At 42.8% G+C, this 55,449-nt stretch carries 68 protein-coding genes (2 of these 68 only partly in view); 27 read left to right on the top strand and 41 right to left on the bottom strand.

What is annotated here, in order from left to right; genetic code table 11:
- Nucleotides 1-132 carry the 3' portion of a YgzB family protein gene (locus tag B9Y67_RS04805; protein ID WP_085505614.1) on the top strand. 240 nt of this gene lie to the left of the window's left edge, so 132 of the gene's 372 nt are visible here — the last part of the coding sequence; the start codon falls outside the window, past its left edge; the stop codon is at nt 130-132.
- 102 nt (nt 133-234) lie between these two features.
- Here B9Y67_RS04805 and perR read toward each other — a convergent pair whose 3' ends face one another.
- From perR to B9Y67_RS04780, 5 genes are all read right to left on the bottom strand, one after another.
- The gene (gene perR, locus B9Y67_RS04800; protein WP_176223913.1) at nt 235-672 is read right to left on the bottom strand and encodes a peroxide-responsive transcriptional repressor PerR; all 438 of its coding nucleotides are present in this window, start codon (nt 670-672) and stop codon (nt 235-237) included.
- 121 nt (nt 673-793) lie between these two features.
- Entirely contained in the window at nt 794-1,351 is a 558-nt protein-coding gene (locus tag B9Y67_RS04795) for a cob(I)yrinic acid a,c-diamide adenosyltransferase (protein WP_085505612.1), read from the bottom strand.
- Between the two features lie 2 nt (nt 1,352-1,353).
- Nucleotides 1,354-2,307: a D-2-hydroxyacid dehydrogenase gene (locus B9Y67_RS04790; protein ID WP_085505611.1), complete on the bottom strand. Its 954-nt coding sequence runs from the start codon at nt 2,305-2,307 to the stop codon at nt 1,354-1,356.
- A 233-nt stretch (nt 2,308-2,540) separates the two neighbouring features.
- A complete protein-coding gene (gene bcp / locus B9Y67_RS04785; RefSeq protein ID WP_085505610.1) occupies nt 2,541-3,011 on the bottom strand; it encodes a thioredoxin-dependent thiol peroxidase in 471 nt (156 codons plus the stop codon).
- A gap of 75 nt (nt 3,012-3,086) precedes the next feature.
- Nucleotides 3,087-3,497, bottom strand: a complete 411-nt coding sequence (locus B9Y67_RS04780) for a potassium channel family protein (RefSeq protein ID WP_085505609.1) — start codon at nt 3,495-3,497, stop codon at nt 3,087-3,089.
- Between the two features lie 222 nt (nt 3,498-3,719).
- Between B9Y67_RS04780 and B9Y67_RS04775 the strand changes: the two genes are divergently transcribed.
- The 9 genes from B9Y67_RS04775 (at nt 3,720) to B9Y67_RS04735 (ending at nt 11,915) form a co-directional block, all read left to right on the top strand.
- Nucleotides 3,720-4,373, top strand: a complete 654-nt coding sequence (locus B9Y67_RS04775; RefSeq protein ID WP_085505608.1) for a response regulator transcription factor — start codon at nt 3,720-3,722, stop codon at nt 4,371-4,373.
- A gap of 93 nt (nt 4,374-4,466) precedes the next feature.
- Nucleotides 4,467-4,556 carry a YjcZ family sporulation protein gene (locus B9Y67_RS04770; RefSeq protein ID WP_085505607.1) on the top strand — a complete coding sequence of 30 codons (90 nt, stop codon included), beginning with the start codon at nt 4,467-4,469 and terminating at the stop codon, nt 4,554-4,556.
- A 147-nt stretch (nt 4,557-4,703) separates the two neighbouring features.
- A complete protein-coding gene (locus B9Y67_RS04765; protein ID WP_085505606.1) occupies nt 4,704-5,999 on the top strand; it encodes a glutamate-1-semialdehyde 2,1-aminomutase in 1,296 nt (431 codons plus the stop codon).
- A 384-nt stretch (nt 6,000-6,383) separates the two neighbouring features.
- On the top strand, nt 6,384-7,469 hold the full coding sequence (locus B9Y67_RS04760; RefSeq protein ID WP_369668737.1) for an FUSC family protein: 1,086 nt from the start codon (nt 6,384-6,386) through the stop codon (nt 7,467-7,469).
- Nucleotides 7,470-7,803: 334 nt separating this feature from the next.
- Entirely contained in the window at nt 7,804-8,742 is a 939-nt protein-coding gene (gene qoxA, locus B9Y67_RS04755) for a cytochrome aa3 quinol oxidase subunit II (RefSeq protein WP_085505605.1), read from the top strand.
- A gap of 26 nt (nt 8,743-8,768) precedes the next feature.
- Nucleotides 8,769-10,703, top strand: a complete 1,935-nt coding sequence (gene qoxB / locus B9Y67_RS04750) for a cytochrome aa3 quinol oxidase subunit I (RefSeq protein ID WP_085505604.1) — start codon at nt 8,769-8,771, stop codon at nt 10,701-10,703.
- Between the two features lies 1 nt (nt 10,704).
- Nucleotides 10,705-11,310 (top strand): cytochrome aa3 quinol oxidase subunit III, encoded by a 606-nt coding sequence (gene qoxC, locus B9Y67_RS04745; protein ID WP_085505603.1) that lies wholly within the window; start codon nt 10,705-10,707, stop codon nt 11,308-11,310.
- A gap of 1 nt (nt 11,311) precedes the next feature.
- Complete coding sequence (gene qoxD, locus B9Y67_RS04740) at nt 11,312-11,677, top strand: cytochrome aa3 quinol oxidase subunit IV (RefSeq protein ID WP_085505602.1); 366 nt, start codon at nt 11,312-11,314, stop codon at nt 11,675-11,677.
- Between the two features lie 19 nt (nt 11,678-11,696).
- Nucleotides 11,697-11,915 (top strand): cytochrome C oxidase subunit IV family protein, encoded by a 219-nt coding sequence (locus B9Y67_RS04735; RefSeq protein WP_085505601.1) that lies wholly within the window; start codon nt 11,697-11,699, stop codon nt 11,913-11,915.
- A 49-nt stretch (nt 11,916-11,964) separates the two neighbouring features.
- Here B9Y67_RS04735 and B9Y67_RS04730 read toward each other — a convergent pair whose 3' ends face one another.
- From B9Y67_RS04730 to B9Y67_RS04710, 5 genes are all read right to left on the bottom strand, one after another.
- On the bottom strand, nt 11,965-12,237 hold the full coding sequence (locus tag B9Y67_RS04730; protein WP_085505600.1) for a hypothetical protein: 273 nt from the start codon (nt 12,235-12,237) through the stop codon (nt 11,965-11,967).
- 762 nt (nt 12,238-12,999) lie between these two features.
- Nucleotides 13,000-13,491, bottom strand: coding sequence for a metallophosphoesterase family protein (locus B9Y67_RS04725; RefSeq protein WP_369668736.1), 492 nt, complete (start codon nt 13,489-13,491; stop codon nt 13,000-13,002).
- Between the two features lie 55 nt (nt 13,492-13,546).
- Nucleotides 13,547-15,316, bottom strand: coding sequence for an ABC transporter ATP-binding protein (locus B9Y67_RS04720; RefSeq protein ID WP_085505599.1), 1,770 nt, complete (start codon nt 15,314-15,316; stop codon nt 13,547-13,549).
- A 90-nt stretch (nt 15,317-15,406) separates the two neighbouring features.
- Nucleotides 15,407-15,934 carry a nucleoside tri-diphosphate phosphatase gene (ntdP, locus tag B9Y67_RS04715; protein WP_085505659.1) on the bottom strand — a complete coding sequence of 176 codons (528 nt, stop codon included), beginning with the start codon at nt 15,932-15,934 and terminating at the stop codon, nt 15,407-15,409.
- A gap of 218 nt (nt 15,935-16,152) precedes the next feature.
- Nucleotides 16,153-16,338: a gamma-type small acid-soluble spore protein gene (locus B9Y67_RS04710; protein ID WP_062439194.1), complete on the bottom strand. Its 186-nt coding sequence runs from the start codon at nt 16,336-16,338 to the stop codon at nt 16,153-16,155.
- Between the two features lie 133 nt (nt 16,339-16,471).
- Here B9Y67_RS04710 and B9Y67_RS04705 point away from each other — a divergent pair, with 133 nt between their 5' ends.
- Entirely contained in the window at nt 16,472-16,714 is a 243-nt protein-coding gene (locus B9Y67_RS04705) for a cytosolic protein (RefSeq protein ID WP_085505598.1), read from the top strand.
- Nucleotides 16,715-16,812: 98 nt separating this feature from the next.
- Here B9Y67_RS04705 and mutY read toward each other — a convergent pair whose 3' ends face one another.
- Entirely contained in the window at nt 16,813-17,901 is a 1,089-nt protein-coding gene (gene mutY, locus B9Y67_RS04700) for an A/G-specific adenine glycosylase (protein WP_085505597.1), read from the bottom strand.
- 123 nt (nt 17,902-18,024) lie between these two features.
- Between mutY and B9Y67_RS04695 the strand changes: the two genes are divergently transcribed.
- Nucleotides 18,025-19,017, top strand: a complete 993-nt coding sequence (locus B9Y67_RS04695) for a metal-dependent hydrolase (protein WP_085505596.1) — start codon at nt 18,025-18,027, stop codon at nt 19,015-19,017.
- A 76-nt stretch (nt 19,018-19,093) separates the two neighbouring features.
- Here B9Y67_RS04695 and B9Y67_RS04690 read toward each other — a convergent pair whose 3' ends face one another.
- Nucleotides 19,094-19,360 carry a YfhJ family protein gene (locus B9Y67_RS04690; RefSeq protein WP_085505658.1) on the bottom strand — a complete coding sequence of 89 codons (267 nt, stop codon included), beginning with the start codon at nt 19,358-19,360 and terminating at the stop codon, nt 19,094-19,096.
- 115 nt (nt 19,361-19,475) lie between these two features.
- Here B9Y67_RS04690 and sspK point away from each other — a divergent pair, with 115 nt between their 5' ends.
- Together sspK and B9Y67_RS04680 are read left to right on the top strand one after the other, a co-directional pair.
- Nucleotides 19,476-19,640: a small, acid-soluble spore protein K gene (gene sspK, locus B9Y67_RS04685; RefSeq protein WP_085505595.1), complete on the top strand. Its 165-nt coding sequence runs from the start codon at nt 19,476-19,478 to the stop codon at nt 19,638-19,640.
- Nucleotides 19,640-19,813, top strand: coding sequence for a YpzG family protein (locus B9Y67_RS04680; protein ID WP_085505594.1), 174 nt, complete (start codon nt 19,640-19,642; stop codon nt 19,811-19,813). The genes sspK and B9Y67_RS04680 overlap by 1 nt, the downstream gene beginning before the upstream one ends.
- A gap of 44 nt (nt 19,814-19,857) precedes the next feature.
- Here B9Y67_RS04680 and B9Y67_RS04675 read toward each other — a convergent pair whose 3' ends face one another.
- Nucleotides 19,858-20,196: a YfhH family protein gene (locus tag B9Y67_RS04675; protein ID WP_085505593.1), complete on the bottom strand. Its 339-nt coding sequence runs from the start codon at nt 20,194-20,196 to the stop codon at nt 19,858-19,860.
- A gap of 87 nt (nt 20,197-20,283) precedes the next feature.
- Between B9Y67_RS04675 and B9Y67_RS04670 the strand changes: the two genes are divergently transcribed.
- Nucleotides 20,284-20,943 (top strand): SDR family oxidoreductase, encoded by a 660-nt coding sequence (locus B9Y67_RS04670; RefSeq protein WP_139823729.1) that lies wholly within the window; start codon nt 20,284-20,286, stop codon nt 20,941-20,943.
- Between the two features lie 73 nt (nt 20,944-21,016).
- Here B9Y67_RS04670 and B9Y67_RS04665 read toward each other — a convergent pair whose 3' ends face one another.
- The 3 genes from B9Y67_RS04665 to glcT all read right to left on the bottom strand — a co-directional run bounded on the left by B9Y67_RS04665 (nt 21,017) and on the right by glcT (nt 24,448).
- Entirely contained in the window at nt 21,017-21,283 is a 267-nt protein-coding gene (locus B9Y67_RS04665; protein ID WP_085505592.1) for a phosphocarrier protein HPr, read from the bottom strand.
- Nucleotides 21,284-21,311: 28 nt separating this feature from the next.
- The gene (gene ptsG / locus B9Y67_RS04660; protein WP_085505591.1) at nt 21,312-23,351 is read right to left on the bottom strand and encodes a glucose-specific PTS transporter subunit IIBC; all 2,040 of its coding nucleotides are present in this window, start codon (nt 23,349-23,351) and stop codon (nt 21,312-21,314) included.
- A gap of 251 nt (nt 23,352-23,602) precedes the next feature.
- Entirely contained in the window at nt 23,603-24,448 is an 846-nt protein-coding gene (gene glcT, locus B9Y67_RS04655; RefSeq protein WP_085505590.1) for a glucose PTS transporter transcription antiterminator GlcT, read from the bottom strand.
- Between the two features lie 125 nt (nt 24,449-24,573).
- Between glcT and B9Y67_RS04650 the strand changes: the two genes are divergently transcribed.
- Nucleotides 24,574-25,365: a Cof-type HAD-IIB family hydrolase gene (locus B9Y67_RS04650; protein WP_085505589.1), complete on the top strand. Its 792-nt coding sequence runs from the start codon at nt 24,574-24,576 to the stop codon at nt 25,363-25,365.
- A gap of 126 nt (nt 25,366-25,491) precedes the next feature.
- Here the strand turns inward: B9Y67_RS04650 and recX are convergent, their stop codons facing one another.
- On the bottom strand, nt 25,492-26,307 hold the full coding sequence (recX, locus tag B9Y67_RS04645; protein WP_085505588.1) for a recombination regulator RecX: 816 nt from the start codon (nt 26,305-26,307) through the stop codon (nt 25,492-25,494).
- Nucleotides 26,308-26,427: 120 nt separating this feature from the next.
- Between recX and B9Y67_RS04640 the strand changes: the two genes are divergently transcribed.
- The 4 genes from B9Y67_RS04640 to B9Y67_RS20400 all read left to right on the top strand — a co-directional run bounded on the left by B9Y67_RS04640 (nt 26,428) and on the right by B9Y67_RS20400 (nt 29,707).
- Nucleotides 26,428-27,333: a TIGR01777 family oxidoreductase gene (locus B9Y67_RS04640; protein ID WP_085505587.1), complete on the top strand. Its 906-nt coding sequence runs from the start codon at nt 26,428-26,430 to the stop codon at nt 27,331-27,333.
- Between the two features lie 148 nt (nt 27,334-27,481).
- Nucleotides 27,482-28,603 carry an amidohydrolase gene (locus tag B9Y67_RS04635; protein WP_085505586.1) on the top strand — a complete coding sequence of 374 codons (1,122 nt, stop codon included), beginning with the start codon at nt 27,482-27,484 and terminating at the stop codon, nt 28,601-28,603.
- Between the two features lie 348 nt (nt 28,604-28,951).
- Nucleotides 28,952-29,500, top strand: coding sequence for a GNAT family N-acetyltransferase (locus tag B9Y67_RS04630; RefSeq protein WP_085505585.1), 549 nt, complete (start codon nt 28,952-28,954; stop codon nt 29,498-29,500).
- Between the two features lie 84 nt (nt 29,501-29,584).
- A complete protein-coding gene (locus B9Y67_RS20400; RefSeq protein ID WP_139823728.1) occupies nt 29,585-29,707 on the top strand; it encodes a YfhE family protein in 123 nt (40 codons plus the stop codon).
- Between the two features lie 344 nt (nt 29,708-30,051).
- Here B9Y67_RS20400 and B9Y67_RS04625 read toward each other — a convergent pair whose 3' ends face one another.
- The 5 genes from B9Y67_RS04625 to B9Y67_RS04605 form a co-directional block, all read right to left on the bottom strand.
- Nucleotides 30,052-30,687 carry a DUF3298 and DUF4163 domain-containing protein gene (locus B9Y67_RS04625; protein WP_085505584.1) on the bottom strand — a complete coding sequence of 212 codons (636 nt, stop codon included), beginning with the start codon at nt 30,685-30,687 and terminating at the stop codon, nt 30,052-30,054.
- Nucleotides 30,688-30,852: 165 nt separating this feature from the next.
- Nucleotides 30,853-31,857, bottom strand: coding sequence for an aliphatic sulfonate ABC transporter substrate-binding protein (locus B9Y67_RS04620; RefSeq protein WP_085505583.1), 1,005 nt, complete (start codon nt 31,855-31,857; stop codon nt 30,853-30,855).
- A 19-nt stretch (nt 31,858-31,876) separates the two neighbouring features.
- On the bottom strand, nt 31,877-32,638 hold the full coding sequence (locus B9Y67_RS04615) for an ABC transporter permease (RefSeq protein ID WP_085505582.1): 762 nt from the start codon (nt 32,636-32,638) through the stop codon (nt 31,877-31,879).
- Nucleotides 32,616-33,395, bottom strand: a complete 780-nt coding sequence (locus B9Y67_RS04610; RefSeq protein WP_085505581.1) for an ABC transporter ATP-binding protein — start codon at nt 33,393-33,395, stop codon at nt 32,616-32,618. The genes B9Y67_RS04615 and B9Y67_RS04610 overlap by 23 nt, the downstream gene beginning before the upstream one ends.
- 189 nt (nt 33,396-33,584) lie before the next feature.
- On the bottom strand, nt 33,585-33,836 hold the full coding sequence (locus B9Y67_RS04605) for a hypothetical protein (RefSeq protein WP_085505580.1): 252 nt from the start codon (nt 33,834-33,836) through the stop codon (nt 33,585-33,587).
- Between the two features lie 386 nt (nt 33,837-34,222).
- Here B9Y67_RS04605 and thpD point away from each other — a divergent pair, with 386 nt between their 5' ends.
- Nucleotides 34,223-35,122 (top strand): ectoine hydroxylase, encoded by a 900-nt coding sequence (gene thpD, locus B9Y67_RS04600; RefSeq protein WP_085505579.1) that lies wholly within the window; start codon nt 34,223-34,225, stop codon nt 35,120-35,122.
- Between the two features lie 164 nt (nt 35,123-35,286).
- Here the strand turns inward: thpD and B9Y67_RS04595 are convergent, their stop codons facing one another.
- From B9Y67_RS04595 to B9Y67_RS04585, 3 genes are all read right to left on the bottom strand, one after another.
- Nucleotides 35,287-35,652: a thiol-disulfide oxidoreductase DCC family protein gene (locus tag B9Y67_RS04595; RefSeq protein WP_085505578.1), complete on the bottom strand. Its 366-nt coding sequence runs from the start codon at nt 35,650-35,652 to the stop codon at nt 35,287-35,289.
- 121 nt (nt 35,653-35,773) lie between these two features.
- The gene (locus B9Y67_RS04590) at nt 35,774-35,983 is read right to left on the bottom strand and encodes a hypothetical protein (RefSeq protein ID WP_139823727.1); all 210 of its coding nucleotides are present in this window, start codon (nt 35,981-35,983) and stop codon (nt 35,774-35,776) included.
- A gap of 82 nt (nt 35,984-36,065) precedes the next feature.
- Complete coding sequence (locus B9Y67_RS04585) at nt 36,066-36,782, bottom strand: Na-translocating system protein MpsC family protein (RefSeq protein ID WP_085505656.1); 717 nt, start codon at nt 36,780-36,782, stop codon at nt 36,066-36,068.
- Nucleotides 36,783-37,002: 220 nt separating this feature from the next.
- Between B9Y67_RS04585 and B9Y67_RS04580 the strand changes: the two genes are divergently transcribed.
- Nucleotides 37,003-38,019: a S8 family peptidase gene (locus B9Y67_RS04580; RefSeq protein ID WP_085505576.1), complete on the top strand. Its 1,017-nt coding sequence runs from the start codon at nt 37,003-37,005 to the stop codon at nt 38,017-38,019.
- 28 nt (nt 38,020-38,047) lie between these two features.
- Here the strand turns inward: B9Y67_RS04580 and B9Y67_RS04575 are convergent, their stop codons facing one another.
- Both B9Y67_RS04575 and B9Y67_RS04570 read right to left on the bottom strand, forming a co-directional pair.
- The gene (locus B9Y67_RS04575) at nt 38,048-38,314 is read right to left on the bottom strand and encodes an alpha/beta-type small acid-soluble spore protein (RefSeq protein ID WP_085505575.1); all 267 of its coding nucleotides are present in this window, start codon (nt 38,312-38,314) and stop codon (nt 38,048-38,050) included.
- Complete coding sequence (locus B9Y67_RS04570; protein WP_085505574.1) at nt 38,298-38,507, bottom strand: YozQ family protein; 210 nt, start codon at nt 38,505-38,507, stop codon at nt 38,298-38,300. The genes B9Y67_RS04575 and B9Y67_RS04570 overlap by 17 nt, the downstream gene beginning before the upstream one ends.
- A gap of 105 nt (nt 38,508-38,612) precedes the next feature.
- Between B9Y67_RS04570 and B9Y67_RS20930 the strand changes: the two genes are divergently transcribed.
- The 3 genes from B9Y67_RS20930 (at nt 38,613) to B9Y67_RS04560 (ending at nt 40,227) form a co-directional block, all read left to right on the top strand.
- Nucleotides 38,613-39,101 carry an NAD(P)/FAD-dependent oxidoreductase gene (locus B9Y67_RS20930; protein ID WP_254901700.1) on the top strand — a complete coding sequence of 163 codons (489 nt, stop codon included), beginning with the start codon at nt 38,613-38,615 and terminating at the stop codon, nt 39,099-39,101.
- A complete protein-coding gene (locus B9Y67_RS20925; RefSeq protein ID WP_254901699.1) occupies nt 39,014-39,694 on the top strand; it encodes a hypothetical protein in 681 nt (226 codons plus the stop codon). Before B9Y67_RS20930 ends, B9Y67_RS20925 begins: the two co-directional genes overlap by 88 nt.
- Nucleotides 39,695-39,873: 179 nt before the next feature.
- Nucleotides 39,874-40,227, top strand: a complete 354-nt coding sequence (locus B9Y67_RS04560; protein WP_085505573.1) for a DNA-binding transcriptional response regulator — start codon at nt 39,874-39,876, stop codon at nt 40,225-40,227.
- A 52-nt stretch (nt 40,228-40,279) separates the two neighbouring features.
- On the opposite strand, the gene B9Y67_RS04555 is transcribed toward B9Y67_RS04560, so the two are convergent.
- The 14 genes from B9Y67_RS04555 to B9Y67_RS04490 form a co-directional block, all read right to left on the bottom strand.
- Nucleotides 40,280-41,983, bottom strand: coding sequence for a DUF6044 family protein (locus B9Y67_RS04555; RefSeq protein ID WP_085505572.1), 1,704 nt, complete (start codon nt 41,981-41,983; stop codon nt 40,280-40,282).
- Nucleotides 41,946-43,076, bottom strand: coding sequence for a dTDP-4-amino-4,6-dideoxygalactose transaminase (gene rffA, locus B9Y67_RS04550; protein WP_085505571.1), 1,131 nt, complete (start codon nt 43,074-43,076; stop codon nt 41,946-41,948). Before rffA ends, B9Y67_RS04555 begins: the two co-directional genes overlap by 38 nt.
- Nucleotides 43,077-43,086: 10 nt before the next feature.
- Nucleotides 43,087-43,458, bottom strand: coding sequence for an EamA family transporter (locus B9Y67_RS04545; RefSeq protein ID WP_254901698.1), 372 nt, complete (start codon nt 43,456-43,458; stop codon nt 43,087-43,089).
- Nucleotides 43,455-44,141, bottom strand: a complete 687-nt coding sequence (locus B9Y67_RS04540; protein ID WP_369668740.1) for a GNAT family N-acetyltransferase — start codon at nt 44,139-44,141, stop codon at nt 43,455-43,457. Before B9Y67_RS04540 ends, B9Y67_RS04545 begins: the two co-directional genes overlap by 4 nt.
- Nucleotides 44,142-44,146: 5 nt before the next feature.
- Nucleotides 44,147-45,097 carry a glycosyltransferase family 2 protein gene (locus B9Y67_RS04535; RefSeq protein WP_085505569.1) on the bottom strand — a complete coding sequence of 317 codons (951 nt, stop codon included), beginning with the start codon at nt 45,095-45,097 and terminating at the stop codon, nt 44,147-44,149.
- Nucleotides 45,076-46,110, bottom strand: coding sequence for a dTDP-glucose 4,6-dehydratase (gene rfbB / locus B9Y67_RS04530; RefSeq protein ID WP_085505568.1), 1,035 nt, complete (start codon nt 46,108-46,110; stop codon nt 45,076-45,078). Before rfbB ends, B9Y67_RS04535 begins: the two co-directional genes overlap by 22 nt.
- Complete coding sequence (gene rfbA / locus B9Y67_RS04525) at nt 46,103-47,038, bottom strand: glucose-1-phosphate thymidylyltransferase RfbA (protein ID WP_085505567.1); 936 nt, start codon at nt 47,036-47,038, stop codon at nt 46,103-46,105. The genes rfbB and rfbA overlap by 8 nt, the downstream gene beginning before the upstream one ends.
- A gap of 157 nt (nt 47,039-47,195) precedes the next feature.
- Nucleotides 47,196-48,128: a glutaminase A gene (gene glsA / locus B9Y67_RS04520; protein WP_085505566.1), complete on the bottom strand. Its 933-nt coding sequence runs from the start codon at nt 48,126-48,128 to the stop codon at nt 47,196-47,198.
- A gap of 284 nt (nt 48,129-48,412) precedes the next feature.
- Nucleotides 48,413-49,405, bottom strand: coding sequence for a biotin synthase BioB (gene bioB / locus B9Y67_RS04515; RefSeq protein WP_085505565.1), 993 nt, complete (start codon nt 49,403-49,405; stop codon nt 48,413-48,415).
- Nucleotides 49,406-49,421: 16 nt separating this feature from the next.
- Entirely contained in the window at nt 49,422-50,021 is a 600-nt protein-coding gene (locus B9Y67_RS04510; protein WP_085505564.1) for a biotin transporter BioY, read from the bottom strand.
- A gap of 159 nt (nt 50,022-50,180) precedes the next feature.
- Entirely contained in the window at nt 50,181-51,443 is a 1,263-nt protein-coding gene (locus B9Y67_RS04505; RefSeq protein ID WP_085505563.1) for a glutamate-5-semialdehyde dehydrogenase, read from the bottom strand.
- A gap of 18 nt (nt 51,444-51,461) precedes the next feature.
- Nucleotides 51,462-52,625: a glutamate 5-kinase gene (proB, locus tag B9Y67_RS04500; protein ID WP_085505562.1), complete on the bottom strand. Its 1,164-nt coding sequence runs from the start codon at nt 52,623-52,625 to the stop codon at nt 51,462-51,464.
- A 67-nt stretch (nt 52,626-52,692) separates the two neighbouring features.
- A complete protein-coding gene (gene proC / locus B9Y67_RS04495; protein ID WP_085505561.1) occupies nt 52,693-53,547 on the bottom strand; it encodes a pyrroline-5-carboxylate reductase in 855 nt (284 codons plus the stop codon).
- 367 nt (nt 53,548-53,914) lie between these two features.
- Nucleotides 53,915-54,187, bottom strand: a complete 273-nt coding sequence (locus B9Y67_RS04490) for a hypothetical protein (RefSeq protein ID WP_139823725.1) — start codon at nt 54,185-54,187, stop codon at nt 53,915-53,917.
- A 180-nt stretch (nt 54,188-54,367) separates the two neighbouring features.
- Between B9Y67_RS04490 and B9Y67_RS04485 the strand changes: the two genes are divergently transcribed.
- Nucleotides 54,368-54,943 carry a phospholipase D-like domain-containing protein gene (locus B9Y67_RS04485; protein ID WP_085505560.1) on the top strand — a complete coding sequence of 192 codons (576 nt, stop codon included), beginning with the start codon at nt 54,368-54,370 and terminating at the stop codon, nt 54,941-54,943.
- Between the two features lie 105 nt (nt 54,944-55,048).
- A protein-coding gene (locus B9Y67_RS04480) for an NAD(P)/FAD-dependent oxidoreductase (RefSeq protein ID WP_085505559.1) crosses the window boundary here: on the top strand, nt 55,049-55,449 show its 5' end (the start). The gene runs 766 nt beyond the window's last position; 401 of the gene's 1,167 nt are visible here — the first part of the coding sequence; it begins with the start codon at nt 55,049-55,051; its stop codon lies beyond the right edge, outside the window.

The raw sequence follows: 55,449 nt of genomic DNA, 5'->3' as shown, positions 1-55,449 counted from the left end.
AAAATGCTCGGAAGGGTCGATGCATGTATGCATTGCAAGCAGCCTTTAACTTTGGATAAATCCCTTGAAGGAAAAGAATTTGACGAGAAATACAACTCCAAACGATTTCAGAAACAAGAAGAACAGAACTAGCCATCTTTGGTGTGACGGACACATCATATTATATAGAATTAGAATCACAAAATAAGCCTCATCCCCGACAAAAGGGATGAGGCTTATTTTTTTATGATAAGATTAGTGTGCGTTTTTCGACTGGCAGTCGCTGCAAATTCCATACACTTCCATGCGATGATTATTTACATCAAATCCTGTCACCTGTTCAGCTAAAGACTCCACTTCATCTAAGCTTGGATAATGGAAGTCGACGATTTTACCACAGGATTCGCAAATAACGTGATAATGCTCCGTGGTATTGCAATCGAATCTGCTGGAAGCATCTCCATATGTTAACTCCCTGACCAGGCCGATATCTTTAAATACCCGCAGGTTGTTATATACAGTGGCAACACTCATATTAGGGAATTTTCCTTCCAGCGCTTTATAGATTTCATCAGCTGTCGGGTGAGTCATTGAGTTAAGCAAATATTCAAGCACCGCATGACGTTGAGGCGTGATTCGCACACCAGAGTCTTTCAATGTTACGATCGCTTCTTGCAGTCTTTTATCAGACACCGCCATGCACCTCGCTTTCCGTTGACTTAATTTTAGAATATTATTAAATAATAATCTTTATAAATAGTGTACCTCGTCGTTACTATTATTGTCAATATACGTATATTGTAGATTCCCGTTACTATACGTCTGCTTGTAGCGGAGTCTCCTCTCCACCTAATTGATGATTGACATAACGCGCTGCAACAAATAACAAATCAGATAAACGATTAAGATAGGAGACAACCAATGGATTGTTCAATTCATCGCCCAAGGCCACGGCTGTCCTTTCCGCACGCCGTGCTACCGTGCGTGCAGCATGAAAAGCGGAGGAAGCTTCGTGTCCCGATGGAAGAATGAAGTTTTTCAGCGGTGTCAACCCTTCTTCCCACTCATCAATATAGGTTTCCAGCTCTTTAATATGTTCTTCCTTCAACTGCCACATTACATCTTTTCCTTTTGGTGTCGCCAGTTCCGCACCAACATGGAAAAGAATAGTCTGGACTTTTTTCATAAATGCTTTGAATTTATCACTGCTGTCCCACTCTTCCCGCCTCAAATGGCTCATCGCGAGTCCTATCATCGAATTGACTTCATCACATGTCCCGTATGCTTCAACACGTAAGTCATTTTTAGGTACTCGATCTCCGTAAATCAATGATGTGGTTCCTTTATCTCCTGAACGTGTATATATCCTCACCCTTAATACCCCCGTTTTGGATCAATTTTATTAATAAATTTCTCTTGCCCTTGTAGATAGCGTTCCAAGTTATCACGAAAAATATCAAAACCTCGATATTGATATTGCGGCGAAACCCCAGACAGGTGGGGGGTCACTGTAATATTTTCTTCCTCCCACAAAACATGGTCTTCCGGAAGTGGTTCCTCCTCGAATACATCAAGTACTGCATGAGCGATTTCTCCATTACGAACCGCCTCTAATACTGTCTCCGTTTTAACGAGATCCCCTCTGCCCATATTCAGAAAAACTGCGTGGGCAGGCATCTTCTCAAAGTGTTCTAGTTTAACGAAATCAATCGTTTCTGGTGTACTTGGCATAACGGCAACTACGAAGTCCGCTTTATTTAATACATGTGTCCAATTATCAGAAGGGTAGGTTTCATCGAAGTAAGGTTTAAGTTTTCCTGTTTTTGATACCCCGATAGTCTTCATTCGAAACGCTTGCGCCAATCTGGCTGTTTCCTGACCGATGGCTCCTGTCCCGAGTACCACCAGTGTCTTACCTGTAATCGCATTCATCACGACTTTACGGTCCCAAACATGGGCTTGTTCGTGGGCGATTACCTTTTTCCCTTGACGTGCTACTTGAAGCAGCATAGTAAATGTATATTCTGCCATTGGAATCGCATGAATTCCTCTCGCATTCGTCACTAATATTCCTTGCTTATCAATCTGCTTGAATTGCATTTTTTCCATTCCTGCCGATAATACCATGATCCATTTCAGTTTTTTGGCCTGCTTGATCAGTTCGTCGTTTAAGTCCTCCCCATAAGTAATGAATATTTCGGCTTCCGGCAATTTCGTTTTTGCTTCTTCAATACCATGACAGAAGGAAAAGTCCAACTCTGGATAATCAGCTTCAAGCCTGTTACGGATATCTTCTTTTACATTCTTTATAGCTGAAAGCACTAGCATATATGTACATCCTCCTCACTGATCCTGTTTCTATTTTAGCTGAATTATCGCAATTTACAAAAATAAATCACTTTCCTGTAACGAAAATAAAAAATGGAGACATCACTTGTAGTGATGCCTCCAGTAAAGGGGAGGTTTTCGGTTGATACTTTACTTTATGTCCTCCCGATTTATTTGTATAGCGCATATACCCATAACGATGAAAAAACGCTCTAAAAAATAGAGCGTTTAAACTAGGATAAGTTTTCCCGGATATATTCGAGTGCTGCCTCCACATGCCCCTTCACTCGCACTTTCCGAAATTCTTTAACGAGATTTCCTTCTTTGTCAATAATGAAAGTGGAGCGTACAATTCCGTAATATTCTTTACCGAAATTTTTCTTTAGCTGCCACACGTCATACGCTTCTGCTGCCTGCTTGTCTTCATCTGCAAGAAGCAGGAAAGGTAAATCATGTTTGTCGATGAATTTTTCGTGGCGCTCGACCGGGTCCGGGCTGACACCTAAGATGACCGCATCCAGGTCGCCAAAGCTTTCATGATGATCCCGAAAGTCGCAAGCTTCTGTGGTACACCCTGGTGTCATATCTTTCGGGTAAAAATATAAAACGACATTCTTACCACGGTAATCTGAAAGCTTGACCTTTTCACCATTGCTTGCTTCTAATTCAAAATCAGGTGCTTTTTTACCAACTTCCACACTCATAAAATTTATCCCCTCCTATAAATAATGTTCATTTCTATCATTAAGATTACAGGAAAGGATACTCAATTTCCAATCTCAATCGACTTTATGCTGTGAATCATAAAACACACGGACAAACATGGCTGCAGGTATGGTATAACCAATCAATGCTTCCAGTAAAGCGATTGGTCTCCCCCAACCTATCGGAATAATATCTCCATAACCTACTGTCAACAGCGTTACGCCGCTGAAATAGATCGCCTGTCCAATGCGATCAAGTAAAGCTTCCTGCTGTAGGCCGCCTCCCGCTAACAAAGGAATGCCGTTCATAGATAGAAGAAAATAAATGATTCCGAAGCCAGTCATGACGATGAGATATAAAACCAGCAGGCCGGTAAACACAGTCAATGAAAAATGATGGTTGTCTGAAATAAGTTCACGAAAAAACGATGTCAAACTGACTATGATGAGTAATACGATGAACAGCAATATAACTATTTCGACCATATATAGCTACTCCCCACCCTTTGGAATACTGCCTCTTAAACTTTATGCGGTTCCCCCGCTCCCCTATACGTAGTTTAACGCGACGAAAACATTTACATATTCTTCTAAATAATGAAGCTTCAGGACCGATAAAAGGTATAGGCAATACCAATCACGTGAATAGCTATTTATTACCAGTAGCATTATACTTAAATTAAACAGAGGTACAAGAGGTGACGGAACGTGAAACGTATATATATTATAGAAAATAATGAGCAAGTCGCTTCTTTCCTTGTCAAAACGTTAAAAGAAAGCGGCTATCAGCCATTTCTTGCCAACGATTATGATAAAATTCTGGCTGAGTTCACCGCTTATGAACCTCACCTTGTTTTAATAGCGGTTGGGACCCCTGCATTTGATGGCCTCTTTTGGTCCAGAGAAATACGAGCCCTAGGCAAGTGCCCCATATTATTGATGCCGGATTCCTCTTATAAGATGTCACAAGTAATTGCATTAGAAAATGGCGCAGATGGTTATTTGAGTAAACCCTTGAACGCCATTCCTTTGCAGGCTGTAATAGAACGGACCTTAAAGAGAGTTTATGCAAGTGACAAAGGGAGCGAGCTGAAACTGCGTCCCATGGAGATTGACTACCAGGGGGTAAAGCAGTCCCTGACTAGAAAAGAATATTTCCTCATGAAAGCATTTATAGAACGTCCCTCTCAGCTACTAACACGTCAGTATCTATTACAGCTGCTGACTAACAACATTGGAGAGTTGGATGATAATACATTATCCGTCAACATGACGAGGCTGCGAAGGAAGTTATCCCAGATCGGATTAGAAAACGCCATCCAAACCGTCCGTGGCAAAGGATATAAGTTCAACCCGAAATGACCCGCTCTCCCCGCCATACCAGGGATGAACACACATCCCAATTCGTCCCCCTTTTCATAATATATTGTAAACGCGCAAAAGGGGGTGGAAGGAATGGGTTACAGAGGTTACAACAATGGCTTTGCGTTGATTGTAGTGTTGTTCATCCTTTTGATTATCGTTGGCGCAGCATATGTATACTAAAATCAAATAAGTTAACTCAATTCTCAGGAAGACTACCCGTTCGCTCCATCATACCGGGTAGTCTTTTTACATACGTTCTGGTTACTGCTATCGACATTCGCCATCCCATGCTACAATGATAAACGAATTATTTCAGGGAGGTTTACGATGAACTTTTTAAAATCAGAACAGTTACATGAAGAAGCATTACACCATATTGTCGGAGGAGTAAATTCTCCTTCTCGTTCTTTCAAAGGTGTCGGCGGCGGCACACCGATTTACATGGAACGTGCAGAAGGCGCTTATTTCTGGGATGTGGATGGCAATAAATATATCGATTACCTTGGCGCTTATGGCCCCATCATCACCGGGCACGCACACCCCCATATTACGAAGGCAATCACCACAGCTGCCCAAAATGGCGTCCTATATGGCACACCAACCTCTTTAGAGAATCAATTCGCAAGTAAATTAAAAGAAGCGATCCCTTCTATGGATAAGGTCAGGTTTGTGAACTCGGGTACCGAAGCAGTAATGACGACCATTCGTGTAGCAAGGGCATACACCGGCCGTAATAAAATCATTAAATTCGCCGGCTGTTATCATGGCCATTCCGACTTGGTACTGGTAGCTGCAGGTTCAGGCCCTTCCACGTTGGGAACTCCTGATTCAGCCGGGGTGCCAGCTTCTATCGCAGCAGATGTGATCACCGTTCCTTTCAATGATATCGAACCATTCAAGCAAGCACTGGAACGTTGGGGAGATGAAATTGCCGGTGTTTTAGTTGAACCGATTGTCGGGAATTTTGGGATTGTCGAACCGAAGCCCGGCTTCCTGCAACAAGTGAACGATCTGGCACATCAAGCAGGAGCATTAGTAATTTATGATGAGGTAATCACTGCTTTCCGTTTTGCTTATGGAAGTGCGCAGCAACTGGTAGGAGTTGAGCCTGATATGACCGCTATGGGGAAAATCATCGGCGGCGGCCTCCCAATTGGAGCTTATGGCGGCCGCGCGGATATCATGGAGCAAGTCGCTCCTCTTGGTCCTGCCTATCAGGCTGGTACTATGGCCGGAAACCCTGCTTCTATGTCAGCAGGGATCGCCTGTCTGGAAGTATTGCAGGAAGAAGGTGTGTATGAAGAACTGGATCGATTAGGTGCCAAGCTGGAAGAAGGGATAGGACGCAGTGCTGTAAAATACAATATCCCTGTAACTATCAATCGTCTCAAAGGTGCACTGACTGTTTACTTCACAACCGGACAAGTGGAAAACTATGAGCAGGCAGAAAACACAGACGGCGAAATGTTCGCGCGCTTTTTCAAATTGATGCTTAATCAAGGTATCAACCTTGCACCATCCAAATATGAAGCATGGTTCCTGACTACGGCTCATACAGATGAAGATATTGATAAGACACTTACGGCTGTAGAAGAAACTTTTAAAACGATGGCAAACGATTAATCTTTTAAGCCCTCTGTATAAAAAAGCGGAGGGCTCTTCTATTATCTCCTGCCAGTAATATGCATGGTTATGTGATATTTTAAATTTTTCTCCACTAAGAGGCATTAGCTAAATACTAAAAGAAGAGTGATTGCTAAGAAAGTATGATTATGATAATATAATATTATATTTCTGAAAATTCTCACGATTTGCGCGAGAATTGTTCATTTCCTTCCCTTTTCATATTGTTTCAGCTCCGTGCTGAAACACTCCTGACTTTTGCATTCCATGCAAAAGTCTTTCTTTTTTATAATTACCTTGCCTCTCATACGCTCACCTTTTTGTTTCACTTTCTTCATTAAATACCTTAAGGTGGTAATAAAGAAGCAGTAGTTTAGAAAGGTGATGCCGATGAAGCTGGGTGCCAGAATGATGAAGACTGGGCTTGCTGTGGCAGTAGCGATTTATGTCGCTTCTTTATTTGAGCTGACTAATGAGGTGATCGCAGCAATTGCTGCCCTTTTTTCAATCCAGCCCTCTATTTATCGTTCGTTTCAAACTGTTATTGAACAAATACAAGCGAATATCATTGCGGCCGCTGTCGCTATAATTACTGTCTATACCTTAGGGGACAGCCCATTTATCGTTGGTTTTTCCATCATCGTGGTCATCGCTCTTAATATGAAATTGAAAATGAATGAGAATACGATTATCTTTGCGTTAGTGGCAGTGGTGGTGTTAATGGAGCCGACCGATATGGCCTTCCTGCCATATGCGGGTGCACGCATCGTTTCCTTGATGATTGGTATATTGTCTGCATTTGTTGTAAACCTGGCATTTGTACCTCCTAAATATGAAACCAATCTGTTCCGGCAAATCGATCGCAACACGAGCGATATTCTGCAATGGCTGCGGGTTACTACCCATCATTTATCAGACGAGCCAGCCTTAAAGACAGAAATGAATAGACTGCAGGACGAATTGCGCTATATCGACCAAACTTATCTGCTGTATAAAGAAGAACGTACCTACTTAAGAAAAAACAGATTTACAAAAGCACGCAAAATGGTACTATTCCGGCAGCTGATTGCAACAACGAAGAAATCATACGATGTATTGAAAGCATTCCATCGTCTTGAAGGTGATATCGACCATATCCCTAAAGACTTTCAGGAAGTGCTGGTCTCCGAACTGGATAAGGTTATTCACGCCCATGAAAAACTGATGCTTAGCCTGATGGGGCGTATCCGTAAAACCCATAAGGAATCTCTAAGAGAGTCAGAAACTCCTGATATTCCTAAGCTGGTGGAACAGCTGATCCATATCTATGAAGATGATCATGACCATGATAAACTGATTTTCCTCCCATTGGCTGCTCAGCTAATGGAGTACCATTACCACCTGGAACACTTGAAGCGCATTATTAAAAGCTATCAACGATTTCATTATGAAAGTCACCGAAGTATGTTTGAACAAAAACGAGCCCGATAATAAATGTGAACAGGCTGGCGAGAACATCTCGGCAGCTTTTTTCTTTATGAACGTGTACCGGTTAAAAAGAATGTGCTCGTCTTTTGTAATTAGTGACAATTCAGTCCCGTCCTCTCTTTTTCCTTAAATCCTTCCTTTTTCTCCCACTATTTCTAATATTCCCTTAAGGTTTGAACATTTTGTGTCGAAAATTCCACAAAAAATTGAACATTCAATTACAAATTAGTTAATCCTCACGAAAAAGGTTATTAGGGTGCTATAATTCACTTCACGTATTATTAGTTTTCACTATTTACACAGTAGAAATAATAGATTGATAGGAGTGTTTGGCTTCATGAGACATAAAAGACCCCATTTGCAAAAATGGCTGGCATTGCTTCCGCTGAGTTTAGTCTTTTTGTTGAGCGGCTGCAGTGAATTGACAGTCCTTGACCCAAAAGGACCTGTCGGACAAAGCCAAAAAGATCTGATCGTATTTTCCCTTTGGTTTATGCTCGGGATTGTAGTTGTCGTCTTTGCTCTGTTCGCATTTATGGTTATCAAGTACCGTAATCGGCCTGGCCGAAACGATAAAGATTATGACCCTGACCTGCATGGTAATACGGCAATTGAAATAGTCTGGACAGTTATACCTCTCATTATCGTTATTATCTTATCTGTACCAACAGTTACAACCTTATTCGATTTAGAAAAACCCCCGGAATCATCATCGGATAAAGAGCCACTGGTCATTTATGCTACATCAGCAGACTGGAAATGGTTCTTCAGTTATCCGGAACAGGATATTGAGACAGTGAATTATCTTCATATCCCAACGGATCGGGCGATTGAGTTCCGACTATCATCAGCAGATTCCATGGCAGCGTTATGGATTCCGCAACTGGGCGGCCAGAAATATAATATGGCCGGGATGGAAAACACCCTGTACCTGCAGGCAGATGAGCCTGGCACCTACGACGGCCGTAATGGAAACTTCAATGGAGAAGGCTTTACGGAACAGACATTTAAGGTTCACGCCCAAGAGGAAGAAGAGTTTAATGATTGGGTACAAGAAACCCAGGACGAGGCACCTGAACTGACCCAGGAAGAATATGACAAACTGCTTGCGCCTAGTGTCATGGACGAGCAGATGGTATTTTCCAATACGCATCTGGAGTGGGTAGACCATGGTACGAATGATGGGCGCGACTATGCGATTAAACGTCATCGAGATGCCTACCAGGAACTATTACATCTGGAAAACGAAATTAAAGGTGATGACAAGCATGAATAGTTATCAGAGAAAGCAGGTGAACATCTATGAAGTTAGATGAATTTTTCGTAACCGGTGAACCACTCGTATACGGTGGAATGGTTTCCATTGTATTGGTTACCAGTGCCGTCATTTTTCTACTCACCTATTTTAAAAGGTGGGGATGGCTATGGCGTGAGTGGCTGACAACCGTTGATCATAAAAAAATCGGTATTATGTATATTTTAAGTGCGTTAGCGATGTTATTCCGTGGGGGCATGGATGCCCTTATGATGCGAATACAGCTGGCGTTTCCAAATATGAACTTCCTGAACGCCCAGCACTATGATGAAATCTTTACGACTCACGGAACGATCATGATTATCTTTATGGCTATGCCTTTCTTGATTGGATTAATGAATATCATTGTTCCGCTGCAAATCGGGGCTCGTGATTTCGCGTTTCCTTTTGTCAACGCCTTGAGCTTCTGGTCGTTCTTTTTTGGAGCCATGTTGTTCAATATATCATTTGTTATTGGTGGTTCTCCTGACGCCGGCTGGACAAGTTACACACCATTATCAGGGGCAGCTATGAGTCCTGGACCAGGACAAAACTTTTACTTGATGGGCCTACAGCTTTCGGGTATTGGTACGCTGGCGACAGGGATTAATTTGATGGTGACGATTCTTAAAATGCGTGCACCAGGAATGAAATTGTTCAAAATGCCAATTTTCACCTGGTCTACACTAGTCACTTGTTTCATTATTATTTTTGCCTTTCCGATTTTGACAGTTGCTTTAGCACTGCTAACAATCGACCGTATTTTCGGTTCCCAGTTCTTTACAGTAACCGGTGAAGGGATGCCGATGATGTGGGCCAACTTATTCTGGATGTGGGGCCACCCGGAAGTTTACATCGTCATATTACCGGCATTTGGTATCTTTTCTGAAGTAATCGCGACCTTTGCACGTAAGCGATTGTTCGGGTATCATGCCATGGTCTGGTCGATGATTTTGATTGCCGGATTAAGTTTCCTTGTCTGGGTACACCATTTCTTTACTATGGGTGCCGGAGCTTTCGTTAACTCTGTATTCTCAGTATCAACGATGTTGATTGCTGTACCTACTGGAGTGAAGATCTTTAACTGGCTGGCAACGCTGTATAAATCAAAAATAGAGTTCACCACACCAATGATGTGGTCGCTCGCATTCATTCCGAGTTTTGTTCTCGGTGGTGTCACCGGGGTCATGCTCGGTATGGCAGCAGCTGACTATCAATTTCACAACTCGTATTTCCTAATTGCCCACTTCCATTATGTATTGATTGCCGGAACAGTTTTTGCTTGTTTTGCGGGGCTGGAATACTGGTATCCGAAAATGTTTGGGCACAAGCTAAATGAACGGATCGGGAAACTGGCATTCTGGTTCTTCGTCATCGGATTCCATGTTACCTTCTTCCCGCAATATTTCGTTGGTTTAGACGGAATGCCGCGCCGTGTCTTCTATATCATTCCAGAGTGGATGCCGTTAAATGTCATCTCAACAGTCGGTGCATTTGGAATGGGAGTTGGATTCGCTATATTCGTATTCAATATCTACTACAGCTACAGGAACAGCGAACGCGAAAAAACTGGGGATTCCTGGGATGGAAGAACCCTTGAATGGGCGACACCGACACCTGTACCGTTCTATAATTTCGCTACTGTACCTCATGCAGATAAGTACGATGCTTTCTTAGACATGAAGGAAAAAGGCGAAACAACTTTCGAGGAAGAAAAACTCGAGCCGATTCATATGCCAAGCAATACAGGGCAGCCGATTATCATGATGGCCATCGCTGCTTTTGCCAGTTTCGCTCTGATATTTGAATGGATTACCCTGGCAGTGATCGGGCTTGTCGGTGTCCTGATCATGATGGGAATACGCTCATTTGATTATGACGAGGGTTATCATGTTGAAGTAGATGAAATTAAGCGCATTGAACGCGAAGCAAGGGGGTTATAACATGAGCGCACATGAATTGAAATCCGGTCCATTAGAATATCGCACACAGGAAGGACGAATGAGCATTCTCGGCTTTTGGATATTCCTGGCTGCAGAAGTAGTGTTATTCTCCACATTATTCGCTACTTATGCGGTGCTATACGGGCGGACAGCAGATGCACCAGTACCAGGTGAGTTGTTTGAACCAGGGATCGTACTTGTTATGACTTTCCTTTTGCTTACAAGTAGTTTCACTTGCGGGATAGCTATTCATCATATGCGCAGAGGATCTGTGAAAGGTCTGATGACATGGCTGATTATTACCCTGATACTTGGACTTGGTTTTCTAGGGTTTGAAATATATGAGTTTGTTCATTACTCCCATGAAGGTGCCACGCTGCAGTCCAGCGCTTTCTGGTCAGCCTTCTATACACTAGCTGGCACCCATGGAGTCCACGTGACATTAGGTATCGGCTGGGCAGTGTTACTCTTGATTCAACTGGCCAAACGCGGTTTGACTACAGTAACAAGCAGGAAAGTCTTTATTATCAGTCTGTACTGGCATTTCCTTGATGTCATCTGGATATTCATTTTCACTAGTGTCTATTTGATTGGGATGGTGGTTTAATATGGCAGAGCATTCAAAACGTTTTCCCATCAACCATATTATCGGATTTGTATTGTCCATTGTTTTGACATTGCTTGCTGCCTGGGCCGCACTTGGGTCTGACCTGCCTGTTAAATGGATCGTCGCTGGCATTATGACGCTCGCCGTTATCCAGGCAGGAATCCAGTTATTTATGTTCATGCATATGACAGAACGAGAAAGCGGCGGCGGCCATGTACCATGGAATATGATGTTCCACGGTTTCGTGCTGGCAGCTATTATCGTAGCCGGGTCACTATTCACAATGTCGTTCGGCTTCACCCATGACCATGATGATGGTGGAAGCCATCAACAAGAAGAGCAACAGGAAGAACACAGCGGACATTAACCACAGGTGGTGAAAAGGTATGAATAACCAAAAAGAGCTAAAAAACTACGAAGCCCCCATGGCATTGCCTTGGAAACCCGTTTTCGGGTTTATCCTTTGTATTATTTTGACGGCCTTCTCCCTGTGGGGAATGTTTTACGCTGATTATTCCCCTAAAATTCTTTTAGGATTGATAACCATACTAGCCTTCTCTCAGGCTGTTATTCAATTATTGCACGTACAAGAACATTTAAAGTAAACGAAAAGCCCTCATACCTGATTCACCAGGTATGAGGGCTTTTTTAAGTTTATTGATAACTCTCTTGTGCCACGCCTGAAGTCTTGACCATACGAATGATGAACATTACCCAGCCCACTTCTGCTACAAACAAACTTGCATAGAACATGAGCCATGAGATAGAAAATGCCGCCGGTGCAGTTTGGAAGGCTACTTCGAAAAAGTACAGCCACATACCAACAAGCAAAATTGTCTGTACAAGGGCTAAAACCGTCTTTTTTAATTGTAAGAATAAGAAAGGCGTTATCGATGCAAGCAGCATGAACATTAGGATAATACCCATTTAGAGATCAACTCCTCATAATGTCTGGTTTTCATGTAAGCGTATTCTTCTTATTAGTATTGTAACAAATTGTTCGAACAATTGACACAAAAAGTTCACAATATAGGTATTGTTATCCATCACAACTATTTTTACCCGCGTTACCTCTATGTTAAAGGTGCATAAACGATTTTTTATTTCATAAGAAGCTTATTCAACAAAAGGACCTAAAAGTCCAAGACTTGATTTCGAGCTATCAGGGTTCTTTATCATAATAGCCTCAGGGTTGGCTGGGAAACTACTCGCTTTCCTGCGGGGGAACCGGCAAGCCTCCTCAGTCGTTTCACTCCTTGTGGGGTCTCGCCTGGCTCCTCCTCCCGCGGGAGTCTCGCAGTTTCCCAACCAACCCATTCGAATAATGGAAGAAAAGAACCCATGACATATTGGTGATGTCTTCAACTTTTAATGGATAATTGAACAATTACGCGGTTTTAATTTCAAATTTCATGCGTAGCTCACTCTTTGTTTGAAGAACGATCTACCGATGTTTCCGTTTCTCTCATAAACGCAAGGAGGGCCGGGAAATTGCGAGACTCCTGTGGAATGAACATGATCGGTGAGATCCCGCAAGGCGAAGCCTGAGGAAGCTCACCACATGCCCACGGAAAGCGAGTGATTTTCCGGACCTCCAAACGCTCACAACCACAACGGACACACTATCTTGAAATTGAGTCTTCAGCAAATGGGTGCTAAACTATAAAATTAACACTCAGCTTAGCTGTTTTAATTAAAAAACACATGCTCTGCCCTGATTCCTTCATCGATTGTAAGTATTCCAAAAGAGTAGTACGGGAGTCTTCGCTTATCTGTCGGAGATCCAGGATTAAATAGTAAAAGCTTCTTGAAATAGCGCAACATAGGAATATGGGAATGACCAAAAATAAGTATATCAAGTTCTTCTCCTTCGAAGGCTTCTAACGCTCGTTTTTCTGTTGTTTTTCCTTCCCCATCTCCATGCACAAGACCTACCTTATACTCGTTTAATTGTAGGATCTCTTTGCATGAAAAATGACTTTTAATTTCTTCTCCGTCAACATTTCCGTATACACCCTTCACTTCTCCGTATTCACGGAGTGCATCGTAGACATCAAGTGACTGCCAATCCCCCGTATGGATAATCAGGTCTGCCGAAGAAAGTTCTGTCACCAGGCGATCCGGTAACTGTTTTCCTTTTTTCGGCATATGGGTATCTCCGGTAACTACAACCTTCACCATTCATCCTCCTTTTATAGGTACGTTCAATAAAAAAGAGAGGGGTCCTCCCTCTCTTCTACGTTCCCATATATTCCGTTTTACTATCGTCTAATTCCTGAACTTGATATAAATCATAGTATCCACCGCGCAGTCCCATCAACTCTTCGTGGGTGCCGGTTTCTTTGATCTGCCCATTTTCCACCAGCACAATACGGTCTGCGTGTGTAATTGTCGATAGCCTGTGGGCTACGATGAATGTCGTCCGGTCGGAAGCCAGTTTTTCTAATGCTTCCTGAATTAAATGCTCACTCTCCAAATCAAGCGCGGACGTCGCCTCATCCAGTATCAGCAGCGGTGGGTTCTTTAAAAATACCCGGGCAATAGCCACCCGCTGTTTCTGGCCACCGGAAAGCTTGACTCCCCTCTCTCCGACCATCGTATGGTAGCCGTTCGGGAGCGCTGTAATAAAGTCATGAGCATTAGCAGCTTTAGCGGCCTCAATCATTTCTTCATCCGTAGCATCCGGGTTGCCCATTTTAATATTCATGGCAATCGATTCACTGAATAAAATATTGTCCTGTAATACCATACCGATTTTATCTCTCAATGTGCGGGCTTTGACGTCGCGGATATCCTGTCCGTCAATCAGAATTCTTCCTTCCTCCACATCATAGAACCTTGGAATCAAACTGATCAGTGTAGACTTACCACCGCCACTCATTCCAACAAAGGCTATCGTTTCTCCGTGTTTGACATCAAGGGATAAATTCTTGAGTACGAGTGATTCTTCATCTTCATACCGGAAAGAAACATTATCAAAAGTGACATCCCCATCGACATGGGTCAGTTCCTTAGCATCCTTTTTATCCTGGATATCATATTTTTCATCCATGAATTCAAAGACACGGTCCATCGATGCAATCGACTGGGTCAGAACTGTCGAGGAGTTCACTAACCGGCGAAGCGGGTTATAGACTCGGTCCATATAGCCTGTGAATGCTACCAGTGTACCTACGGTCAGGTTACCCGTTATTACCTGATAACCGGCAAACGTAATGACAAGCAATGGAGCCAGGTCAGTAATGGTATTAGTGACCGAATAGGTGTAAGCATTCCAGTTCGTATGCTTAAGAGCTTTATCAAGAAAGTTTGAGTTCTGAACATCGAATTGCTGCTGCTCATGATCTTCAAGCGCAAAACTGCGGATCACCGGCATGCCCTGCACCCGCTCGTGAAGGTGGCCTTGTACTTCTGCCAGCGCCTGGGATCGTTCTCTTGTCAGGCGGCGTAATTTAACATAAAAGAACTTCACCGCAAGTCCATATAGTGGGAATAACGATATAGCTACGAGTGTCAGCCAAATGTCCATGTTCAGCATGATGATAATTGCGATCACAATCGTGAACATATCCAGCCAGATATTCATAAGGCCGGTAATGACGAAGGTTTTCGTCTGTTCGACGTCATGAATGACACGGGAAATAATCTCCCCTGTTTTCGTACGGGAATAAAACCGCAGGCTCAGCTTTTGAATATGATCAAAAAGCTTATCACGTACATCATAGAGGATTTTGCTGCCAATCCACTGGGCAAGATACTGCCGGATATACTCAACCGGCGGCCGCAACACAAAAAACACTAAAAAGGCACCGCCCATCAGCCAGAATAACTGATTGAACTGTTCGCTCTGCGTCATATCTCCTCCGATAATATCATCGATGACATATTTAATAATCAACGGCATTAAAAGAGGAATAGAAAATTTAATGATACCAATTAATATAGTTAAAATAATTTTGCCTTTATAAGGTTTCACAAAGGATAAATATCGTTTGATGCTGTCCACAGCTGTCACCTCTTTCTTTATGCAAAAGCACCTGCCTGGGTAAAAAGGAAGGCCGCGCACACATGCAGCGGCGCGGCAGTTTCATTTTACTTAGCGATATGTCAAATAGCGTTCGTACCATTGATCAATGAATTCTGGGGAAAACGGGCCCTTGCGCTGTCTGACCCAGCGTATGAGTGTGTCTACGTTGTTATGCAAAATACGATCAAGTACCTTCGGGTAATTCATTTCCCGTTTATGCTGCTCATACTCGTCTTCATCCAGCAGCGTAAACGTCATATCCGGATATACTTTGACATCTAAATCATAGTCAATGTATTTCAACCCTTCTTCATCATATACAAAAGGAGAACTGATATTACAGTAATAGTATACGCCATCATTGCGAAGCATACCGATGATGTTAAACCAATGTTTGGAATGGAAATAACAGATTGCCGGCTCCCTTGTCATCCACGTCCGCCCATCACTTTCTGTTACGATCGTCCGATCATTCGCTCCAATGACAACATTTCTTGTTCCTTTTAATATCGTCGTGCTGTCCCATATCCTGTGCAGCTTACCGTTATGTTTATAGCTCTGTATTTGGACCGATTGTCCTGGTTCTGGTGCAGGCATAAGATCTCCCTTCCCTAACGTCATAATAACCACCGATTTTATCTACTCTAACCATTATAACGATAACTGTCAGTAATTGAAAATATTACAGTCTTAGCCTCGGAGTCAGCATAAATAAAACAGACCGTTGCTTCTTCCAATTGGAAAAGAAGCACGGTCTGTCTTTTTCAGCAGCTGCTTTTGTCTGCTATTCGTTTAGAAGATTCGGGGGATCTTCGTTATTTCTTTTTAGCTTGAGACTTTTGGTTTTGTTGACGAACTTCTTGTGCGTCAGTCTCTGCAGCAAATTCAGCACCATATTGTTGTTGCTGCTGACCTTTTTGAGCAGCTTGCTGGTTTTGCTGTCTTACTTCTGCAGCATTAGTTTTGCTTGGGTTTTGTTGGTTTTGTTGTTTTTTAGCCATCTTTATCACCTCCGCAAGAATTAGAATGCCCAAATTGAAATGTCATTATCCAAAAAAATAAAATTCCATGTTTAACCATTTTTGAATAAGGTGCAGGATTTTTTCCACACTAATAAAGGAGGAGGCGAAAAAGATGTATACAGGCCGGGATATGAGCGAGCTGACCATGACCAGCAAACAGGATTGGAAAAATGAAGAACTGCGTTTCTTCCACTATTCTTTGTCTCAAATTGCCCCTTATTTGAATCAAGAAGGCACAACGATTCTAAGGGAGATCAACGAAGAAATTGTAAATCGTGGCGGGCTCGCCTATCATATAGAAGATATTCCTGAATATCACAGGAGCGTCCGTTCGACAACGATTGCTCCTTTGTAATCCGTTAAAATAGTTTTATTGCGGCTTCCCTTGTGTTCGCTGCATGAAACTTTCTTAAAGTGAAAAAAGCTCCAGCACCCTGATGGGGCTGGAACTTTTTATTGTACATGTTTCGCTATTTTCTGATGGGAAACTGGAAACGGATAAGATTCCAATTCCTTCAGAGAAACAAACCTGGCTCGTGGGTGGTCCAATTCTCCCGCTTCGATTACGCCAGGGATCACTTCCAGCTCCCAAATAAGGTGGGAAAAGACATGTTTTATCTTATCTAAGGATTCTTCTTGTTTAATTTTGATTCCATACTCCCCATAAAACCAATGTACGAGATGGTTACGATCAATATCGGCAAGGGGAACCATCGGAAACTCCCATAAATTTGCAAGCAGACCATCTGCAGGCCTTTGCTGGATTAAAACTTTACCTTCATCATTAGTAACTATCATGGCCGCATAGGGAACTCGTTTTTGTTTTTTCGTTTTTGTTTTTATCGGAAGCTCTTGCTCGACTCCCTCATGGAATGCACGGCAATGCTCTTGTACCGGACATAACATACAACTTGGAGATTTCGGAGTACAGACCAGCGCACCAAGCTCCATTAACCCCTGATTGAAAGACGATGGATCTTCCGTTGATATCACCTCTCGGATGAGAGACTCGAACAGTTTTTTGGTACCCTGCTTCGCAATGTCATCTTCGAGATATAAAATACGCGACATGACACGCATGACATTACCATCAACAGCAGGTTCCGGTTTATCATAAGCAATACTTAAAATAGCTCCTTTTGTATATGGACCAACACCTTTGAGGGATCCTAATTCATCAGCTTCTTCCGGAACTTTACCACCATAATCACTGACGACTTCACGAATGGCGTTTTGCAGATTGCGAGCACGGGAATAGTAACCTAGACCTTCCCACGCTTTCAACACTTCCTGTTCGTCCGCTTCAGCAAGTATTTCAGGTGTGGGGAATTTTTCAATAAATCGATGAAAATAAGGGATGACCGTATCGACTTTGGTCTGTTGGAGCATGATCTCAGATACCCATACTCGATAAGGGTCCTGATTATCTCGCCATGGAAGGGCACGCTGTTCCTGTTTAAACCAATTGATCAAATCATGCTGAAATTCCGTCCGGTTAAAACCGGATAAAATGCCATTAATTCGTGTTTGTTTATTTTTCATTGTGATTCACCTTTCATGATACAATTAAATCAAAAAGCTAATAGTAGTAAGGGAAAATAGTATTACTCCCAGTTCGTATATACCAATGAAATCCACCAAGAAGTCCATAAAGGAGGTATCTGGATGGATACCGGTACTCATGTTGTCATGGGAGTCGCCCTGGGAGGGCTGGCTACGCTTGATCCAGTGGTTCAGAATGACCCGGTCTTGTTCAATGCCGTACTTGTCGGTACCATGGTTGGTTCCCAGGCGCCTGATTTCGATACGATACTAAAATTAAAAAATAACGCCGTTTATATTCGAAACCATCGGGGCATTACCCATTCGATACCAGCGGTCATCTTTTGGGGCCTTGCATTATCCGGAGTCATATATGCTTTCCTTCCAGAGGTCAGTTTCCTTCATTTATGGCTCTGGACTTTCTTAGCAGTGATTTTGCACGTGTTCGTCGATGTATTCAATGCCTACGGAACGCAAGCCTATCGGCCGTTTACAAAACGATGGGTTGCATACGGCTTCATTAATACCTTCGACCTTTACATCTTTTTAATGCATATCGCGGGTATCGTAGCCTGGAACCTGGGAGCTAATCCTGGGTTAACCTGGCTGATCATCTACTTTGTCATCGCTCTCTACTATGTAAAACGTTACTTTGACAAACGCGAGATGGTCAGACTGGTCCATGATCACTTTGAAAATGTTGAGCAAATTGCTACTTCACCGACCATGAAACAAAATAACTGGCGGATCGCCATTACCACAAATGAACATTATTATGTGGGAAAGGCAGAGAATGGGCATATCATCATTTTAGATGAATTTCCGCGGCAAACCATCCCGGAAGATGACCCGATTATGAAAAGAGCTATGGAAGATCATAATATCAAAGCTTTCCTGTCATTCTCCCCGGTATATCGTTGGGAAATGACTTATTACAATGAACACACCGAAGTGCGATTTATTGATTTACGTTATCGTTCACGCGGAAGATATCCATTTGTTGCGGTAGCTCAAATCGATGATTCCACTTTGGAAATTATGAATTCTTATACAGGATGGGTGTTTACAGAAGAAAAACTGAAAAGTAAACTGGATCCTGTTCCATTGGATTCATGAAGAAGAGGCTGACTCCTAGTGGTGCCTTCCCTTTGATCAGGGGAGACACCGATAGGAACCAGCCTCTTATTTTTATTCAATTTAAGGGCCTTTTCCTGGCAAGCATATCTTTATATTTAGGATTGTTAGCAGCAAATTCATGCAGTTTCGCTCCATAATGGTTGATCCACTGCGTCACAATCTGCTCGGTCAATTGCTTTCCCTGGTATTCATGCCCCGCCTTCGCTCTTGTCGCTTCAAAATCTTCCCATAAAAGCTCAACCCAAGTGCGCGCTTCATCAATCGATAACGACGGGTTTTTTTCATATAACTGATCAGCAAGACGCTGAAAAATTTCTTCCATTTTTGTCACCTCATATGTTCCCAATCATTACTTCCTCATTGTAACACATAGCTGTTTTGAATTTACATAAACTATACTTGCATCATGATTTGATGCTATAGGAGGCTAAAAAAAAATGCGAAATAAAACTGTTGGCTTTCCAGAAAAGAAAATGAATGGAGAACCAAGGGCTAAAGCGGAATTTGCTTCCAAACGGGCCGATGGTTCGATAAACACTCATCCGAAAGAGCGTATGGCCCGCTCTTCACACAGGCTGGACGAAGGGAAAGGTGAAATATAATGGGTAGAAAAAAAGGACGGAAACCTCACAAAGATTTCTTTGATAATTTGTATAGCGACCCGTTCGATTCTCCTCGTGCCAACCCGAAGCATGCTGCTCACCAGGTAAATGGTGAAACACAGCAGACGCAATCCGAAATCATCACGGAAGTACAGATGAATAAACGTGCCTGACTTCCAGTAATAAAGCGCGCCTCCATACAGGCGCGCTTTTTAAATTAATTCATTTTTTTGCCAAGCATGGAAATCGGCAGTGCTTCTTCTTCCTCTTCACTAACCTTTTCCCCTTGATCGTTCAAACGGTATCCCCAGGCAAATGTGCCGTTCATGTATACGATCCTGAAGTTATGTGCTGGATCTCCTTCGATCTGGTATTCCTCTCCTGGCTTGAAATCAGCCGGGTTCAGCATATAAGATTTTGCCATAATGATCTTTCGCTCATAAACAGCGTACTCATTCACCATCCCCATTTGTTCTGCCTTTCTTGCTTTATCCGTCAACTCGCCGATTTCCCGGCGTAATTCCTCGATGGACATATCACTATATCTGCGTTCCATTATATTCCCTCCTATGGTTATCCATTTACATTTTAACAAGCATTCTTCACAATGGAAATGAGGAACATTGAGGAAAGGGGAATTCATGTGGGAAAAGCTGTAATTACCGGGGGCGGTACTGGATTAGGCAGAGCATTAGCGCACCGTTATGCCAAGGAAGGTTACGAAGTTATCCTGCTGGGGAGAACGGAACGCAAATTATCCCTGGTCCGAACTGAAATACTTAAGGAAGGCGGAGCGGCTGAATCCTATATTTGTGATGTCACAGAGCCTGCATCCGTTAGAGAAGCGATTCGTCAATTGGACCGGATTGATGTACTGATTAATAATGCCGGCATTGGAATATTTGGCGAATTATCAACATTGAAAGAAGCAGATATCGATAAAATGCTGGATACCAATGTAAAAGGAACGATACTGATGACTCAGGAAGCTCTTCCACTACTAAAAGAATCAGTAGGCAGAGTCCTGAACATCATTTCCACTGCGGGGCTCCGTGGTAAAGTGAATGAGTCGGTTTATTGTGCCAGCAAATTCGCAGTTCGCGGCTTCACAGAAAGCCTTCAGAAAGAATGGGAAGACCAGCCGATATCAGCGACAGCTGTATACATGGGCGGTATGAATACGCCATTCTGGTCAGAAAGCGATCATGTTGCTGATCCGTCCCGTCTGAAAGGCCCTGAAGGCGTTGCTGATATAATTTTCACGGAAGACGATCGCCGTAAAGAGATTAAAGTCGATTCCTAATATTATCAAATATAAAAAAAAAGCTGCTGAACCTCCTTTAAAGAGGCCAGCAGCTTTTATTTTTTTATGGAAATTACTCTCCAAGTCCTTCTTCTTTCACTTTATTTACTACGGCTTCTAGTGCTTCTTTTTCGTCTTCTCCATCCGCAGTCAATTTAATCTCTGCATCATTAGGGATGCCAAGGGACATAACACCCATAATGGACTTTAAGTTAACGGACTTGTCTTTATACTCCAGGTTCACATCTGATTGATATTGACCTGCTACCTGAACCATTGCTGTCGCCGGGCGAGCGTGTAGCCCGTCTGCTGCTGTAATTTTCATTGTTTGTTCTACCATTTGAATCTCTCCTCATTTATATAATTTTTTAGTTAATTTCAATGATACCAGGGTCATTATGACGCACTTCGCCTGGTTTTGCAATCTTTACTTCCTGACCTTCCTGCAAGTTTGTAAAGATGACTGGAGTGATGATTGAAGTTGCATTGTCTTTTACATAATCCAAATCCACTTTCATCAACTCTTGTCCTTGCTTGACTTCGTCGCCTTCCTCAATCATCGCTTCGAAGCCTTCCCCTTTTAGCTTAACCGTATCGATTCCAATGTGAACCAGAATTTCCATTCCGTTTTCAGCCTGGATACCTATCGCGTGCTTAGTCGGGAATACATTCAATATCTTACCGTTTACAGGAGAAACGACTTTACCATCACTAGGTTTGATAGCGAAACCATCACCCATCATTTTTCCAGAGAAGACTTGGTCCGGTACTTCAGTGATTGGCATGATTTCTCCTTGCAGCGGACTTACAAAATTGAAATCTTCCCCGCCGACAGGTACTTCTGCATCTTTTGCTTCCTCTGCAACTTCCGAGCGATCTTCTGCTACAGCACGAGGCGCTTTTCCGTTGATGATGTCTTGCATTTGTCCCCGCAAACTGTCAGATCTTGGACCGAAGATTGCCTGAATATTATTCCCGACTTCCATAACACCGGATGCTCCAAGTTTCTTCAGTCGGTTTTTATCAACGTCACCTTTGTCGTTGACAGAGACGCGAAGACGTGTGATACAAGCATCCAAATGAGCGATATTTCCTTGTCCGCCCATGGCCTCGAGGATTTCATAAGGAAGATCTCCTATTTCACTGTCTTCATCGGCATCTACTTCATCGTCTTCACGACCTGGAGTTGCCAGGTTGAACTTAAGAATTGCCCAACGGAATCCAAAGTAGTAAATGACAGAGAAGATCAGTCCTACGATAATTACCCACCACCAGTCGGTACGGTTAGGTAAAATACCAAACAGGATGAAGTCAATCAACCCACCAGAGAACGTTTGTCCAATCTTAACATCAAGCAGCGACATCGTCATGAACGATAGACCAGCAAAAACTGCGTGGATACCGAACAGTAATGGTGCTACGAATAAGAATGAGAACTCAATTGGTTCCGTGATACCAGTCAAGAAAGAAGTCAACGCAGCAGATGCCATAATACCGCCGACTACCTTCTTACGTTCCGGTCTCGCTGTATGATAAATCGCAAGTGCTGCAGCCGGAAGACCGAACATCATGAATGGGAATTTACCAACCATGAATGTACCGGCAGTAAACTCTACTCCATCACGAAGCTGAGCAAAGAAGATTTGCTGGTCCCCACGGACCGTGTTTCCAGCTTCGGTCACATAGGATCCGAATTCGAACCAGAACGGTGAATAGAAAATATGGTGAAGCCCGAACGGAATCAATGACCGTTCAATGATACCGAAAACAAGGGCAGCAATATGGATATTTGTATTAAGCATTACGTGGGATAAAGCATTTAATCCATCCTGTGCAAACGGCCATACGAATAGCATAAGAATACCTAAGAATACAGCTGAGAATGCTGTTACAATCGGGACGAACCGCTTACCGGCAAAGAAACCAAGGAATTGCGGCAGCTCGATATTAAAATACTTATTGTATAAAAACGCTGCTAATATACCGACGATGATACCTCCGAATACACCGGTTTGCAGGGTAGGTGTACCAAGCACTTCAGCATATGCTGGTGAATTGGCTGCCATATCTGCATCGACTTGGCCCAATACCCCCATCGTGACATTCATAATCAAATAACCGATGATAGCAGCCAGACCCGCTACCCCATCTCCGCCTGCCAGTCCGATGGCTACACCAACGGCAAATAACAGTGGTAAGTTGGCAAATACGATGTCACCGGCGGATGCCATTACTTGTGAAAAAACCTGAATCCAGTTTGCTTCGAACGCAGGTACACGTTCGAGGAAGGATTCCTGCTGGAACGTCGTACCGAAAGCCAGCAAAATACCAGCAGCAGGCAGCAACGCAACCGGAAGCATCAATGCTTTACCGACTTTTTGCAATGTACCAAAAGCATTTTTGAACATGGAAAGTTCCTCCTTTTGTTTTAGTGTGATACAGAAGCCATAAGTTAGTCATGGGATATGATTTTTCAGAAAAATGAAATAAACCGCTTCCATTTTCCCTGAAATTTTAAACGCCAATAGAATCGACGTTGTAAGTAATAAAAAAAGCATGAGCAAAAAAGTTTTATTTGGCCTCAAAGGGTACAGTTACCCCATTGAAAACCTTTAAAACTTTTTATACTCATGCCTGATCGTATCAGTAACACGTATAATTACGTTTTATGGTTGACTAATCGCTGTAGATGAATCGTTAAATAAATCGCTTCTGATTCATCCACTGGCTTATTTAATTGTTTCTGCATCACTTTTATCAACTTCCAAGATAGATTATAGCATAATGGATATTCTGTTTTCAACATTTCCGCGAGACGATTTTCTTCCCCGACTTCTTCCCCTACATGTATCCGATCGATGGCACGTCTTAAATGCTGAACCAGCCGGTGATAATCGACACTATTTTTATCAATAGTAACCTCCAGTGACTCTTCAATGACTTCCACCATTTGAGAAATAAGCTGGTAATGTTTATTAATATCACTCAATGTTTTGTCTGTCACCGCGCTATGAATATGCAAAGCAATGAATCCTGTTTCCCCTTCAGGAAATTCGATGCCTTCTTTACTGTTGATCATTTCTACTACTTCCATCGCCACCTGGTATTCTTTTGGATAAAGTGTTTCAATTTCGAATAAAAAAGGGTTGTTGAACTGCATATCCTGTTTGGCCCGGTTGATAGCAAAAGCGATATGGTCCGTAAGCGCAACATGGATATGCTCATTCAAGCTTTGATTCATCTTGTTTTCAATGTGCAGCAAAATGTCATTCATAAAATCGATGAAGTCTTCTTCTACATAAGGCAGTAAGTTCACGTACTGCTCCTTCTGCTCCTCATCACGAAGTAAAAACGTCTTATCGGCTTCATCAAATGTAATAGACGCACCTTTTTTCCTATTGAACCCGATTCCCTTTCCAATCAGTACCACCTCTTTATAGGTGGGATGTTCCGCGATGACAACATTATTATTCAATACTTTCTCTATAATGACTTGCTGGTCCATGCCCTTCCCCCTTCATTCAATTTCCCCCAGGTCGTTTTGCTTTGCCTTGAAGCGTTTTCAATGTATACAATATATCGAGAATAACGTTTATTGTCTATGGTGTCATATGGAAGGGAGATTAGCGAATGATTAAATTATTTGTCAGTGACCTTGATGGTACTTTGCTTGGCATGAATCATTTTATAAAAGAAAAAGATAAAAGTGCAATAGATAGGCTGGTTAAACGTGGAGTGGATTTGGCTGTCGCCTCAGGCAGGATGGATCATGAAATCAGGGACATTTTTGAACGGATCGGCCAAAAAGGTCACCGTATCAGTCAAAATGGAGCTTTTGTCTATGGAGCAGATAATTCACATATCCTAGCTGAAACCTTCGACGCAGAGGTGGTGCGTCAAGTTTATCGCGACCTTGTCAAGGAGCCGATGGTGACGACTGTCTCTACAGCTGAGGAAACCTTCACCCATCAGCATAACGAGTGGATTGATTTGATCTCAGAACAATTGATTCATGACATCCAGGTTAATCCTGAATTGGCTGATGCTTTAGGTGTTGAAGTAGATGCATCGAAAATCACCGTGCATGGGAAAGAACCAGATGTGATGGCCCTGCAAAGAAAGATTGATGAAAAGTACAGTCAGAAACTTGATTGTTTCGTTTCACACGAAACGTGTGTAGATCTCGTGCCGAAAGGGATCAACAAAGCCAGTGGTCTCCAGGCACTGTTTGAACAAACAGGCTTGAAGTCTGAACAAATTGCAGTTATCGGAGATTCTTTCAACGATATTCCGATGTTTCAGTTGGCTCCTCATAGCTATGCCATGAGTAATGCTCATCCAGAAGTTCAGAAGCAGGCCGCCCATGTTGTCGACCATGTTTATGAAGCAATCGATGACCTTGAAAGTAAAAAACTCATCTAAGGTTGAACCATGGCCTTAAACCACTAGCATACGGAGTGAATGAATGGCAAGCCTCTCCAGGGGCTTGCCAGTCTTGCTTTTTCCGCTGATTAACCCCCAATAAAATAAGGCTCCATCATGGAAACTTTATTCTTCAACTATATTTTCTTCTATGAACCGTTGGATTTCGTCGATTTGGAAACCTTTACGATAGAGAGCGCCTTTCACTTTCTGCTTCAGTTCAAAACCTTCTGCTTTTCGTTCGTATTTACGCAGGACTTTTTCTCCTTGATAAACAACTGCTTGCCATTCGGCATCTTCTTCCTCCTGTGCTGGCAGGTTGGCAATGACTTCCTGGACCACATTATTGGTAAATCCCTTTTGCATTAATGTCTGCTGGAGGTTTTGTACCTGCTGCCGGAAGGATTTCTTGCCACCTGACCGCAGTTTCTTCTCTGCAAACTTCATTGCTTTCTCATATTGATCTTCAAAAGAATAATTCGTAAGTGCCTCCTCAGCTTTAGCAGCTGAAACTCCTTTTTCAATCAGGTCTTTTTTAATCATGAGCGGCCCCTTGCTTGATGTGTGGATTCTGCTTCTTACCAAAGAATTTGCAAATTCCTGATCATCCAATAGTTTTTCTTTATACAGCCGGTCAACAATCACTTCAATTTGTTCGGGATCTGTTTCTTTTTTATCCAGGTAATCCCGTATTTCTTTTTCCGAACGCATTCGGTAGCTTAAATAGTGGATAGCAAGGGTATAGGATTTTTGTAAGTCATCCTTTTCAACAAGGGCTTTTATTTCACCATCATCAAGTTCCATCCCCTTGTGAAGGGACTCCTTAACAAGGATATCTTCAGAAACACTGAAACCATAGGACTCTCCCTGTCCGAAGTCTAAAAATATATTAAAGCGATCTTTTTTCTTTTTTTGTGTTGTTATCCGCGTGATTTTTGCCAAAACTTTTCACCTCTTGTTTATTTTATCATGATGAACGATCCCACGGACAATTGTACGAATCGCATTTTCCGGCTAATTAAAGTAAAATTTAACCAAACCTCATAAAGGGAGGAATCTTAGATGAAAATTGCAGTAACAGGCGGTACAGGATTTGTTGGTCAGCAGTTGACCAACCACCTGGTTTTAGAAGGTCATGAGGTTTATGTATTGACCCGCAGCCCAGAAAAACATAAAGATACCACGAACATCAAATATATTGGCTGGTTAAAACCGGAATACACCCCAGACTCTCAATTAGATGAGGTGGATGCCATTGTCAATTTGGCTGGAGAATCGTTAAATAGTGGAAGATGGACCGAAGAACGAAAACGCAGCATTTTAGAAAGCCGGATTAAAGCAACAGAGGGCATCTTAGAACTTGTCAAAAAGTTGAAGAAAAAACCGGAAGTACTCGTTAATGCTTCAGCCGTAGGTTTTTACGGTAATTCTATGACGGAAACATTCACCGAAGATACGACCACTCCAGGGAGCGGATTCCTCGCAAATGTCGTCACAGAATGGGAAAAACGTGCATCCCAGGCCGCAGACGAGGGTGTACGTACGGTTTACTTACGATTCGGTATCATTCTTGGTGAAGAGGGAGCATTGCCTAAAATGGCTATCCCTTACAAAGTGATGGCTGGAGGAAAAGTTGGTACAGGAGAGCAGTGGCTATCATGGATTCACATCGATGATGTCGTCGGGCTGATCGACTTTGCTATTTCCAACAAAGAGGTTGTCGGTCCGGTTAATGCGACTGCCCCGCACCCGAAACGTAATAAAGATTTCGGAAAAACGCTTGGTGACGTACTGAACCGTCCCCATTGGCTCCTCGCCCCCTCTTTTGCTATCAAGACAGCACTTGGAGACATGAGCACCCTCCTCCTGGATGGCCAGCATGTCATTCCTAAAAAAGCGATCGCCTATGGTTATGATTTTAAATATCCTGATTTAAAACCAGCCTTGCAAGACATTTTTAACGATTAGGAGAAACTCTCCTGATCGTTTTATTTGGTTTCAATTATTCACATAAATGCCCCCGAGGCATTTTTTTAACATACTCTTCCAGTAAATCTTCGCATATAATAGAGTTGTAATAGAAAAAAAATCAACCAGCAGAAAGGCAAGAAAAATCATGCAAACTCTAATAACCAATGTGACGCTTTTCCCAGTGACTTCCCCGCGGATTGATAACGGGCAAGTTTTAATTGAAGGAAATAAAATTGTGGATTTCGGAAGGAGTATAAAGGCTCCCGAGAACGCACACCTCATAGACGGAAAGCAAAACATGCTTTTTCCCGGATTCATAGATGTTCATACCCATTTAGGGTTATATGACGAAGGTACAGGCTGGGCAGGAAGTGACGCCAATGAAACGATCGAAGCAATGACGCCACACTTACGAGCCATGGACGGAGCCCACCCTCTTGATCCAGCGTTCGCTGATGCCATCCGTGCCGGTGTTACAACCGCTCACATTATGCCTGGCAGTGCCAATATCATTGGAGGTATGACCTCCGTCATCAAAAATAACGGAAAAAATATAGCTGGCATGCTGCTCCGTGATACAGCCGGACTGAAGCTTGCACTTGGAGAGAATCCAAAGCGTGTTCATTCCACTTCCCGAAATGATTCCATTACAAGGCTCGGCATCATGGGGATGCTGCGAGAAACATTTTACCACGCCAAGCATGCTGATAACCCTGATGATTTACGAGTAAAACCAATTGTCCGAGTGTTAGAGCGGGAAATCCCTGTACGGATCCACGCCCATCGTGCGGATGATATTCTAAGTGCTATCCGTTTTGCAGATGAATTTAACCTTGACCTTCGCATCGAACATTGTACGGAAGGTCACTTGATTGCTGAAGAGCTGCAAGGGCGTGATTTACAAGTATCGGTAGGGCCGACTTTTACGAGACGATCCAAAATCGAATTGAAAAATAAAACATGGGCGACCTACCATACGCTGGCAAGCAGCGGCATTAAGGTGTCTATAACGACCGATCACCCCTATACTCCCATCCAATACTTGAATATTTGTGCTGCCCTGGCTACCAGAGAAGGGTTAGATATCGAAACAGCGCTAGAAGGAATTACGATCACACCCGCCAGAAACCTCGGTGTCGACCACCGCGTCGGTTCTATCGAGCGAGGTAAAGACGCTGACCTCGTTCTTTGGAATGGCCACCCGTTCGAATACATGTCCAAGCCATTATGGACAATGGTAAACGGGGATATTATATATAGAAAATAATTGGATAAAGGCGGAGGCTCCCCCTGCCAATACAAGGATTCATGACTGATTAATTGTTGCCATAATTTGTTGAAAAAATAAATAAAAAAATTAGTCAAATGCCTATTTATTTTTCTTTCGAAATCGATTATGATTAATCCAACGATCTGAGAAAATCAAAGATTTTTCATAGAGCGGAGTATGGGAAGGCAAATGGTGCGCCACCAGCTTGACTGGTTCTAGTGGGTTCGATTCCCACCCCGGATTTTTGTGAGCAATTGATAAAAATTCGAGGGTGGTCGCGTCCACAGCAGGTTCCTTTCCCTACGACCCGACTGCCCTCCTTTTGCAGATAAGGAGGGTTTTTTAATGTTGAAAAAGCGTGATTTGCATGATGCACCTGTATTGTTTGAGCTGATGAGCCATCCGGAAGTCTTCCCCTACGTCCGTCATAAAGCCTACTCCAGTGATGAATTTTACTTTTTGACCAGGCAGACGATTGAAGCGGAAGAAAACGGTGAGCTCATATCCCGGACAATTATGGATGAATGGAACCAGCCAATTGGAACAATCAACCTTTTCGATATCACGGATAACAAAGGCTTTCTGGCCACATGGATCGGCCAGCCGTATTTCGGAAAAGGCTACAACCGGCCCGCAAAAGAAGCTTTTTTCGAAGAATTGTTTTTTCAACTTGATATCGAAGCAATCTTCATGAAAATCCGCCGGAACAACCCTCGGTCCATGAAAGCTGCTTTGAAACTCCCATACGTCACCCATGCCAATGAAGATTATCCAGAAATTTATGGGCGTATCAATGAAAAAGAAGACGTTTATGACCTGTTTGCCATTACTAAAGAACAATACCTCTTCCATTACTACAGTGGAGAAGAATCTGAAGAAGCTCTCGAAGCCTAAGCCGATACCACCGCTTAGGCTTTTTATATTTAGTATAGATTCGCCAGAATTGGAGAGGCTGTAGATAATAAGGAGGTTTTAATTGTGAAGGCAAAACAAGGACAGACAAAAGCGGCAAAAGGCGCCCTTTCGAAAACACAGGAAGTGCTCTATGGCAGAGATTTTAAACAGGCAAATAAAATTTATCAACGTTCTAAAAAATCATAGGATTATATTTATTAAAATGGGGTATATACTTAACAAACCAGCATACCTAACCTTTTAACAATACTTATCCACACAAAAAGACCTTTTGTGGGTAAACCGTTCACAAGCCTATTTTATTGACCTCCCCCATTGTTAATAAATTGTTGACCGATTTGTCCACATGGGTTGTGAATAATGTTGATAAATCACGCGATGATTTATGTATAAAAGGTTAGGGATGTGGACAATACTGTTTATAAGTGATTGTCTTAAAAATACTGAATGTATTGATTCCTCCCCTGAAATGAATCAATTAGACAATCAGATTGGCCGCTTTCCCATTGGGATAGCGGCACTTTTTTGTCTTAATACGTGTGATTAACGGGCATTTTGATTTCCGGATTTCCATAGACTCCTGGTGCAATTTCATATTTATTGAAAATCAATACGAGCTCGCCACCTTGTATATAAAAAGCAGTCTCCGGCCTTACTCCCCGGAAATCTTCCACAAAAAATTGTTCAGGTTTATCATTCAGCTGTGCTTGTACTTCCTTATCAATTTTGTCTAAGTCCATGATGTCCATCAAAGAAATTAGTTGAGCTTTTTCCTGATTATAAAAATTGAACGATTCAACATCTCCGCTGAACGTATTTCCTCGGGAAAGACTGGACGACATAAGGATAGAGAAGAAATTCTTATCCTGCATTACCGTCGTCTCTCCAAAAAAACGAACGGGGAAGTCCTGACTTTCTGCTGCTTCTTTAACTTCGGCTATATATCCGTTCACGCTCTTTTCAATCAACCCATTCAACTTCTCTTGAAATGACAGATCCTTCAAACCAGTAAATTCCGGATATTGAATATGAATTTCCCTTTGATTGTCGACTTCATCCAAGTTTTTCATTTCATAGAGCATGCCCTCTTTTGCCTGGACATTTCCCGCCGCTCCGGCCCAAAGCATGAAAATAGTCAAAAGACTCCATACTATACGAACTTTCATCCTAAACCCTCCTTTCTCGTTAGTGTCACCTTTTTCCTGAATCTTATTGCATAATTGGAGATTTCATATAGAAATCATGTGCATAAATAAAGCTTAGAGCGCTAAAGGCGCTCTAAGCTTTATTCGATTGATTTATATAGTTATTATCGAGATCACTTAAACTTCTTATTCTTCAATAAATGTGGTATCAACCAGTCCGTCTAGGTCTGGATGTTCTTTCAGGAACTCTAATTCAAAGGAAGCTGCTGCAAATGCTTCCAAATCTTCCAGTTTAACTTCATAGGTGAAATCAATACGTTCCCATGCACTGTCGATAACAGTTGCGGATAATTCCTGTTCGGTAATGTCTTTGATCTTCTTGATAGCAATTTCTTTCGCTTCTTCCGGATTATCCTGAATAAATGTAGTCGCTTCTTTATGAGCATCCACCATATGTTGCACTAGTTCCGGGTCATTCTCTTTTAACTCTGAACTTGTTACAAACACAGCTGCAGGCAGGGTATCGTTGAATGCCACGTCATCTCCTTCAACTAATACTTTTCCATGCCCTTCTTCCTCAATTTTTGATGCCCATGGCTCTGGTACAGCGGCTGCATCGATTCGCTTGCTGGCAAATAATTGGGAATAAGTCGCCGGTTTCCCGGTAACGTGTTTCATTTCACCCTTTAACCGATCCGATTTCAGGTCATACTCTCTCATCATCAAGGCCTCGAATTGTACGTCATGCGTGCAACCTACGCGCGGGGAAACAAATGTAGAATCCTTAAGCTGTTCCGGTGACTCAATTCCCGAGCCTTCCCGGGCCATGATGACCGTTCCACCTGTCGAACCAGCCGCTACAATATTGATTTCTGCCCCACTCATATAATGGTTCATCGCAGGTCCTGGCCCTACAAGACCACCTTGTATTTCACCTGTTTCTATTGCAGTCATAAATGCCGAACCATCCGGGAAGTACTTATATTCGACTTCTGTGCCATCAGGCAGTGTCTGTTCATATAATTCCTTCTCTTCCGCCACCATGCCTGCCACATGGTTAATATTCGGGAAATACCCAATGACAATTTTATCATTTTTTCCCTTACTGCCAGATGCAGATTCACTCGTCCCACAAGCTGTTAAAATCAATCCTAAGACAACCACAGATAATAAAGACAACCACTTTTTCATATCTATTCACCTCTTTAAATTATTTTAATAATCCCCATCGCCTCATCACTTTCTTCTCCATTTTCGAGAAAAAAAGCTGATCGACAACAGATCCAATCACACCAACAATAATAATAATTCCTATGACAACCTCCATTTGTGCGAAATCCATCGCATACCGGAGTGAGTAACCTAATCCCGGGCCGTTGCTTAACAGCTCACCAGCCATCAATGCTCGCCAGCTGAATGCCCACGCCAGCCGTATACCACTCATGAAATAAGGAAGACTTGCCGGCACTTCTACTTTGAAAAACAGCCGCATTCCTTTCGTCCCCATCGTTCTAGCTGCCTTGATGAATTCAGGAGGAACGCTGTGAATAGCTGTTCTCGTATTCAGTGCCATCACGAAGGTTCCACCCAGAACGACTACAAATATGACGGCAGTTTCATTCAACCCAATCAACATGATTGCAAGCGGAACCCATACAATACTTGGAATACTTTGCATGGCAATCAAGTACATCCCCGCTGTCTCATCCGCCTGTCTTGATTTCCCGAGTAACACACCTATCAATGTACCGATTCCAATTGCAAGACCAAGACCAATCAACAGGTGCTTGAAACTTGCCAGCAGCGCACTTACCAGCTTGCCATCAGCAAACCCTTCCACCATGGCCTGAAATACTTTTGTAGGTGGCGGGAACTGAATGGCTGGAAAATATCCAGACATATAGACACCTTGCCAAATCGCCAACAAAACGCCAATGAATAGGACTCTTTTAAGTAAAATGCTTAGTTTCATGATCCAACTCTTCCTTCAAAACTTTATTGATTTCGCCTTTCAATAGTTCCATGATTTCCTGCTCCAGTTCGATCACCCGCGAATCATCACGTTGACGGGGACGTTCCACATCCACTGGAAAATCTGCAATGATTCTACCCGGTCGTGTCCCCATCACAATCACCCGATCTGATAATTTGATTGCTTCCTGGATGCTGTGTGTAACGAATAAGATCGTCTTTTTCGTTTCTTGGAAGATTTTCATCAGTTCATCATGGAGTATATGGCGGGTCTGTTCATCCAGCGCTCCGAAAGGTTCATCCATTAATAACACTTTCGGATCCATTGCCAGTGCCCGCGCAATCGCTACCCGTTGCTGCATTCCTCCTGATAATTCATGAGGATAAGCTTCTTTGAACCTTGTAAGGTGGACCATTTTCAAGTAGTGTGCAGCAATTTGATCCTGTTCTTTTTTTGATAATTTATCTTTTAATGGAAAAGTCACATTGTCCTTTACTGTCAACCATGGAAACAACGCTGGCTGCTGAAACACCATCCCCCGGTCAGTTCCGGGTTCCAGGATGGTTTTACCTCCCAGGCTGATCGACCCTTCTGTCGCTGCTTCAAGACCGGCAACCATAGAAAGCAACGTAGATTTCCCACACCCGGAGGGACCAAGTAAAGATACAAACTGATTCTCGTGTATGGAAAGGTCGATACCAGAAAACACTTCATGTTCAGCAAACGTTTTTGCCACGTTGTTCACCTGTAAAAACATATACGCACACCCCAATATAATTATTCCAATAAATTTAGTCGGAATTAATCGTTAATATAGAGTATACGAGGTTTGTTTAAAAGGTGTCAACTAATTTCTTAATTTTCGCATTAGAAATAATTAGCTTCTCTTAATGTTTTTAAAACAAAAAAAACGCGGTCCTTTATAGAACACGCGCCTTCTTCTGCTTTACCATTCCAGGATAAAGCCTTTGATATTAACATCTCTTCCCTCTTCATTTCGCTGTTTTGCTGTGAAATAGGGATGCTCATTATCCAAATTGACATCCACTGATTTCGGGTCCAGATACAGCTTATATTCCAAATTGTTGATTTTGTGCAAAGACAAATCCGGGATGGTCGATTGATTGTTCTCTTCGTCGATGACCATAATATCAATATTGTTATATCCTTTTTCTAATAGTTGCTCTTTTAAATTCATATTTGTGCCCCCATCATGCTCTTTATTCTTATTTTTTATGTACCCGTTCACTCCCCCCTTAAAAACTTCTTTGTAAAATTTTTGTCATAATCTTTTAATGTCCAGCTTATTAATTTTTTTAAGTTTCATGAGATACCTTGTATCGTTTTGAGCAGCTGCTCATCGAAAACACCCTATTGTATCTGGATTTATTGCGTCTAAGCTTCTATTTTCTTTTTTTTACAAAAAATTTGAATTTTAGGCGTTTAATTGCAAATTTTGATGGGTAAAATCCCCGTACGATGGAAAGTTCTTTCTATTATATGTAAGCTGGCAGCCAGCCAAAAAAAAGCAGACACATTTGTAGACGAGTCGCTTGGAAAATTCGACATAAGGAGTGTTTTAGAATGGAAGATCTTTATCCTTCTAGAAAAAATAACCAGCCTGAAATAGTGAAACGAAAGGATCCTGTCATCCACACGGATCGTTCTAAAGATGATCAGGCACCACTATCTAAAGAGCAGCTTGATTCGTATGAACAAAACGGTTTCTTGCAAATTGAAAATTTCTTCTCGGAAGATGAAGTATCTGAGCTGCAAAAGGGGATTTTCGAATTACAAGCAGACAGCAAAGATGTTGTTTCTGACAAAGTTATTCGCGAACCAGAAAGTGATGAAATCAGATCCATATTCCACGTTCACAATGATGATGAATATTTCAAAAAAGTAGCATATGACCAGCGTATACTTGATATAGTCAATCACTTACTTGGAAGCGACGTCTATATTCACCAGTCCAGAATCAACTATAAACCCGGGTTTACAGGTAAGGAATTCGACTGGCATTCCGACTTTGAAACCTGGCATGTAGAAGATGGTATGCCGCGAATGCGTGCTGTAAGCCTATCCATCGCATTGTCCGACAACTATACGTTCAACGGGCCTTTGATGTTGATACCAGGGTCCCAAAACTACTATGTCAGTTGTGTAGGTGAAACACCAGATGACAACTACAAAGAGTCATTGAAAAAGCAAAAGCTTGGGGTTCCAGACCATGACAGCCTAAGCTGGCTGGCGGAACAAGGCGGCGGCATTTCCGTGCCGACCGGCAAGGCCGGATCAATCACCTTGTTCGAAAGCAACACCATGCACGGCTCTAACGGTAATATCACTCCTTACAGCCGTAACAATCTGTTTATGGTTTACAACAGTGTCGAAAACCAATTAGTCAAGCCATTCTCTGGAGGCAAAGAACGTCCTGAATTCATCGCCGTCCGTGACGGTGCACCGAAATTCAGTACCAACTAGAAAACATCTAAAGAACTTTCCTGATAAATATGCTGTCAGCTTACTAGAGAAAAAAGGCTGTTCCGGGATTTCACCCTGGGACAGCCTTTACTTATTTTTATAAAATATTTTCAAATATAGCGAAGTTTTACGAGGTTAGAAAAGAAGCCAAAGCGAGGTAGTCGTTACTCTCTTGGCTGGTCATACCTGCCGAACCAGTCGTAACGGTTTTTCGACACCCACTTATATAGCGGAGAACCGATACGGCTTACAAATGGCAGATAAAGCAGTAAACCAGCATAAAAGGTAAGCGGCAGGGAAATCAACAGTTTTCGGATCGTAAAAAAACCTGCCAGCAGTTTGCCGCCAGATGTTCTCATATAGATTTGATCATAAATATCTTTCCCATGCAAAAAGGAATAATCGCTATTATTCTCCGTATCCTGCACGGCAATCCAATCGATTTTTTGGAACCAGTCGAGCTTGCGCAGCACTCGTTTCACATTGTAGCAAAGGGGACACTGAGCGTCGTAGAAGACCGTATGTTTCATGGAATCATCTCCTTTACTTCTACTATTGCCCTATGCATTGCGGAATAAACTCAGGAGCATTTTATGTAAGAAATGGGGGCCGATCCCGCAGCCATACTGCGGGATTTTATCCTCTTACAATTCAACTTTGACCTTCTCTATCCTGTACCTTTTCTTCCCTATCATATCGTTCAATACTTAATTGATATTTATCCGGAAGCACATTCTCTGCGTGAACTTGTTCGATAAACGCCTGAGCCTCCTCATAGGTAGAAAATAATACTTCTTCTTCCTGCTGGGCAAATTGTACTCTTAATTGGTTTGAATCTTCTGCTATTACAATATATTTCATACCTTCCCCTTCCTTTACCATATTAAAATCCAATTAAAAAAGCCGAAAAAGGTATGATCCCTTTTCCGGCTTATGTCCGACTCTAATTGTCCGGCCCATTTCCACCTGGCTTCTTCGGTTTTAAAATAAATACAATATAACTTTTGTCTTCCTGGAAGTCCCAATCTACAAACACATCGATGACTTCTGTTTCAAGTATATTTTCACAATAGGATTTACTTAGCAGCCCTTTTTCTAGCTGTCTTTTTGTAAGCTTCAACGTTTCACCGAACCCGGAACGAATCAATTCTTTCTCGATTCGAACTAAAATGCCATCACGGACGACCATTAACGTCCGATCGTTCAGCATGAAAGAATCAACTTTTGTGGGAGCTTTTTCAGCCTGCTCACTGACCCGGATGATTTCCTCATGAATTTTTTCCTTGTCGGGGTAATCAGAAAGATGAATTTCTTCATTCTTATCCTTTTTGGCTATAACCCCCAGGAACATTCCGGAACGATTAGGCAGCGACCAGTCATAAAATACATCGTCGATTTCATATCCGGTCATCATACGAAGCGTTGCGCGGATATCAGGGAGCAGCTCTTCCATCAGTAAATCCCTTGTTTCTTCTACTTTCATATCATTCTTCTGTTTGACAAGCACCCGCTCCATCGGTGCTAAAAATTCACGCAGATAGATGGTGATATACGGCTCTTCAATGGAAACATATACCGAGGAAGGTCCTTTTCCAAAGTTATCCCTCAGCAGTTTACCTGTGTAGCTGGCTATATCAGCTTGTACGGATTGTTTATCCATTTCATTCATCCCTTTTTTAAGTCAGGACGTTTTATTCCCGACTCCTATTCTAGTATAAATCCTTCCTCTTCTAAACGAAAGTCAAACGCGGTATTTTTATTTTTTTACATGTGTTAATACCTACGACGAGGGAGGTTAGACCCATACAAAACATTCCTCAGTTTTGGTACAATTTAATTGTTAGAATATTCTAAACTTGTAATCAAAAGGAGGATGACAAATGGACGAGCTTAAACTGATTCCCTTTCAAGTGGAAGAAGTCCTGCCCTTATCATCTAACGTCCCGGAAGGTGTAGAAATGATCGAGGCGCCGCTATTGTGGGATCAGACCGAACAGGGTAAAGGAAATGTCATTGCGGTAATTGATACGGGTTGTCAAACCGATCATCCTGAATTAAAAGATAGAATCATTGCTGGAAAAAACTTCACGACCGATTATGATGGTGATGAAAACAACTTTGAAGATAACAATGGACATGGGACACATGTAGCTGGGACCATTGCTGCAACAGAGAATGGAACTGGAGTTGTCGGAGTCGCTCCTCAGTCAGACCTTCTTATATTGAAAGTATTATCGGGTGGCGGCAGAGGAAGAATGGATTGGATCATTGATGCAATTGAGTATGCCACCAACTGGGAAGGCCCTGCTGGTGAACGTGTACGAGTCATGTCCCTGTCCCTTGGCGGTCCCCGCGATATTCCGGAACTTCATGAGGCTATCAAGCATGCGGTCAATCAGGATATTGCCGTTGTTTGTGCAGCCGGCAATGCCGGTGATGGACGGGAAGATACCGATGAGTTCGGCTATCCTGGCGCCTATAACGAAGTGATACAGGTTGGCGCGATCGACTTTGACAGGAAAATGGCCGACTTTACGAATACAAATAATGAGATTGATCTAGTAGCCCCTGGAGTAAATATTCTTTCTACTTATCTCAATGGAGAATATGCCCGGCTAAGCGGTACGTCGATGGCAACTCCTCATGTATCCGGAGCCCTTGCGCTGCTGATCAATTTAGCAGAATCACAATTCCAGCGAAAGCTTACCGAGCCAGAACTCTACGCTCAGCTCATCAAGCGTACGATGCCGCTTGGCTATTCGAAACAAGCAGAAGGTAATGGTCTGGTACGCCTTGGGCTTATTGATAAGATCAACGACATTCTTAGTGTATATACCCAGGACTGGCAAGCGACCATTGCCAGAAATGAAGCCAAAATCAAGTCCATGCAGCCTTAATAGCGGAAAGAAAAGAACAGCACAGGAATTACTTGTGCTGTTCTTTATTTTGTCCCAGCTGCTGTTCTGCCATTTTGACCAGTTCTCTTACCATACTGCCGCCGATGGCGCCCCCCATTCTCCCAGCGTCCTTTGCTTTAATTTCCCCATTATATCCTTCTGACAACGGTAGCCCCTGTTCTTTTGCCATTTCGTATTTGTCACTCGTACCGTAACGTTCATTCAATAACTTTTCTTTCAGCTGATCCAGACCTTCCCGCGCTTCCGGAACAAGGATCTTATTTCTTCTTCCCATCGGGGTTCATCCTTTTCAATGCTTCACCGTCATGGCTGATAAGCTTTCCATCTTCGTCAACCTGATCGATTTGACCATCAATTGTACCCTCTGTCAGCGTATCGGAGACTTGTTCATGGGTGATGGCTGCCCCGTCGGTGAATTGTTCCGTTTTTTGATTTTGATAGTTATTATTTTTACGTTGTTTTTTCATACGTCAAACCTCCTTCTCCCTTAGTTTCTTCACATGACCAGCAATTATAACTAACGTATAAAACCAATCCTTACAGCAGAAAATGTAATGGAGGAGGACGAGTGTATGAATATTGCAATTATAGGTGCTGGCTTAGCAGGATTATCGTGCGCCCTCACGTTGGAAAAGCACGGGTATTCCCCCGATATTTTTGAAAAGAGAAAAAAAGTTGGCGACCGCCCGTTGATTGGGGAAGCGATGTCCCCGCTTTTGCATAGGCCTATCGATGACGCCATTAAATACTTATCAGAAACACACGATATCCACTTAAAGCCCACTACCAATATTCAAAAGATATTTGTCCATTCGCCGAACGAAACTTCCTTTCTGGAAGGTCATTTGGGTTATACCAATAAACGTGGAAAAGATAAGAATTCTTATGAAAGGCAGCTGGCAGAACAAGTAAAAAGCCCGATCCACTTGAAAAGCAAGTCAAATATGAAGAGATCTCGAAAAAATACACCCACGTGGTCCTGGCTACTGGAGATCCTCTTGACACGCAAAGCATCCAATCCTTCGATACAGCGTTTAAAGCTACGTTTGCAGGTGCAATAGTCAAGGGTGATTTTGTCCATAATGAAGTGCATACCTGGTATGACAATGAGCTTGTCCCGAAAGGAATGGTTTACTTCCTCCCGTTTTCCAATACCGAAGGGCACCTCGTTTTAGTTTATCCGAAATATAAAGAAAACCTGGCAATCGACAAAAATAAGCTTTGGAAAGTTATCCATGGAAAAGCAGAACAAACGCTTAAACAGAAATTAAGTGTTAACCAGCAATTCGATCTTGATAATTATGTAATCGGAAAAAGTAAATACCCACGAATAGGGAATACTTTCTTTGTGGGCAACTGTCTTGGGGCCATCAATCCTTTCCTTGGATTTGGCCAATTCACTTCGATACTGACCGGCATTTATGCTGCTCATGACCTTTGCGGCCTCAGCAATTATGAAGAAGATGTCCAGGTCCTATATCAGAACTATCACGATTCGCTGACCCTACGAAGAAAATTGGAAGCCTTAAGTAATGATCAGCTGGATTTAATTACAAAATATTTGCATTACAAGCCGGTACGAAAGCTGCTTGCAGGGTCCAACATCAATTTATTGAAAGTGCTTAGTACACTGACACATCCGTCCCACAGATAGCTGGTACAAATGACGGTTTAATTGACGCCTTATGTCTGTTAGCATGGAAGAAGGGTCGTAGGAAATCTAATGGCAACGTCAATGTTGCAATTGCTCTTAAGTGCGCTTTTTCCTCCATTTTTCTGAGTCATCCTACTTTAACCGTTATATACTACGGGCCCTTGAAAGGAGGAGCATCAATGGAACCACGCATTTTAATACTTTCCAAAAATTCGTCAGACCTCGAACACCTTCAGCATGTTTTTTCTGATGAAGGTATATTCAGCCATTGTGAGGGCCAGGACATTTCCAATTTAAAATCCCTTCTGAATGAACATAACATCAATGTCATCCTGTTGGATGAATCATGCTTTTCCATATTGCCTGAGGTGAATAGCCTCGCAAAAGATGCAAGCGTGATCATTGTATTGCACCATCATGATGAAGATACACTCAAATTATCAATGGAATATAATGTGGATCATTTCCTCTTAAAGCCCCGCTACTATAACCTCCTCCCCACGATTTATAATGTCCTTGAAGAAAATTCATAACAGAAAAAGAGCCGTATTTTGACCATCAAGATGGCCGAATACAGCTCTTTTGTTATCCAATTTTATATAAATGAATTCTCCATGGTGAGGAGGGACTTTCAAATACACGTTCAAATGTGAGATTATTTTCTTCATAATTTTGAATCGGAACTGCAGATAGAATATACTTCCCGCCCATACTTGCGAGATGCTCCGTGTTAATATCGAGCTGTTCAATCTGCTTGTCACTTTCTTTTGTAAAATCATAGTTCTTTCCCAACTCATCGACATACAAGTACAGCCTGCTTCCCCATGTATCGAAATAATGCTCGAGCGATCCGTTCTTTTCCAATTCCGGAGCTATTACTTCCCGCCAGGAATGCTTGTAAGATAGCGGGATGGTCGTGTTGTAGGTATCCAAGGTCCATAAGCCATTGTATTGGGCAATCGTCGGATGCATCCCAATTGACACGACTCGATAATCAGAAGGATCCTCTCCGATATATTCTTTAATATCGTCAAAGAGTGTTTCTGAGTAAAACTCCTTATACGTAAAAGAATCAAACTCGCTGTACTTCGATTCTTCGCCAAGCGGGAATAATATAGCAATCTGGCTAAGAATGAGCATTAGTACAATAAATTTACCTAAAAACACCCTTTTTTGGATGATTCCCATAGCAAGCCCAAAAACAACATACCAGAGTAATGGATGCAGAAAGTGGTAACGGCTGAAGTTGAAATTGTTCAACAGAGAAATCGTATCTTTTGGTACACGCCAGCCTTCCCAGTACCAATAGCCATACCAAATGGACAGAATTAAATTAGCTGCCAACAGGGATATGAGCAGCTTTGGCACCATCCTCTTCCATACAGCAAGAAGAATCGCAGCCATTGCCGCCGGGAAGATGAATCGATAATGAAAAGTTTCATCATGGGTATGGGCAAAGAGAAAATTTTCAATCCCCAGCTGGAAAGCACCAACTGCATCTTTATCTCCCAATTCAAATTCTTCCCGGTGAGGGACATACTCACTGTCCAGAAACATCGAGTAGATGACCATATAATTTTTAATCAGAAAAATACTGGTCATCAATACTATCGAATTGAAAAATGGCCAGTTGAACTGTTTATAGCGAATCCAATCTATCAGCCAGACGACACCAATGATTGAGATAAAAAAAGAAAATGCCAGAATGAAATTGGCATGGAACGGGATAAGTACAAGCATGAGCCAGTATCGTTTCTTTGCATGTCTGCCGAATTCACGAATTTTCATGAATGCTAGCAAAGCAAGCGGCATCCCCGCCATAGAAAGAGCGCCGGACGGCCAATATGGAAGCAGCGCAAACGTCAAGGCAGCTCCCGTAATCGGCAACTGGTAATTTGTCCATGTACCTGTCTGTTTTTCAAAATAATAAGCCAGTAGAAAATACATCCCAAACAGTGCTACAACGCGCATAATGGTCTGATTGAGTGTGTAAGCCGTAAAAGGCTCAAACAAAGCATACAGCCAGACCATTGCATCAAGCCCTGATGGCAGAGCACTTCTCGGAAGTCCATTGATGATACTAGGCAGCATTTCATTCGGTGAAGCAAAAATTAAATTATTTTCTACTACCAGCTTGAACCAGACGATATTAGAATCGAGATTATCATGGACTCTAATGTGGGTATCTTCGCCTAAAAGATAATAAGGCAGCAAATATGCTGCCAAAATCAAAGAGGCGATCACTAATAGTTTATGCTTCGTAAAAAGCTCGAATTTGTTGGACAACATGACCGACATCCTCTTTCGCCATTTGGTAATACAGTGGTAGACGGAGCAGACGCTCGCTATCCTTAGTCGTATAGACATCAGGGCCGCTCATTTCTCCAAACTTTTCTCCCGCATGAGAGGAATGAAGCGGAACATAGTGAGGGACAGCCATAACGTCGTGTTCCTTCAAGTGCTCGATCAGCCGCTTTCGTTCCGGCTCATCTTTCGTCTTGATATAAAACATATGGGCATTGTGTTCCCTGTTTTCCAGAACCGTTGGAAGTTCAATTACTCCCTGCTCCGTAAGTGGCTTCAACCCTTCCCAGTATGCCTGCCACACAGCAAGCCGATCGTCATTGATGGCTTCTGCTTCCTGGAGCTGGGCATATAGGTATGCCGCATTCAAATCGCTTAACAGGTAGGAAGAACCGATGTCACGCCATGTGTATTTATCCACCCTGCCCTGGATGAACTGGGAGCGGTTCGTCCCTTTTTCCTGAATGATTTCAGCACGGTCGATGAAACGTTGCTCATTGATGATCAACGCCCCGCCTTCGCCACACGTGTAGTTTTTCGTTTCATGGAAACTGAATGCCCCGAAATGTCCAATGGTACCCAACGCTCTTTCGTTATAAGAACTGAGCAGCCCCTGGGCAGCATCCTCGATGACATAAAGGTTATACTTCTCAGCAACTGCCATAATGGTATCCATATCACAGGCTACTCCGGCGTAATGGACTACCACAATTGCCTTCGTCCGGTCAGTGATTGCGTCCTCTACTCGTGAAGCATCGATATTCATTGTCTCCGGTTCAACGTCGACGAATTTGATATGAGCTCCTCGAAGGGCGAACGCATTCGCTGTCGAAACGAACGTGTAGGAAGGCATGATCACTTCATCCCCTTCCTGAATGTCGATAAGCAAGGCTGTCATCTCCAGGGCATGGGTACAGGAAGGTGTCAATAACACCTTCTCTGCCTTCAAATAGGACTCCAGCCATTCAGAACATTTCTTCCCGTACGGACCGTTTCCGGATAGTTTCACGTTGTTGATGGCATCTTGAATATAGTCATTTTCTTTTCCTGTTACACATGGTTTATTGAATGGAATCATTGCTAACACCTCAAATAGATTGACTCGTTACGATAATACCCAACACAATTAAGCCCAGCCCAATTACTTTCTGCGGGGTGACTGGCTCCCCGAACATCACGACGGATAAAAGGAAAACCAGGACAAACGAAAGACTCATGAACGGGTACGCATAGCTGATGTTAAATTTGGTCATCGCCGCCATCCAGAAAATCGATGCAACGAACGCCGATAAAAACCCGGAAAGAATCAATGGATCTAGCAGCAGCTGAAACAAAAATACGATTTTGTCTTTAAGCTCTTCCGGCAAACTGCCATACTTTTCAATCCGCCATTTCAGAATCAGCTGGCCATACACCGTAAATAGGATGGTTGAAAAAATATAAAAATAGCCCATCATCATACGCCGTCAGACACATCCGCATTCCACTTATGATAGACATCCACTGCCTGCTTCATTTTGAACCCAAGGGAATAAAACATTTGCATCGATGGGAAGTTAATGGCTGAGACCGAAGTCTTCAGGTCTTCATGGCCATAAGAAAATAATACCTCACACGCTTTGCTTACGAGTGGTTTGGCAAGTCCTTTTCCGCGTAATTTTTCATCCATCCCGATCAGTAAAATCGAATTGTCCTGATAGGCGTAGTAGGCAGCGATCTCCCCTTCATACGTAAGGAACATCACCTGGTCCGCTTCATATAGATCCCGCAGCCAGTTGATGTACCGCTGTTCAGCTGTTTCTGTCTTCACGTGGAAGTCGCGATGATAACGCCCCATTTTGAAAGCACCTTCGGAAAACGAGACGATCGTATCAAAACTTCCATCACGGGTAATGCCGAACTGATTTTCAGTGAAGGTTACCAGCTGATCTTTTTTACAGACCGGGGTAATCAAAGTGTCTGCATAAAAGAAACCATGCTCCAAAATCGGCTTCTTGTTAACCATCGGGTCCACCTTCAATGTGAAATGCCCTGGTGTCTCATCTGTTTCTTTTAACGCTTCTTCTTCAGGTGACGTCACTTCATAGGTATCCATCCCGAAATTCCGTCGATCCCATGGCGCTTCTCGTAAGTAGTTTGTCATTTCAATCACCTCATGCCTTCTTCGTCTTCTGTTGTTTCACTTATAATGTATAATGGTCGCCCTTTTGTTTCGTTGAATACTTTTCCGATATATAGTCCGAGCACCCCGAAATTGAAGAATACCAAACCGCCGATAAAATAAATCGAAACCATCACACTCGTCCAGCCTGCCACATGATACTCCATGACAAAGTATTTAAAGATCAAATATAACCCATACAGGAAGGAGATGAGTGATATGAAGAAACCGAACTGAATCGATAACCGGAGCGGTTTGTTCGACTGAGAAATGATAACGTCTGTCGCCAAACTGATTAATTTTTTCAGGTTATACGATGACTTCCCATGCTCCCGTTTATTATGGTTGACGACTATCCTCGTCGACTTATATCCCATCCATTGAATGAACAACGGAAACAATCGGTTCTGCTCGCGCATTTGGCGGAAACTTTTGATTACTTTTTTATGGCTGATGCTGAAATTAGCGATTGTATGGTCGGAAGATCGCTCCGTCAGGTAGTCATATACTTTATAAAAAAGTTTCGAAGACATCCGCTTCAAGGCGTGGTCCTGACGCTCCTCCCGGGAACCGAAGACGACATCATAACCTTCCTGAGCTTTTCCATATAGTTTCGCGATATCTTCCGGCTGATCCTGTAAATCACAATCCATGACTACTACCCAATCGCCGTTGGTGTGGTCGAGACCTGCGGTAATTGCATGGTGCTGACCGAAGTTTCGCGATAAATTGAGACCTTTTACTCTCGGGTCCTGGTGGTGGAGTTTTTGGATAGTCGGCCAGGCATCATCCGGGCTGGCGTCATTGACAAGAATCAGTTCAAAGTTCATCGGTATCGAACTCATCGTGTCTTTAATACGCGTATATAATTCTTCCAGGCATGCCTCACAACCGTAGATGGGTACGACAACGGAGATCACTGCGTTTGTTTCCTCCATTTATCCATGTACCATACTACGGTTTCGGCAAGGCCTTTTTCCAGTTCCACCACTGGCTTCCATCCTAGCGTCTGTCTAATTTTCGTATCATCTACGGCATATCTTCGGTCATGGCCTGGTCTATCCTCTACAAATGTAATCAAATCCTTAAAACTGGAAAGAGAAAGTTCCTGCTTTCTTTCTTGTTGATGTTCATCAAGAAGCTCGCAGATCCGGTTCGTCATTTCCATATTCGTCCGTTCATTTCTGCCGCCGATATTATAGGTGTCCCCTGCCTTCCCTTCGTGGAATACCTTATCCAGCGCCTTGCAATGATCCGTTACAAAGAGCCAGTCCCGAATATTCTGACCATCACCATAGATCGGAATTGCTTCTCCGTCCAGTGCTTTCCTGATAATGGTAGGAATCAGTTTTTCATCGTGCTGTCTCGGCCCGTAATTGTTGGAACTGCTGGAAATGACAACATTCATCCCATACGTATTGTGGTAACTGTTGACCAGCATATTGGCACTTGCTTTTGATGCGCTATATGGGTTCCGTGGGTCATACGGTGTCTCCTCCGTGAATGCTCCATCTTCCTCCAATGAGCCATATACTTCGTCGGTTGATATATGGTGAAATCGTCGTTCCGACAGGACACCCTTCTGTTCCCAATCGCGTTTAGCTGTTTGCAGCAGGTTGACTGTACCTACCACATTTGTCGTAATGAACGGCTTCGTATCCGCGATGGATTTATCGACATGGGACTCGGCAGCAAAATGAATGATACCATCGATGTCGTAATCAGCGAACACCTTCTCCACGACTTCCTCATCCGCAATGTCGCCTTCTATGAAATGGTAGTTGACAAAGGTTTCTGCCTCGCGTAGATTTTCCAGCGATCCTGCGTACGTAAGCTTATCCAAGTTGACAATCTCGTAGTCATCATGTGCCTTCAAAAAATAAGTGATAAAATTGGAGCCGATGAATCCCGCTCCCCCTGTAATTAATAACGTCTTTTTATCTCTACTCATTGTTCACCGATCCTATCATAGGGTTTTGATCGACAACGTCCTCCCAATATTGCTGGACGTGTTTTCGGTTAGCAATATCCATCAGATATTTTCCATAATCATTCTTTTCCATCTGCTTCCCTTTCTCATATAATTCTTCACGGGAAATGTAGCCCATATAATAAGCGATCTCTTCAATACAGGCAACCTTGAACCCTTGCCGCTGTTCGATGTTTTTGATGAACTGGGAAGATTCAAACAGAGAATCATGCGTACCTGCATCCAGCCAGGCGAAACCTCTGCCTAACAACTGGACATCCAGGTCTCCTGCTTCCAAATACAGCTTATTGATATCCGTGATTTCCAATTCTCCCCGGTCCGAATAATCCAGCTGTTTGGACATCTGGATAACGCGGTTGTCGTAAATATATAATCCGGTCACAGCAAAGTCAGATTTTGGCTCCTCCGGCTTTTCTTCAATCGATATAACTTTTTTATTTTTATCGAACTCAACAACACCAAAACGCTGGGGATTTCCGACACGATAGCCAAACACAGTCGCTCCTTGGTGATTTTTGATCGCTTTTCGGAGCATATCGGTCAAACCTTGCCCGTAGAAGATGTTATCACCGAGAATCAAGGTCACATCATCGTCGCCAATAAAATCTTCTCCAACAATGAATGCTTCCGGAATGCCGTTAGGCTCCTCCTGTGCTATATAAGAAATATCAATCCCTAACGATGTGCCGTCGCCTAGCATTTTTTCAAATCTTGGTGTATCTTCTTCGGTACTTATAATCAAAATTTCTTTGATGCCAGCAAGCATCAAAATGGATAAAGGATAGTAGATCATCGGCTTGTCGTAGACAGGCAGCAAATGTTTATTAATGCTATCCGTACTAGGGGACAACCTTGTACCACTGCCTCCAGCCAAAATGATTCCCTTCATAAAATCGCCCTCCTGGTAATCAACAATCACATAGGTTAGATTCTTTTCCTTTTACCTTTTAGCCTGCTTGCTTAAACTTACATTTTCATTACAAATATTTTACAAAACATCGAAGGTAGTAGATAAACTTGGCTTATCGCCTAAGCCCTTAAGGTCATTAGGCATGGAAGAGATTCAGGTTCAAATCCTGGGATAGTTTCCTTAGTGCTTTTCCACCAGCGATACTGTTTCCTTTTTTATTGATTGCCGGGCCGATGATACCAATGCCCATTCTTCCTGTGACAACACCAGTGATCCCGCCGGAAACGCCGCTTTTGATAGGAAATCCTACATCTACGGCATAAGAACCTGATTCATTATACATACCGGAAGTCATCATGATCGCCAGGGTTGTCCCAACATGGCGAGGATCGATTATTTGTTTCCCTTCCTTCTCCCCTTGGCGAGCGAGGAAACATCCAATTTCGGCCAGCTCATGACTGGTGACCATAATCGAATTAACACGGAAGTAAAGGTCGAGCGCAGCTTCCAGCTCTTGATGCGGTAGGATTCCAAGACTCTCCATAAAATAAGCTAAAGAGCGGTTGCGTGATCCATTTTTCACTTCAGCTTTATAAACATCTTCATCCATATCGACTTTTTCATTACCGGTAATGGTTCGGATAAACTCCAATACACGGTTGAACCGTTCTTCTACTGTTGTGCCTTTGATAAGACTTGCCATAGCAATAGCCCCTGAATTCAACATCGGATTATATGGTTTCTGATGTTCGTAGTCTTCTAAATTAGAAATAGAATTAAAAAAATCATCGGTTGGTTCCTTATCTACTTTTTGAAAAACCGTGTCCTCGCCGAAGTCTTCGAGAGCCATCAAAAGGTTGATTACTTTCGAAATACTCTGCAAGGAAAAGATATAATCATCATCACCTGCAGAATAGGTGTCTCCGTCGTCTGAGATGACCGTTATTCCCAGCTTGGTAAGGTGCGATTGATCCTTTCCAGGTATATGATCGATAACACTTCCGGAAGAAGCAAATGGCCGGCACTCCTTCACGATTTCCTGTATATAGACATTTGATAGTTTTGTCATAACCCCATTCCTCCATCTCCAGTACTTTTCTATTCATCTTTAACCTTATCGCTGCATGTTAAACTCCGACAGAACAAAAGCGCAAGCGCCTTGCTCACCCCCGACAAGCTTAAGACAAGCCTCGGAGTGACGTTTTTTGTCACAGAGAGGATTGACTTAAGACCTCGAGGGGGTAGGCGCTGGATCTGGAAGTGACCCACCAACTAAAGTTATCAACAAAGAAATCATTTTTTAATTTCCTAGACTAGAATAAAAAGCATGAACCCCCCCGGGGGTCCATGCTTTTATTCAGCTAAAGGCTGAGGCGTAGGGTATTCAATTTCAAAACCAAGGTCTTTCAGCATCTGATGATCTTTCGTACCTTCCTGCCCGGCAGTAGTCAGGTAATCCCCGACAAAAATGGAGTTGGCCGCATATAAACCCAAAGGCTGCAAGCTTCTTAAATTGACTTCCCTGCCACCGGAAACTCGTATCTCTTTCGCAGGATTAATAAACCGGAACAGAGCGAGTACTTTTAAACAATACATCGGAGTCAACTCATTGGTACCTTCTAATGCAGTGCCATCAATGGCATGAAGAAAGTTGACTGGAATCGAATCTGCATCGAGTTCTTTTAATGCCTTAGCCATATGAACCACATCCAGCCTGGACTCTTTCATCCCGACGATGACACCAGAGCAAGGAGATATGCCAGCCTGCTTTGCATAATTGACAGTTTCCACTCGATCATCGTATGTATGTGTAGTGGTAATAGCATCATGATGGTTTTTGGAAGTGTTGATATTATGGTTATAACGATCAACACCTGCTTCTTTTAGCTTATCCGCCTGCTCTGGGCGGAGGAGACCAAGGCATGCGCAGACTTTCATGTCGTATTTGGCTTTTATTTCCTGTACAGCTGCTGTCACTTCATTCAGTTCCCTGTTCGTCGGCCCGCGCCCGCTGGCTACAATACAGTAGGTTCCCGATTGAAGCCGGTGGGCCTGTTCAGCTCCTTGGACAATCGTATCTTTATCCATCATCCTGTATTTTTGGATCGGAGCTTCCGAGTCGATGGACTGGGCACAATAGCCACAATTTTCCGGACAGAAACCGGACTTCGTGTTAACGATCATGTTTAATTTTACTTTATTGCCATAGTAGTGTTTACGGATTTGATAAGCACTATGAAGCAATTCCAAAATCTGATCGTCCTCACTTTCTAAAATGGCAAGACCCTCTTCATCTGAAAGTTCATGTCCGGCTAGTACATGTTCAGCAAGTAAATTCCAGTTCATACAAGTGCCCCCCTTATTAAACAGCCTGCTGTTGTTTACGGAATTTGGTATGTGCCAGCGCCCCTGTTTCTAAACGATAGCCAAGATACCCGGCAAGTACGGATAGAATGATATCTTTTGGAAGTGGAACAGCCATCCAGGCCCATACCATTTGATAGGTCAATCCTTCTGGTGCTTCAAACCAGAAAAGATAGGCGGCATACATCCAATTGGTACCTACGATATAATTGATCACCATACCGACAAGCGCAGCGCTCACGTACATGGGAAAACTTCTTTTTGCCTCTACCATTTTACCTGCGACATAAGCTAATAGAATAAAAGAAACAATGAATCCGAAGGTCGGCGATAACATAACCCCTGCTCCGCCTTTGAATTGAGCAAATATCGGCGCACCGGCTAAACCCAGAACCATATACACAAACATGGAAAACGCACCAAGACGGCTCCCCAGTACAATACCTGCGAGAATTGCAATAAATGTCTGCAATGTAATCGGAACTCCTCCGATTACCATGAAAGGAGCGATGGACGTAATGTTAGCTCCGACTGCTGTCAAAGCTACAAACAAGCTCCCCATCGTTAAATCAAGTGCCGTGAACTTTTTCTTCTTCATATGTAACATCCTCCTGTCTTTCCTGTTAACGTTAACCGCTATTATTTTTTGGTTAACAATAGATTAACATAAAAGACAGAAAAATTCATAGACTTTTTTTATTGCATAGAAAATACCCCGGTTTTCCATTTACTGGAGGCCCCGGGGTATAACAAACAATTAGCGTACTTGCCCGTTTCCGGACATGATATATTTAACCGTTGTAAGAGCAGGCAAGCCCATAGGTCCGCGAGCATGCAATTTCTGAGTAGAGATTCCGATTTCCGCGCCAAAACCTAGTGCTCCACCATCGGTAAAACGCGTGGATGCGTTATGATAGATTGCAGCAGCATCTACCAGACTCTTAAACATTTTGGCTGTATCTGCATTTTCTGTAACGATAGCTTCTGAGTGCTTTGTGCCATAAGTTTCAATATGATTGATTGCTTCAGCTGCATCGTTGACCGTTTTAATAGCGATATCCTTGCTCAAGTATTCATTCGCCCAATCGGACTCGCCAGCTTCAACAGCGTCCGGCATGACATTAACAATTTCCTCATCCCCATGGACGTTGATGTCATTATCTTTCAATGCTTTCGTCAAAGCATCAAGATTTTCATTCAACCAGTCTTTGTGGACGATCAGTGTTTCCGCAGCATTACAGACGGCAGGACGGTCTGTTTTTGCATTAACAAGAATGTTTAATGCTTTTTCAACTTCCGCTTCCTTATCAATATATACGTGGCAGTTACCTACGCCTGTTTCCAGCACTGGAACGGTCGCGTTATTCACAACCGCACTGATCAGGGAGCCGCCTCCGCGAGGAATTAAGACATCGACGTGCTCTTTCATCGTAAACAACTGCTGTGTCGCTTCACGTGCAGTGCTGTCAATGAATTGTACGGCTTCTTTCGGTACTTTCGTCTCCTCAAGTCCGCGATGCAGAACTTCTACAATCGCGCGATTGGAGTTGATGGCTGACGATCCACCTTTCAAGACAATCGCATTACCGGACTTCAATGCAAGACCGGTGGAGTCAACCGTCACGTTTGGACGAGCTTCATAAATCATACCGATGACCCCAAGAGGAACCGTTACTTTTTCTACTCCAAGACCGTTCTCCAGCGTCCAGTCAGACAAAACGTGTCCCGTTGGATCTTCCAGTTCTGCAACTTCACGCAGTCCATTGGCAAAATCATAAATACGTTCCTTTGAAAGAGCGAGGCGATCCATAAATGCATCCTCAAAGCCTTGCTGGCGGCCGTTTTCCAAGTCCTTTTCGTTGGCTTCCAGGATGGCTTTGTACTCTGCTTCCAGCTTATCCGCTAAAAGGTTGAGTGTCTGATTCTTTTCTTCTGTCGTCAACATCGCTAACTTTTTGGCAGCCTTCTTCGCTTCAATCGCCTGTGCTTCCACATTCACTGTTGGTTTGATGGTTGTCATCATTTACCTCCTTATAATTTACACGCCGACTGGAACGGAAACTTCCAGGTGGCAGACAAGATGTTTCTTTTCTACAGCAGCTTGCTTGTATTCCGCTATCTCTTCTTCCGTCATGCTGACAATCTGGCTGATTTGTTTGGAAGAATAATTGACAACGCCAAGTCCGATATCCTCTCCATGGACATCCTTGATCCGGACAACTGCTCCTTCTTTAAAGCGTCCTTTGACATGATGAATATTGCCGGGAAGAAGTCCTTCTTTGCTTTCCACAATCAGGCTCTTACCTTCCTTATCAATGACTACTTCCCCTTCTGGACCGGAATTGAAAGCAATCCACTGTTTCTTATGGTCAAGGTTCAACGTTTCCGGCTTCGATTCGAAATAGGTACCGCGCGCTTTTTGATAGACGGCGTCATAAATGATGTCAGCAGCATTTGCTTTTCCTAGAAACGCTGCAATTCCGGAAGCCATCGTTATTTTAAATGCGTCAATCTTTGATTTCATGCCACCGGTGCCGACCGCACTTCCGGGATCTCCTGCAGCAGCTTCAATTTCTGGTGTGATTTCATGGACTTTTTCTAGTAGTTTAGCATCTTTGTTTTTACGAGGATCTGCATCGTACAACCCGTCAATATCAGAAAGAATAATGAGTTTATCTGCATCGACAAGGGCACTTACTTTAGCGGAAAGAGTATCGTTATCACCGAACTTCAAACGGTCGATGGTAATCGTATCATTCTCGTTGATGATGGGGATAATTCCTCTCTCCAATAAGACATTAATGGTATTTCTAGCATTCTCGTAACGATTTTCGTCTGAAAAATCGCTGCGTGTAATCAGGATTTGTGAAGCAACATACCCGTGGGATAAAAAGAGGTCTGAATAAGATTCGATTAGTAATCCTTGCCCGATGGATGCTGCTGCTTGCTTCTCCGGCAATGTGCTTGGTCTTGAAAGGCAGCCAAGCTTGCGGTAGCCTGCAGCTACTGCTCCTGAGGATACGAGCAATACTTCATGTCCGTCATCTTTCAAACGAACGACTTCATCTACTATCTTTTCTAGTTTTCTGCGGCTGATTTCTCCATGTAAGCTGGTTAGTGAACTACTTCCGATTTTAATGACTACGCGTTTTTTCTGTGATTGTTGTGTCAATCTATCACTCCTATCCTCTCGTTTGACCATTATATTTATACAATTTAATGAATTATTTTTAAATTATTATACATGTTTGTGCATTTTTATGCTACATTTATTTTGTAACAAGTTCTTTTTCTTTTACGCGGCTCGCTTTACTCATTTCATTGGAGCGAGCTGCCGCTCCTTTTACTGCCTGAGCGATGGCATTTCCGCCGCCATGTTTATTTAATGCATCAAGTCCGGCAGCAGTCGTGCCATTCGGGGAAGTAACTTTTTCCCGCAGCTCTGCTGAAGTATCGTCCTGCTCCTGAAGCATTCTTGCTGCACCAAGAATGGTCTGGGCACCGATTTCTCTTGCTGTGTCGCGGTCAAGACCGCCTTCCTGACCTGCTTTCTCGATGTGTTCCATTAAATAATAGAAGTAAGCCGGTCCGCTTCCAGCAATTCCTGTAAAAATATCCATCTGCTCTTCGTCGATTACGAATACATTACCAATACATTTTAGTAGTTCTTTAGCTGCAACGACATTATCGATACCTGTATATTGTCCTGGTGATATTGCCGTAGCTGATTCACCTACCATGCTCGATGTGTTCGGCATCGCACGGATGACCTGCTGGCCGTCGTTCATGTTTTCTTCCATATGACTAGTAGAAATACCAGCCAATACAGATAGAAGTACCTGGTCGGCGTTAAGTTTATCTTTTAACGAATCAAGGACACGATCAATATCTTTCGGCTTCATAGCCAGAATGAAAATGTCGACTTCGTCGTAATTCAATTGTTGAAGTGGGGTCGTACGTACTCCATATTTCGTTTGTATATGATTCAACCGGTCCTGATTGCTCCGGTTAGTTACAATTACCTGATTGACCGGAATCGTTTCGGCTTCGACTATTCCACTGATCATAGCTTCTGCCATTGATCCGGCTCCTAAAAAAGCGATTGTTTTATTAAACAATGACATCTCTCCTTTTTTTCGCAATTGGCGTGTGTGTGAATTCAATGTTTTTCATAGTAACACGCTGATGTGATTATTCAAGGGGTTTTTGGCAATTTATATGTATATACGCGAGATAGTCCATGTAAACGCTACCATTTCTATTTATCTCATTCCTGGCCGAAGAGAAGTCGCTATACAGCTGCTCAAACGGATATTTGCGAGTTTATAAGTAGTTCAAATATCTAGTGAACATTTAGAAAAACTTGGATTACTCTCCAAGTTCTTATGGCGAAAGCCTTAGATTTTCTCATCCTTAATAAAAGTAAACATTCAAAGTACAAAAAACGCCTGCTGCCGGAAAAATCCCGGTAACAAGCGTTTTTTCTGTGTCCTACCACCACGGACCGCCGTATGGGGGATACCCGCCATAAGGATAACCGTAATAGCCGCCATATGGCGCATAAGGATAACCACCATAAAAACCACCATACAATCCTGGAACGAGCAGACCGCCAATCAACCCTCCAGCCAGACCAGTCGCCAGACTTCCTACAAATGGATAGTTCCTTCCATCATCATAATTCCGCATATCGTAATCCATCTCCATTGGTGGATATGAAGCCATCATTTCTGGAGCAGGATACGGATAAAATTCGTGATCCATACTTACTATTCGCCTCCTTGATTGATAACAGCAAGTCGAATGCCTACGCTTTAGCCTATGACAGATACCCAATTAAGGGTGGGCTAGTGCTGATTTTTTAAAAATTTCAACCAGGAGCAAAGATAGCGTATGGGACGAACCATTTTCTCCATATATATAAGGCGAGAGGGTGGGATGTAAATGGAAGTGATCACTGCTGCAGGTTTAACTTTTGTGGCCGGAGCCACGTGCTATGCAGCTTATCTTAAATATCAGAATAAATCAGATAAAAGCATCGATTATATTTTTTCGAAAAGCAGCCGATCACCAAAGGAAGAATTACTTCGAATCATCGATGCCACCAATCACACGCTGGACGTTGCGGTATTCATTTTGACAGAGGAAGACTTTGTCACTCATATTTGCAAGGCCTCAAAACGAGGAGTTCACGTTCGGGTGCTGACAGATGACAGTCAGTTGAAGACACTCAATAAGCAGAAAGAAAATGTCCAAAAACTTTTGCAATGCGGCATTCCGATCAAAGTAAATAACCATGAAGGGATTATGCACCTGAAAGCAATGATTGCTGACCAGCAGGTGATTTCAAGTGGTTCCTACAACTTCACTTTTTCAGCCGAAAACAGGAATGATGAAGTAATCGTCATCCTGCGGGATAGGAAAACGGCGCAGGAATGGACGAAAGTTTTTAATGCGAAATGGAAGGACAGCCGGAATTATAAAAGCTATCATTCTTTATCTGGAAAAAAATACGCCTGATTTAATTTCTAGGAGTGCCTTTACTAGCTCCTCTCCCCCTCCTTTATTCATCAAATCCTCTCTTCTCGAATATTTTCATAGTACAAGCTGAAAAGAGGTGAATTTATGGGAAAACGAAGCGACATCATCATTATCGGAGGCAGCGTGATGGGTTCGAGCATCGCCTATCACTTGCTTCAGGACGGCTTCACTGGTGAAGTGACTGTTTTTGAGAAAGATAAACTCTATGAATTTTCCTCAACACCGCGCAGCGCAGGCGGGATAAGGCAGTTGTTCACCACGGACATCAATATCCAAATCAGCCGCTACAGTCTAAAAAAATATTTAAGCTTTCCACAAGATATGGCAGTAAATGGCGAACCTGCGGAAATCGACTTCAAGCAAAGAGGCTACCTTTTCCTGGGACACCAGGAATCTCATAAACAATTGGAGTATCAGATGAAAAAGCAGCAGCAATACGGCGTTCCTTCACAGTTCCTCTCTCCAGAGGAACTAAAGGATATCAT

The sequence above is a fragment of the Thalassobacillus devorans genome (genome assembly GCF_900176565.1).
GTDB classification, from domain to species: Bacteria; Bacillota; Bacilli; order Bacillales; family Halobacillaceae; genus Thalassobacillus; species Thalassobacillus devorans_A.
This window is presented reverse-complemented; position numbering and strand designations above follow the sequence as displayed.

Bases quoted from the DNA above. Each gene is read 5' to 3' on its own strand.
- mutY (WP_085505597.1), bottom strand. From the start codon at position 17,901: ATGAAAAATAAACAAACACGAATTAATGGCATTTTATCCGGTTTTAAC.
- B9Y67_RS04665 (WP_085505592.1), bottom strand. From the start codon at position 21,283: ATGGTAGAACAAACAATGAAAATTACAGCAGCAGACGGGCTACACGCT.
- B9Y67_RS20930 (WP_254901700.1), top strand. From the start codon at position 38,613: ATGAATATTGCAATTATAGGTGCTGGCTTAGCAGGATTATCGTGCGCC.
- B9Y67_RS04675 (WP_085505593.1), bottom strand. From the start codon at position 20,196: ATGGAACGCAGATATAGTGATATGTCCATCGAGGAATTACGCCGGGAA.
- B9Y67_RS04710 (WP_062439194.1), bottom strand. From the start codon at position 16,338: ATGGCTAAAAAACAACAAAACCAACAAAACCCAAGCAAAACTAATGCT.
- B9Y67_RS04590 (WP_139823727.1), bottom strand. From the start codon at position 35,983: ATGAAATATATTGTAATAGCAGAAGATTCAAACCAATTAAGAGTACAA.
- proB (WP_085505562.1), bottom strand. From the start codon at position 52,625: ATGGTCAAACGAGAGGATAGGAGTGATAGATTGACACAACAATCACAG.
- rffA (WP_085505571.1), bottom strand. From the start codon at position 43,076: ATGATTCCATTCAATAAACCATGTGTAACAGGAAAAGAAAATGACTAT.
- B9Y67_RS04650 (WP_085505589.1), top strand. From the start codon at position 24,574: ATGATTAAATTATTTGTCAGTGACCTTGATGGTACTTTGCTTGGCATG.
- qoxB (WP_085505604.1), top strand. From the start codon at position 8,769: ATGAAGTTAGATGAATTTTTCGTAACCGGTGAACCACTCGTATACGGT.
- B9Y67_RS04560 (WP_085505573.1), top strand. From the start codon at position 39,874: ATGGAACCACGCATTTTAATACTTTCCAAAAATTCGTCAGACCTCGAA.
- B9Y67_RS04570 (WP_085505574.1), bottom strand. From the start codon at position 38,507: ATGAAAAAACAACGTAAAAATAATAACTATCAAAATCAAAAAACGGAA.
- B9Y67_RS04575 (WP_085505575.1), bottom strand. From the start codon at position 38,314: ATGGGAAGAAGAAATAAGATCCTTGTTCCGGAAGCGCGGGAAGGTCTG.
- rfbA (WP_085505567.1), bottom strand. From the start codon at position 47,038: ATGAAGGGAATCATTTTGGCTGGAGGCAGTGGTACAAGGTTGTCCCCT.
- B9Y67_RS04620 (WP_085505583.1), bottom strand. From the start codon at position 31,857: ATGAAAAAGTGGTTGTCTTTATTATCTGTGGTTGTCTTAGGATTGATT.
- qoxD (WP_085505602.1), top strand. From the start codon at position 11,312: ATGGCAGAGCATTCAAAACGTTTTCCCATCAACCATATTATCGGATTT.
- B9Y67_RS04580 (WP_085505576.1), top strand. From the start codon at position 37,003: ATGGACGAGCTTAAACTGATTCCCTTTCAAGTGGAAGAAGTCCTGCCC.
- B9Y67_RS04555 (WP_085505572.1), bottom strand. From the start codon at position 41,983: ATGTTGTCCAACAAATTCGAGCTTTTTACGAAGCATAAACTATTAGTG.
- B9Y67_RS04735 (WP_085505601.1), top strand. From the start codon at position 11,697: ATGAATAACCAAAAAGAGCTAAAAAACTACGAAGCCCCCATGGCATTG.
- B9Y67_RS04760 (WP_369668737.1), top strand. From the start codon at position 6,384: ATGCCGATGAAGCTGGGTGCCAGAATGATGAAGACTGGGCTTGCTGTG.
- B9Y67_RS04630 (WP_085505585.1), top strand. From the start codon at position 28,952: ATGTTGAAAAAGCGTGATTTGCATGATGCACCTGTATTGTTTGAGCTG.
- B9Y67_RS04585 (WP_085505656.1), bottom strand. From the start codon at position 36,782: ATGGATAAACAATCCGTACAAGCTGATATAGCCAGCTACACAGGTAAA.
- glcT (WP_085505590.1), bottom strand. From the start codon at position 24,448: ATGGACCAGCAAGTCATTATAGAGAAAGTATTGAATAATAATGTTGTC.
- glsA (WP_085505566.1), bottom strand. From the start codon at position 48,128: ATGACAAAACTATCAAATGTCTATATACAGGAAATCGTGAAGGAGTGC.
- B9Y67_RS04485 (WP_085505560.1), top strand. From the start codon at position 54,368: ATGGAAGTGATCACTGCTGCAGGTTTAACTTTTGTGGCCGGAGCCACG.
- B9Y67_RS04695 (WP_085505596.1), top strand. From the start codon at position 18,025: ATGGATACCGGTACTCATGTTGTCATGGGAGTCGCCCTGGGAGGGCTG.
- B9Y67_RS04765 (WP_085505606.1), top strand. From the start codon at position 4,704: ATGAACTTTTTAAAATCAGAACAGTTACATGAAGAAGCATTACACCAT.
- B9Y67_RS04505 (WP_085505563.1), bottom strand. From the start codon at position 51,443: ATGACAACCATCAAACCAACAGTGAATGTGGAAGCACAGGCGATTGAA.
- proC (WP_085505561.1), bottom strand. From the start codon at position 53,547: ATGTCATTGTTTAATAAAACAATCGCTTTTTTAGGAGCCGGATCAATG.
- bioB (WP_085505565.1), bottom strand. From the start codon at position 49,405: ATGAACTGGAATTTACTTGCTGAACATGTACTAGCCGGACATGAACTT.
- B9Y67_RS04490 (WP_139823725.1), bottom strand. From the start codon at position 54,187: ATGGATCACGAATTTTATCCGTATCCTGCTCCAGAAATGATGGCTTCA.
- ptsG (WP_085505591.1), bottom strand. From the start codon at position 23,351: ATGTTCAAAAATGCTTTTGGTACATTGCAAAAAGTCGGTAAAGCATTG.
- B9Y67_RS04625 (WP_085505584.1), bottom strand. From the start codon at position 30,687: ATGAAAGTTCGTATAGTATGGAGTCTTTTGACTATTTTCATGCTTTGG.
- qoxA (WP_085505605.1), top strand. From the start codon at position 7,804: ATGAGACATAAAAGACCCCATTTGCAAAAATGGCTGGCATTGCTTCCG.
- B9Y67_RS04615 (WP_085505582.1), bottom strand. From the start codon at position 32,638: ATGAAACTAAGCATTTTACTTAAAAGAGTCCTATTCATTGGCGTTTTG.
- B9Y67_RS04790 (WP_085505611.1), bottom strand. From the start codon at position 2,307: ATGCTAGTGCTTTCAGCTATAAAGAATGTAAAAGAAGATATCCGTAAC.
- B9Y67_RS04780 (WP_085505609.1), bottom strand. From the start codon at position 3,497: ATGGTCGAAATAGTTATATTGCTGTTCATCGTATTACTCATCATAGTC.
- ntdP (WP_085505659.1), bottom strand. From the start codon at position 15,934: ATGCCTGCACCAGAACCAGGACAATCGGTCCAAATACAGAGCTATAAA.
- B9Y67_RS04510 (WP_085505564.1), bottom strand. From the start codon at position 50,021: ATGAAGAAGAAAAAGTTCACGGCACTTGATTTAACGATGGGGAGCTTG.
- bcp (WP_085505610.1), bottom strand. From the start codon at position 3,011: ATGAGTGTGGAAGTTGGTAAAAAAGCACCTGATTTTGAATTAGAAGCA.
- B9Y67_RS04640 (WP_085505587.1), top strand. From the start codon at position 26,428: ATGAAAATTGCAGTAACAGGCGGTACAGGATTTGTTGGTCAGCAGTTG.
- B9Y67_RS04540 (WP_369668740.1), bottom strand. From the start codon at position 44,141: ATGACAAACTACTTACGAGAAGCGCCATGGGATCGACGGAATTTCGGG.
- B9Y67_RS04690 (WP_085505658.1), bottom strand. From the start codon at position 19,360: ATGGAAGAAATTTTTCAGCGTCTTGCTGATCAGTTATATGAAAAAAAC.
- qoxC (WP_085505603.1), top strand. From the start codon at position 10,705: ATGAGCGCACATGAATTGAAATCCGGTCCATTAGAATATCGCACACAG.
- B9Y67_RS04725 (WP_369668736.1), bottom strand. From the start codon at position 13,491: ATGGTGAAGGTTGTAGTTACCGGAGATACCCATATGCCGAAAAAAGGA.
- B9Y67_RS04545 (WP_254901698.1), bottom strand. From the start codon at position 43,458: ATGATGATGGGCTATTTTTATATTTTTTCAACCATCCTATTTACGGTG.
- B9Y67_RS04605 (WP_085505580.1), bottom strand. From the start codon at position 33,836: ATGAATTTAAAAGAGCAACTATTAGAAAAAGGATATAACAATATTGAT.
- B9Y67_RS04595 (WP_085505578.1), bottom strand. From the start codon at position 35,652: ATGAAACATACGGTCTTCTACGACGCTCAGTGTCCCCTTTGCTACAAT.
- B9Y67_RS04680 (WP_085505594.1), top strand. From the start codon at position 19,640: ATGGGTAGAAAAAAAGGACGGAAACCTCACAAAGATTTCTTTGATAAT.
- B9Y67_RS04535 (WP_085505569.1), bottom strand. From the start codon at position 45,097: ATGGAGGAAACAAACGCAGTGATCTCCGTTGTCGTACCCATCTACGGT.
- B9Y67_RS04635 (WP_085505586.1), top strand. From the start codon at position 27,482: ATGCAAACTCTAATAACCAATGTGACGCTTTTCCCAGTGACTTCCCCG.
- B9Y67_RS04610 (WP_085505581.1), bottom strand. From the start codon at position 33,395: ATGTTTTTACAGGTGAACAACGTGGCAAAAACGTTTGCTGAACATGAA.
- B9Y67_RS04705 (WP_085505598.1), top strand. From the start codon at position 16,472: ATGTATACAGGCCGGGATATGAGCGAGCTGACCATGACCAGCAAACAG.
- B9Y67_RS04730 (WP_085505600.1), bottom strand. From the start codon at position 12,237: ATGGGTATTATCCTAATGTTCATGCTGCTTGCATCGATAACGCCTTTC.
- sspK (WP_085505595.1), top strand. From the start codon at position 19,476: ATGCGAAATAAAACTGTTGGCTTTCCAGAAAAGAAAATGAATGGAGAA.
- thpD (WP_085505579.1), top strand. From the start codon at position 34,223: ATGGAAGATCTTTATCCTTCTAGAAAAAATAACCAGCCTGAAATAGTG.
- B9Y67_RS04770 (WP_085505607.1), top strand. From the start codon at position 4,467: ATGGGTTACAGAGGTTACAACAATGGCTTTGCGTTGATTGTAGTGTTG.
- rfbB (WP_085505568.1), bottom strand. From the start codon at position 46,110: ATGAGTAGAGATAAAAAGACGTTATTAATTACAGGGGGAGCGGGATTC.